Origin of the sequence: Roseobacter sp. AzwK-3b (genome assembly GCF_000170875.1) — a bacterium.
Lineage (GTDB): Bacteria > Pseudomonadota > Alphaproteobacteria > Rhodobacterales > Rhodobacteraceae > Roseovarius > Roseovarius litoreus.
This window is the reverse complement of sequence record NZ_ABCR01000006.1, coordinates 1-54979: the sequence shown is the minus strand read 5'-3', so window position 1 is coordinate 54979 and position 54979 is coordinate 1. Positions and strand designations below refer to the sequence as shown.

Annotated in this window: 57 protein-coding genes (1 of these 57 cut by a window edge); 25 read left to right on the top strand and 32 right to left on the bottom strand. The window is 63.2% G+C overall.

The features are described 5' to 3' along the window. Both RAZWK3B_RS11950 and RAZWK3B_RS11945 read left to right on the top strand, forming a co-directional pair. Positions 1-416, top strand: partial view of a phenylacetate--CoA ligase family protein gene (locus RAZWK3B_RS11950; protein WP_007815436.1) — the end only. The gene continues 889 nt to the left of window position 1, outside the view; the window shows 416 of its 1305 coding nt (coding positions 890-1305); its start codon lies off the left edge, out of view; the stop codon is at positions 414-416. After that, positions 413-1174 (top strand): enoyl-CoA hydratase/isomerase family protein, encoded by a 762-nt coding sequence (locus RAZWK3B_RS11945; RefSeq protein WP_007815434.1) that lies wholly within the window; start codon positions 413-415, stop codon positions 1172-1174. The genes RAZWK3B_RS11950 and RAZWK3B_RS11945 overlap by 4 nt, the downstream gene beginning before the upstream one ends. A 20-nt stretch (positions 1175-1194) precedes the next feature. On the opposite strand, the gene RAZWK3B_RS11940 is transcribed toward RAZWK3B_RS11945, so the two are convergent. The 3 genes from RAZWK3B_RS11940 to hpt form a co-directional block, all read right to left on the bottom strand. Beyond that, the gene (locus RAZWK3B_RS11940) at positions 1195-1920 is read right to left on the bottom strand and encodes a heparan-alpha-glucosaminide N-acetyltransferase (protein WP_007815432.1); all 726 of its coding nucleotides are present in this window, start codon (positions 1918-1920) and stop codon (positions 1195-1197) included. A 69-nt stretch (positions 1921-1989) separates the two neighbouring features. Continuing rightward, positions 1990-2169 carry a hypothetical protein gene (locus RAZWK3B_RS20640; protein ID WP_083799121.1) on the bottom strand — a complete coding sequence of 60 codons (180 nt, stop codon included), beginning with the start codon at positions 2167-2169 and terminating at the stop codon, positions 1990-1992. Beyond that, positions 2166-2708 carry a hypoxanthine phosphoribosyltransferase gene (hpt, locus tag RAZWK3B_RS11935; protein ID WP_007815430.1) on the bottom strand — a complete coding sequence of 181 codons (543 nt, stop codon included), beginning with the start codon at positions 2706-2708 and terminating at the stop codon, positions 2166-2168. The genes RAZWK3B_RS20640 and hpt overlap by 4 nt, the downstream gene beginning before the upstream one ends. A 75-nt stretch (positions 2709-2783) precedes the next feature. On the opposite strand from hpt, the gene RAZWK3B_RS11930 reads away from it, so the two are divergent. Beyond that, positions 2784-3230, top strand: coding sequence for a type II toxin-antitoxin system RatA family toxin (locus tag RAZWK3B_RS11930; RefSeq protein ID WP_007815428.1), 447 nt, complete (start codon positions 2784-2786; stop codon positions 3228-3230). 14 nt (positions 3231-3244) lie between these two features. Beyond that, positions 3245-4528: an MmgE/PrpD family protein gene (locus tag RAZWK3B_RS11925; protein WP_007815425.1), complete on the top strand. Its 1284-nt coding sequence runs from the start codon at positions 3245-3247 to the stop codon at positions 4526-4528. A 6-nt stretch (positions 4529-4534) separates the two neighbouring features. On the opposite strand, the gene RAZWK3B_RS11920 is transcribed toward RAZWK3B_RS11925, so the two are convergent. Genes RAZWK3B_RS11920 through RAZWK3B_RS11910 form a run of 3 tightly spaced genes read right to left on the bottom strand, consistent with a single transcriptional unit; the run spans position 4535 to position 6641 of the window. Next, the gene (locus RAZWK3B_RS11920) at positions 4535-5002 is read right to left on the bottom strand and encodes a CinA family protein (RefSeq protein ID WP_007815423.1); all 468 of its coding nucleotides are present in this window, start codon (positions 5000-5002) and stop codon (positions 4535-4537) included. Next, positions 4999-5496 (bottom strand): phosphatidylglycerophosphatase A family protein, encoded by a 498-nt coding sequence (locus RAZWK3B_RS11915; RefSeq protein WP_037295710.1) that lies wholly within the window; start codon positions 5494-5496, stop codon positions 4999-5001. The genes RAZWK3B_RS11920 and RAZWK3B_RS11915 overlap by 4 nt, the downstream gene beginning before the upstream one ends. Then, positions 5493-6641, bottom strand: a complete 1149-nt coding sequence (locus tag RAZWK3B_RS11910) for a bifunctional 2-C-methyl-D-erythritol 4-phosphate cytidylyltransferase/2-C-methyl-D-erythritol 2,4-cyclodiphosphate synthase (RefSeq protein ID WP_007815420.1) — start codon at positions 6639-6641, stop codon at positions 5493-5495. The genes RAZWK3B_RS11915 and RAZWK3B_RS11910 overlap by 4 nt, the downstream gene beginning before the upstream one ends. A 157-nt stretch (positions 6642-6798) precedes the next feature. Here RAZWK3B_RS11910 and dusB point away from each other — a divergent pair, with 157 nt between their 5' ends. The 5 genes from dusB (at position 6799) to ntrX (ending at position 14016) form a co-directional block, all read left to right on the top strand. Then, on the top strand, positions 6799-7794 hold the full coding sequence (gene dusB / locus RAZWK3B_RS11905) for a tRNA dihydrouridine synthase DusB (protein ID WP_232279522.1): 996 nt from the start codon (positions 6799-6801) through the stop codon (positions 7792-7794). Continuing rightward, positions 7791-8879, top strand: a complete 1089-nt coding sequence (locus RAZWK3B_RS11900) for a two-component system sensor histidine kinase NtrB (protein WP_007815416.1) — start codon at positions 7791-7793, stop codon at positions 8877-8879. Before dusB ends, RAZWK3B_RS11900 begins: the two co-directional genes overlap by 4 nt. Beyond that, on the top strand, positions 8879-10246 hold the full coding sequence (locus RAZWK3B_RS11895) for a response regulator (RefSeq protein ID WP_007815413.1): 1368 nt from the start codon (positions 8879-8881) through the stop codon (positions 10244-10246). The genes RAZWK3B_RS11900 and RAZWK3B_RS11895 overlap by 1 nt, the downstream gene beginning before the upstream one ends. 148 nt (positions 10247-10394) lie before the next feature. Then, complete coding sequence (locus RAZWK3B_RS11890; protein ID WP_007815412.1) at positions 10395-12599, top strand: sensor histidine kinase NtrY-like; 2205 nt, start codon at positions 10395-10397, stop codon at positions 12597-12599. A gap of 7 nt (positions 12600-12606) precedes the next feature. Continuing rightward, positions 12607-14016, top strand: a complete 1410-nt coding sequence (gene ntrX / locus RAZWK3B_RS11885; protein WP_037295707.1) for a nitrogen assimilation response regulator NtrX — start codon at positions 12607-12609, stop codon at positions 14014-14016. 11 nt (positions 14017-14027) lie between these two features. Here ntrX and RAZWK3B_RS11880 read toward each other — a convergent pair whose 3' ends face one another. After that, positions 14028-14567 (bottom strand): hypothetical protein, encoded by a 540-nt coding sequence (locus tag RAZWK3B_RS11880; RefSeq protein WP_007815407.1) that lies wholly within the window; start codon positions 14565-14567, stop codon positions 14028-14030. A 32-nt stretch (positions 14568-14599) separates the two neighbouring features. On the opposite strand from RAZWK3B_RS11880, the gene trkA reads away from it, so the two are divergent. From trkA to hflX, 4 genes are all read left to right on the top strand, one after another. Continuing rightward, positions 14600-15976, top strand: coding sequence for a Trk system potassium transporter TrkA (gene trkA / locus RAZWK3B_RS11875; protein ID WP_007815406.1), 1377 nt, complete (start codon positions 14600-14602; stop codon positions 15974-15976). Positions 15977-15980: 4 nt separating this feature from the next. Then, on the top strand, positions 15981-17501 hold the full coding sequence (locus RAZWK3B_RS11870; RefSeq protein WP_007815403.1) for a TrkH family potassium uptake protein: 1521 nt from the start codon (positions 15981-15983) through the stop codon (positions 17499-17501). Between the two features lie 148 nt (positions 17502-17649). Further along, positions 17650-17889: an RNA chaperone Hfq gene (gene hfq, locus RAZWK3B_RS11865; RefSeq protein ID WP_007815402.1), complete on the top strand. Its 240-nt coding sequence runs from the start codon at positions 17650-17652 to the stop codon at positions 17887-17889. Beyond that, complete coding sequence (gene hflX, locus RAZWK3B_RS11860) at positions 17886-19163, top strand: GTPase HflX (RefSeq protein ID WP_007815400.1); 1278 nt, start codon at positions 17886-17888, stop codon at positions 19161-19163. The genes hfq and hflX overlap by 4 nt, the downstream gene beginning before the upstream one ends. 13 nt (positions 19164-19176) lie before the next feature. On the opposite strand, the gene RAZWK3B_RS11855 is transcribed toward hflX, so the two are convergent. The 5 genes from RAZWK3B_RS11855 to RAZWK3B_RS11835 form a co-directional block, all read right to left on the bottom strand. Further along, a complete protein-coding gene (locus RAZWK3B_RS11855; RefSeq protein ID WP_007815398.1) occupies positions 19177-19512 on the bottom strand; it encodes a DMT family transporter in 336 nt (111 codons plus the stop codon). Between the two features lie 97 nt (positions 19513-19609). Next, complete coding sequence (locus RAZWK3B_RS11850; protein ID WP_007815397.1) at positions 19610-20821, bottom strand: MFS transporter; 1212 nt, start codon at positions 20819-20821, stop codon at positions 19610-19612. Further along, complete coding sequence (locus RAZWK3B_RS11845) at positions 20818-21180, bottom strand: potassium channel family protein (RefSeq protein ID WP_007815396.1); 363 nt, start codon at positions 21178-21180, stop codon at positions 20818-20820. Before RAZWK3B_RS11845 ends, RAZWK3B_RS11850 begins: the two co-directional genes overlap by 4 nt. Positions 21181-21183: 3 nt before the next feature. Continuing rightward, the gene (locus RAZWK3B_RS11840; RefSeq protein ID WP_007815395.1) at positions 21184-21849 is read right to left on the bottom strand and encodes a DsbA family oxidoreductase; all 666 of its coding nucleotides are present in this window, start codon (positions 21847-21849) and stop codon (positions 21184-21186) included. Continuing rightward, positions 21836-23362: a class I adenylate-forming enzyme family protein gene (locus tag RAZWK3B_RS11835; RefSeq protein WP_007815394.1), complete on the bottom strand. Its 1527-nt coding sequence runs from the start codon at positions 23360-23362 to the stop codon at positions 21836-21838. The genes RAZWK3B_RS11840 and RAZWK3B_RS11835 overlap by 14 nt, the downstream gene beginning before the upstream one ends. A 66-nt stretch (positions 23363-23428) precedes the next feature. Here RAZWK3B_RS11835 and RAZWK3B_RS11830 point away from each other — a divergent pair, with 66 nt between their 5' ends. Further along, entirely contained in the window at positions 23429-24052 is a 624-nt protein-coding gene (locus RAZWK3B_RS11830) for a helix-turn-helix domain-containing protein (protein WP_007815393.1), read from the top strand. A 79-nt stretch (positions 24053-24131) separates the two neighbouring features. Here the strand turns inward: RAZWK3B_RS11830 and RAZWK3B_RS11825 are convergent, their stop codons facing one another. Further along, on the bottom strand, positions 24132-24245 hold the full coding sequence (locus RAZWK3B_RS11825) for an entericidin EcnA/B family protein (RefSeq protein WP_149779736.1): 114 nt from the start codon (positions 24243-24245) through the stop codon (positions 24132-24134). A 31-nt stretch (positions 24246-24276) separates the two neighbouring features. Then, entirely contained in the window at positions 24277-26103 is a 1827-nt protein-coding gene (locus tag RAZWK3B_RS11820) for an extracellular solute-binding protein (RefSeq protein WP_007815391.1), read from the bottom strand. A 310-nt stretch (positions 26104-26413) separates the two neighbouring features. Here RAZWK3B_RS11820 and RAZWK3B_RS11815 point away from each other — a divergent pair, with 310 nt between their 5' ends. Both RAZWK3B_RS11815 and RAZWK3B_RS11810 read left to right on the top strand, forming a co-directional pair. Beyond that, the gene (locus RAZWK3B_RS11815) at positions 26414-27187 is read left to right on the top strand and encodes a 3-hydroxybutyrate dehydrogenase (protein ID WP_007815390.1); all 774 of its coding nucleotides are present in this window, start codon (positions 26414-26416) and stop codon (positions 27185-27187) included. Between the two features lie 7 nt (positions 27188-27194). Next, positions 27195-28217, top strand: coding sequence for a patatin-like phospholipase family protein (locus RAZWK3B_RS11810; RefSeq protein ID WP_037295703.1), 1023 nt, complete (start codon positions 27195-27197; stop codon positions 28215-28217). A gap of 21 nt (positions 28218-28238) precedes the next feature. Here the strand turns inward: RAZWK3B_RS11810 and RAZWK3B_RS11805 are convergent, their stop codons facing one another. Both RAZWK3B_RS11805 and RAZWK3B_RS11800 read right to left on the bottom strand, forming a co-directional pair. Beyond that, complete coding sequence (locus RAZWK3B_RS11805) at positions 28239-28931, bottom strand: DUF502 domain-containing protein (RefSeq protein WP_007815388.1); 693 nt, start codon at positions 28929-28931, stop codon at positions 28239-28241. Between the two features lie 101 nt (positions 28932-29032). Continuing rightward, positions 29033-29962: a pseudouridine-5'-phosphate glycosidase gene (locus tag RAZWK3B_RS11800; RefSeq protein WP_007815387.1), complete on the bottom strand. Its 930-nt coding sequence runs from the start codon at positions 29960-29962 to the stop codon at positions 29033-29035. Positions 29963-30257: 295 nt separating this feature from the next. On the opposite strand from RAZWK3B_RS11800, the gene rpsB reads away from it, so the two are divergent. Together rpsB and tsf are read left to right on the top strand one after the other, a co-directional pair. After that, a complete protein-coding gene (rpsB, locus tag RAZWK3B_RS11795; protein WP_007815386.1) occupies positions 30258-31061 on the top strand; it encodes a 30S ribosomal protein S2 in 804 nt (267 codons plus the stop codon). Positions 31062-31138: 77 nt separating this feature from the next. Continuing rightward, positions 31139-32014, top strand: coding sequence for a translation elongation factor Ts (gene tsf, locus RAZWK3B_RS11790; RefSeq protein ID WP_007815385.1), 876 nt, complete (start codon positions 31139-31141; stop codon positions 32012-32014). Positions 32015-32365: 351 nt separating this feature from the next. On the opposite strand, the gene RAZWK3B_RS11785 is transcribed toward tsf, so the two are convergent. Then, positions 32366-33124, bottom strand: coding sequence for a LuxR family transcriptional regulator (locus RAZWK3B_RS11785; RefSeq protein ID WP_007815383.1), 759 nt, complete (start codon positions 33122-33124; stop codon positions 32366-32368). Continuing rightward, positions 33121-33564: a type II 3-dehydroquinate dehydratase gene (gene aroQ / locus RAZWK3B_RS11780; RefSeq protein WP_007815381.1), complete on the bottom strand. Its 444-nt coding sequence runs from the start codon at positions 33562-33564 to the stop codon at positions 33121-33123. The genes RAZWK3B_RS11785 and aroQ overlap by 4 nt, the downstream gene beginning before the upstream one ends. A 499-nt stretch (positions 33565-34063) precedes the next feature. Between aroQ and RAZWK3B_RS11775 the strand changes: the two genes are divergently transcribed. Both RAZWK3B_RS11775 and RAZWK3B_RS11770 read left to right on the top strand, forming a co-directional pair. Beyond that, positions 34064-34285: a hypothetical protein gene (locus RAZWK3B_RS11775; protein ID WP_007815378.1), complete on the top strand. Its 222-nt coding sequence runs from the start codon at positions 34064-34066 to the stop codon at positions 34283-34285. Then, complete coding sequence (locus RAZWK3B_RS11770; RefSeq protein ID WP_007815376.1) at positions 34275-34706, top strand: hypothetical protein; 432 nt, start codon at positions 34275-34277, stop codon at positions 34704-34706. The genes RAZWK3B_RS11775 and RAZWK3B_RS11770 overlap by 11 nt, the downstream gene beginning before the upstream one ends. A gap of 9 nt (positions 34707-34715) precedes the next feature. On the opposite strand, the gene RAZWK3B_RS11765 is transcribed toward RAZWK3B_RS11770, so the two are convergent. Together RAZWK3B_RS11765 and RAZWK3B_RS11760 are read right to left on the bottom strand one after the other, a co-directional pair. Continuing rightward, on the bottom strand, positions 34716-35975 hold the full coding sequence (locus tag RAZWK3B_RS11765) for an NAD(P)/FAD-dependent oxidoreductase (RefSeq protein ID WP_007815375.1): 1260 nt from the start codon (positions 35973-35975) through the stop codon (positions 34716-34718). An 82-nt stretch (positions 35976-36057) separates the two neighbouring features. Next, positions 36058-37281, bottom strand: coding sequence for an acyl-CoA dehydrogenase (locus RAZWK3B_RS11760; protein WP_007815373.1), 1224 nt, complete (start codon positions 37279-37281; stop codon positions 36058-36060). A 104-nt stretch (positions 37282-37385) separates the two neighbouring features. On the opposite strand from RAZWK3B_RS11760, the gene RAZWK3B_RS11755 reads away from it, so the two are divergent. After that, on the top strand, positions 37386-38297 hold the full coding sequence (locus RAZWK3B_RS11755) for a LysR family transcriptional regulator (RefSeq protein WP_037295700.1): 912 nt from the start codon (positions 37386-37388) through the stop codon (positions 38295-38297). Between the two features lie 132 nt (positions 38298-38429). Here RAZWK3B_RS11755 and phoB read toward each other — a convergent pair whose 3' ends face one another. From phoB to RAZWK3B_RS11705, 10 genes are all read right to left on the bottom strand, one after another. Next, complete coding sequence (gene phoB, locus RAZWK3B_RS11750) at positions 38430-39119, bottom strand: phosphate regulon transcriptional regulator PhoB (protein ID WP_007815369.1); 690 nt, start codon at positions 39117-39119, stop codon at positions 38430-38432. A gap of 17 nt (positions 39120-39136) precedes the next feature. Beyond that, complete coding sequence (gene phoU / locus RAZWK3B_RS11745) at positions 39137-39856, bottom strand: phosphate signaling complex protein PhoU (protein ID WP_007815367.1); 720 nt, start codon at positions 39854-39856, stop codon at positions 39137-39139. 11 nt (positions 39857-39867) lie between these two features. Continuing rightward, positions 39868-40665, bottom strand: coding sequence for a phosphate ABC transporter ATP-binding protein PstB (gene pstB / locus RAZWK3B_RS11740; RefSeq protein ID WP_007815365.1), 798 nt, complete (start codon positions 40663-40665; stop codon positions 39868-39870). Between the two features lie 18 nt (positions 40666-40683). Next, positions 40684-42042, bottom strand: coding sequence for a phosphate ABC transporter permease PstA (gene pstA / locus RAZWK3B_RS11735; protein ID WP_007815361.1), 1359 nt, complete (start codon positions 42040-42042; stop codon positions 40684-40686). Continuing rightward, entirely contained in the window at positions 42039-43502 is a 1464-nt protein-coding gene (pstC, locus tag RAZWK3B_RS11730; RefSeq protein ID WP_007815360.1) for a phosphate ABC transporter permease subunit PstC, read from the bottom strand. Before pstC ends, pstA begins: the two co-directional genes overlap by 4 nt. A 108-nt stretch (positions 43503-43610) precedes the next feature. Further along, positions 43611-44651 carry a substrate-binding domain-containing protein gene (locus RAZWK3B_RS11725; protein ID WP_007815358.1) on the bottom strand — a complete coding sequence of 347 codons (1041 nt, stop codon included), beginning with the start codon at positions 44649-44651 and terminating at the stop codon, positions 43611-43613. A gap of 188 nt (positions 44652-44839) precedes the next feature. Further along, positions 44840-45889 carry a sensor histidine kinase gene (locus RAZWK3B_RS11720; RefSeq protein ID WP_007815356.1) on the bottom strand — a complete coding sequence of 350 codons (1050 nt, stop codon included), beginning with the start codon at positions 45887-45889 and terminating at the stop codon, positions 44840-44842. Beyond that, positions 45886-46410, bottom strand: a complete 525-nt coding sequence (locus RAZWK3B_RS11715) for a gamma carbonic anhydrase family protein (protein ID WP_007815355.1) — start codon at positions 46408-46410, stop codon at positions 45886-45888. The genes RAZWK3B_RS11720 and RAZWK3B_RS11715 overlap by 4 nt, the downstream gene beginning before the upstream one ends. Continuing rightward, positions 46407-47048, bottom strand: coding sequence for a guanylate kinase (gene gmk / locus RAZWK3B_RS11710; RefSeq protein WP_007815354.1), 642 nt, complete (start codon positions 47046-47048; stop codon positions 46407-46409). Before gmk ends, RAZWK3B_RS11715 begins: the two co-directional genes overlap by 4 nt. A gap of 28 nt (positions 47049-47076) precedes the next feature. Continuing rightward, a complete protein-coding gene (locus RAZWK3B_RS11705) occupies positions 47077-47955 on the bottom strand; it encodes a YicC/YloC family endoribonuclease (RefSeq protein WP_007815353.1) in 879 nt (292 codons plus the stop codon). Between the two features lie 124 nt (positions 47956-48079). Between RAZWK3B_RS11705 and RAZWK3B_RS11700 the strand changes: the two genes are divergently transcribed. Continuing rightward, positions 48080-48886 (top strand): PAS domain-containing protein, encoded by an 807-nt coding sequence (locus RAZWK3B_RS11700; RefSeq protein WP_232279520.1) that lies wholly within the window; start codon positions 48080-48082, stop codon positions 48884-48886. A 141-nt stretch (positions 48887-49027) separates the two neighbouring features. Here the strand turns inward: RAZWK3B_RS11700 and RAZWK3B_RS11695 are convergent, their stop codons facing one another. Continuing rightward, on the bottom strand, positions 49028-50401 hold the full coding sequence (locus RAZWK3B_RS11695; protein ID WP_007815351.1) for a class II 3-deoxy-7-phosphoheptulonate synthase: 1374 nt from the start codon (positions 50399-50401) through the stop codon (positions 49028-49030). Between the two features lie 184 nt (positions 50402-50585). Between RAZWK3B_RS11695 and RAZWK3B_RS11690 the strand changes: the two genes are divergently transcribed. Continuing rightward, a complete protein-coding gene (locus tag RAZWK3B_RS11690; protein ID WP_007815350.1) occupies positions 50586-51590 on the top strand; it encodes a GlxA family transcriptional regulator in 1005 nt (334 codons plus the stop codon). A 7-nt stretch (positions 51591-51597) separates the two neighbouring features. Here the strand turns inward: RAZWK3B_RS11690 and RAZWK3B_RS11685 are convergent, their stop codons facing one another. Continuing rightward, positions 51598-52692, bottom strand: a complete 1095-nt coding sequence (locus RAZWK3B_RS11685; protein ID WP_007815349.1) for a PQQ-dependent sugar dehydrogenase — start codon at positions 52690-52692, stop codon at positions 51598-51600. A gap of 174 nt (positions 52693-52866) precedes the next feature. Here RAZWK3B_RS11685 and RAZWK3B_RS11680 point away from each other — a divergent pair, with 174 nt between their 5' ends. Together RAZWK3B_RS11680 and RAZWK3B_RS11675 are read left to right on the top strand one after the other, a co-directional pair. Continuing rightward, positions 52867-54057 carry an ABC transporter substrate-binding protein gene (locus RAZWK3B_RS11680; RefSeq protein ID WP_007815348.1) on the top strand — a complete coding sequence of 397 codons (1191 nt, stop codon included), beginning with the start codon at positions 52867-52869 and terminating at the stop codon, positions 54055-54057. Between the two features lie 103 nt (positions 54058-54160). Further along, positions 54161-54943 (top strand): ABC transporter ATP-binding protein, encoded by a 783-nt coding sequence (locus RAZWK3B_RS11675; protein WP_007815347.1) that lies wholly within the window; start codon positions 54161-54163, stop codon positions 54941-54943. Positions 54944-54979: the final 36 nt, after the last annotated feature.

Here is a 54979-nt window from a genome sequence, read left to right as displayed (position 1 = left end):
GCGACTGTCAGCCGCTGGTGCGTTTTCGCACCGGGGACATCATCACGATCGACGCAACCGAGCCGTGCCGCTGCGGATGCACGGGCATGCGGTTTCGCGTTGTGGGGCGGTCCGATGACATGATCGTGGTGCGCGGGTTGAACATGTTCCCCACGATGGTCGCCGCCGTCGTGTCGGAGTTCGCCGAGCTTTCAGGCGACTACAGGATCGTTCTGGACACCCCGCCGCCGCATCATGTGCTGCCGGTGCAAGCCGAACTTGCCAGAAACCAGATTGATAACGGCACGCTGGCGCACCGGCTGGAACAGGCCTTCAAGGCCAAACTTGGCGCGACGATCCGGGCGACGATCCTGCAACCCGGCACATTGCCAGTTACAGAGGGCAAGACCAAACGTGTCATCAGGAGCTATTCATGACCGATTTCACCTACGATACGGTCCTGTCGAGCATAACAGGCGACGGCGTGCGGACCATTGCGCTCAACCGACCTGACTGTCTGAACGCGATGAACCGGCGCCTGATCGACGATGTGGCGCTGGCGTTTGACGACGCCAACCGCGATCCCGAGACGCGCGCGATCATCTTCACGGGGCAGGGACGGGCCTTTTGCGCGGGGGATGACCGCAACGAGCACCAGCACCCCGAGAGCGAGGCCTGCGCCCGCGATCTGGTCACGGCGATCCAGCGCGCGACAGTTTCGATCATATTCGGCCAGAAACCCGTCGTCGGCGCGATCAATGGCTGGGCAGTCGGCGGTGGCTTTGAATGGGCGATCAACTGTGATTTCCCGATCTGGGCGATAAGCGCCAAGGCGTTTTTTCCCGAGGTCTCTCTCAACCTGTTCGTGACGGGCGCTGTCACAGCCATTTTGCCCACGATCACCGGGCCTCTCAAGGCCCGCGAGATGCTGTTTCTGGGGCAGCGTTATTCGGCGGCTGAGTTACAGGCTTGCGGAGTGGCGTGGAAAGTTGTGGAGGATGCCGATTTGCTGACCGAAGCGCATAAGCACGCCGAGCATTTGGCCAGCCTGCCGACCCTGTCGGTCCGGGCGATGAAACGCGTGCTCAACCAGACCACGGCCGGAGCCCTGAGGCAAGCGCTCGACCTTGAGACCGAGGCGACGATTGCAGGGTTTCTCGATCCTGAAACGACACGCTTGCTCAAGGCATTCTGATCGCTCGAGCCTTACCCGGCTCAGATCAGGAATGTCGCGGCCCATATAAGGGTGAACAGGATGGGCTGATGGACAAGATAAAGAACCAGAGTATTGCGCCCCGCCCATAGCAAAGCCCGCCAGAGCATGTTCTGATCGCCGGGTGTGTATCGTTTGGCACGCGTGAAGCCGCCTCGCGCCTCGATCCATCGCGCAACGATCATGCCGAGCAAAAACGCGGCAAACCACGGAAAAAAAGGCTCGAAATCCATCGACGGGGCAGGTTGCGTCGACAGGCCCAGCCACCACAGGGCGGGTGCGTTGAAGAGGTCTGACCGGAAAAGACCGGGGGCCGTGAGGACACCCAAAAGCCCGATGGCAAGCATCCACAAAGGCAGGCGCAGAAAGACAAGTCCGATCAAGCTGAATGTCGCAATGGCATGCAGGATGCCGAAATAGACGAACTGACCCGGCATCATGGCATAGGTGGCGACCGAAACCGCCAGCGCGGCAAGCACCAGCTTGACGAAACGTTTCGCAAAAGCCCTCCAGCGCACGGTCTCGGCATGCGCGACCACAAGGCTGACGCCGGCAAGACAAATGAAACTGCCCGCGACAAGCTTTGCGAAATTGGACCATCCCCAACTCCCCGCGGTGCCTTGTGGCAGGAGCCCGAATAGTTCCAGGTCGAACACGAAATGGAAAACCACCATGCCGATGAGGGCTATGGCGCGCAGCGCGTCCAGCACCATGATGCGCCGGGTCATGGGCATCTGCGAAATCCGCGGTGCTTCACTGGACACCGCGTGCCAGTCGCACTGCAATTCGGCTGATCCTCAGGGCGCCCATAACCGTCCTCTTGGATCGGGCGACAAGGCCTCTGGCCAGCCGAAGACATATTCCAGCGCAAATACCGCCAGACAGACTGCCACGATGCCGAGAACGAACCTCACCCGCCGTTCACTTGGCGGATTATGCGCCCAATGGGCCATGCGCAAAAGCCAACGAATATTCATGTGTCTTTGAACTGAACCATTCCGACAAAAGGCAGATTGCGGCCATGCTGCGCATAGTCGATACCATACCCGATAACAAAAGCGTCGGGGATTTCAAAGCCTGTCCAATCCGCCGCTATGTCGACCTCGCGGCGCGACGGCTTGTCCAGAAGCACGATACTCCGGAGTTTCGCCGGCCTTTGCGCCTGCAGGAGATCGAGAACATGTGCAAGCGTGTGACCGGTATCGAGGATGTCATCGACCACAAGCACGTCGCGCCCGGAAATGTCGGTTCTGATCTGCTTGAGGATATCTATCTTGCCGCTCGATGTGGTGGCATTGCCATAGGACGAGACTTCCATGAAGTCGATCTCCTGATCCAGCGTGATCGCCCGTGCCAGATCGGCCGCGAAGATGAACGCGCCTCTGAGAAGAGCAATCACGACCAGACGTTCCGTTCCCGCGAAATCGGCATCAATCTCGCGCGCGAGGTTTGCTATTCTCAGCGCGATCGTTTCACGCGGTAGCAAGGGAACGATCTCGTGGGTGTGTTCCGGCATGGGAACCCCCTTGAACTTTTCACGCCAGTCTATGAAAAAGCGCGCCACTGTCACGAAAAAACGGGGCACGACTAAATGCCGTCACATGCCGAAACACGCCAGCTGCCCTATTCTGCGCAACAAATGTACGATCTTGTTGCGGATGTAGGCGATTATCCCAAGTTTCTGCCATGGACAGCTGCAGCGCGCGTGCGCTCGGTCACCCTGCAGGACAACGGATCGCAAGTGATGGAGGCGGATCTCGTCATCAGTTTCAAGGTATTTCGCGAACGCTTCGGCAGCCGGGTTGTGCTGTGGCCTGAGAGCCGGAGAATCGAAACCGAATATCTCGATGGCCCCTTCCGCCATATGAGATCGAACTGGCAATTCGAGGACCACGGGGAAGGATGCATGGTTCATTTCGATGTGGATTTCGAATTCAAGAACATTATCCTGGAAAAAGCGGCCGGTCTCTTTTTCTACGAGGCGATGCAGCGGATCGTGAAGGCTTTCGAAGGACGCGCGCAGCAGCTTTATGGCTGACTGAAAGGGATTCCATGTCACTGACCGATCGCCTGGCCCAGTTCGCTCTGACCGATGCCCGGCACCTCCCGGACAGCGCCAAAAGGATCATGGCCTTGTCGCTGATCGACTGGATGGGATGCGCCATTGCCGGGCGCGATGAACCGGTGTCCCATGTGGTCCGACGTCTTGCTCAGGACGAGGGCGGTGCGCCGCAGGCGCATCTTGTGGGCGGCGGGCAGGCACCGGCGCGCATGGCGGCGCTGGTCAACGGGACAATCAGCCATGCGCTGGATTATGACGATACGCATTTCGCGCATATCGGGCATCCTTCGGTTGTGGTCGTGCCAAGTGCCCTGGCGATTGCCGAACGCTGCGGGGCCGATGGCGCTGCCTTGCAGGACGCTGCATTGATCGGGGCCGAGCTGTCGGTGCGTGTCGGACTTTGGCTCGGGCGCGGCCATTACGAGACCGGGTTTCATCAGACCGCAACGGCGGGCGCCTTTGGTGCGGCGGCTGCCGCGGGCAGGTTGCTGGGGTTCGATGCTGACCAGATGGCTGCTACCTTGGGGCTTGTGGCGACGCGGGCATCGGGGCTCAAGGCGCAGTTCGGGACGATGGGCAAGCCCTTCAATGCCGGGATCGCCGCCAGCAACGGGGTCGAGGCGGCCTTGCTGGTTGCCAACGGGCTGGTGCCCAATCCCTATGCGCTCGAGGATTTCGGCGCGTCACATGCCGACTATAACATGAGCGACGCATTGGAAGGCATTGGTAGTAAATGGATTTTCGAAGATGTCAGCCACAAGTTCCATGCCTGCTGTCATGGGCTGCTCGCCGCCCTTGAGGCCTTTGCCGAAGTGGCCCCGGAGCGCCAGGACATTGCGGCGATCACGGTGCATACCCATCCCCGCTGGTTGAGCGTGTGCAACCAGCCTGACCCGCAAACCGGACTGGGCTGCAAATTCAGCTATCGGGCGGTGCTGGCCATGGCGATGGCCGGTCATGACACGTCACGGCTGGAGACTTTCTCGGACGGGTTCGCCCAGGCACCCGAGCTTGTCGCGCTACGCGACAGGGTTCAGGTGGTGGGCGACGAAAGCGTGTCGGAGACCGGAACGCACCTTGTTTTACGGATGAATAACGGCTCAGAGAAACGGGTCGCGCATGATCTTCTGGCGCCGATGACCTTCGAGACGCGCCGCGCGAAGATCATGGCGAAGGCCACTGCCTTGATGGGGTCTGCGCGCGCCGAACGTGTCGCGCGGCTTGTGGAGGGGCGGGACGCGCCATCGTGCCTTGCGCGTGAATTGGCGGGCTAAGGCCGTTCACGCCAGGGCGCGGGCCAGCATCTCCAGCGCGTGATCGCGTGACAGAAGGCGAACCTGGTCGCGGCCAACGGCGCCGAACTCAACGGTTTCTGTCTGTGTTTTCAATCCCTTGAGGCACAATCCGAAACAAACCCGGCCTTCAGGCTTGTGCTCGGACCCGCCTGGACCGGCGATGCCGGTGATGGCCACGGCGATATCGGCAAGGGACTGTGCGATGGCGCCTTCGGCCATTTCGCGCGCCACCTCTTCGGATACGGCGCCAAAGGTGGCAAGCGTGGCGGGGCGCACGCCGAGCATGTCGATCTTGGCCTCGTTCGAATAGGTGACAAAGCCGCGATCGACCACGGCAGAGGAGCCGGGGATATCGGTCAAAGCCGCCGCCACCATACCGCCGGTGCAGGATTCGGCGGTTGCAACCTTCAGGTTCCGAGCCTTGGCGAGATCAAGAACTGTATTTGCAATCAACGCATTAGAACCCCATGTGAAAGTGCTGCCAAGGCCACGACACCCACGGCGGCAAGGACCCCGGCAATAATGTCGTCCAGCATGACCCCAAGCGCATCGCCGCGTCGATCTGCCCATCCGACAGGGCCGGGCTTCCAGATGTCGAACAGACGAAACAGCACAAAAGCGGCGATCCAGCCGGGCCAGAGCGCGGTCAGGTCCGCCCCGACATGGGCCGCCCCGATCGACACGGGCCAGAAGGCAAGCCACTGCCCCGCCACTTCATCGACCACGACCTCTGATGGATCGTGATCCTCTTTTCCTTTAGTTTCCAAATGTGTAGCCCACCAACCTAATGCAAATATCGCGACGGTGGACAGCATCAATACCCAAGGCCCAGCAAGGCTGTGGATCGCCCAAGCCGCCGGGATGGCGGCGAGTGATCCCCAGGTGCCGGGGGCGGGGCGGAGGTGGCCTGTGCCGAAAAAGGTGGCGATGAGGTGGGACAGGGTCATGCGGGCACCAATGTGACGGCGGCTTGCGCGGCGATGCCTTCCTCGCGGCCGGTGAAGCCAAGCCGTTCGGAGGTGGTGGCCTTGACCGAAATGCGATCCTGCGCGACGCCCGTAATGGACGACAGGCACGCGATCATCGCCTCGGCATGGGGCGTGATCTTGGGATGCTCGCAAATCAGAGTGACATCCATATTATTGATCTTAAACCCTTTTTCACGGACCAACTCGACTGCGTGCCGCAGGAAGATATGGCTTTCCGCCCCCTTCCATTGGGGGTCCGACGGGGGGAAGTGGCGGCCTATGTCGCCTTGGGCCAAGGCGCCATATATGGCGTCGGTCAGGGCGTGCATGCCGACATCGGCGTCGGAATGACCTTGCAGAGTTTTTGTGTGGGGAATGGCGACGCCACAGAGCATGACATGGTCGCCGAGGTCGAAACGATGCACGTCATAACCTTGACCGATACGTATATCCATTTGATCTCGCAGTATTTTTTCCGCACGGATAAAATCCGGGGCATGGGTGATCTTGAGGTTGGACTCGTCCCCGTCGATGATCCGGACAGGGATGCCATGGGCGCGGGCGACCTCGACATCGTCGGCGGCATCGCCGGAAAAGGCGCGGTGCGCGGCAAGAATGTCTTTGAAGACAAAGGCTTGTGGGGTCTGCGCACGGTAAAGACCGGACCGGTCCCGGGTGCCGGTGACATGGCCATCGGTACCCTCCCAGAGCGCGTCGGTGACCGGCAGGGCCGGGGCCACGGCGCGGGTGCCGGGGGTTTGGAGCTCGTACGAAACGTACGAAACATACGCGGGTTTGGTACAACAACGGGCCACATCATGGATCATTGTGTACACAACCTCTCCTTTGTCGGGGGTGGCGTCCAGATATTCGAGACCGTTGCGGACCGATCCGGCGCGGGAGGCAGCACCGGTCGTCACCTCGACGCGGTCGCGCGGCGCGAAGAGATCGACATCCTCGGGATGCAGCACGACGACGATACGGCTGATCTCGGGCGTGGCCTCGAACGCGGCCACGGTCCAGTCGATCACACGGCGTCCGGCGAGGGCGCGCCACTGTTTGGGCATGTCCCCCCCCGCACGGGTGCCGCGACCGGCGGCGACGATGATGGCGGCGATTGTCATGGGAATTGATTACGCGCAGGGATGCACAAGCGCAATGCTGTGCTCAAGTGCCTAATTTTTAATCATTGCGCCCTGAGAGATGCGTTTCAGGCCGTGGAATTATTGTTCAATGCGTGGTGAGAGGCTAGATAGGTCGAAGTGCTCAAGGATTAATCACGTGACACCGTCACCCTGTCGGACATTGCTTTCAAAGCCTGTTTTCCTCGCGCCTCTGGCGGGAATCACCGATTTGCCGTTCCGCAATCTGGTGTCGCGCTTCGGAGCGGGGCTTGTGGTGAGCGAAATGGTCGCCAGTCAGGAAATGGTGCAGGCCAAGCCGGGGGTGCGCGAACGCGCAGAGCTGGGATTCGGCATCGAGAACACCGCCGTGCAGCTTGCCGGACGCGAAGCGCATTGGATGGCCGAGGCGGCGCGCAAGGTCGCGGCGAATGGCGCAAGGATCATCGACATCAACATGGGGTGCCCTGCCAAGAAGGTCACGAGCGCCAGCGGAACCGGGGCGAGCGGATCGGCGTTGATGAAAGACCTCGACCATGCGCTGAGCCTGATCGAGGCGGTGGTGGGGGCGGTGGATATTCCGGTCACGCTCAAGACCCGGCTGGGTTGGGATGATCGGCTAATGAACGCGCCTGAGCTTGCGCGGCGGGCCGAGGGCGCAGGAATCGCGATGATCACGATTCATGGCCGCACACGGTGCCAGTTCTACAAGGGCCGGGCCGATTGGGCGGCGATCCGGGCGGTCAAGGACGCGGTGGAGATCCCGGTGATCGCGAATGGCGATATCGTCGATGCGGGCAGCGCGCGTGACGCGCTGCGCCTGTCGGGGGGCGATGGGGTGATGATCGGGCGCGGCGCGCAGGGGCGCCCGTGGCTTTTGTCGCAGGTGGCGGCGGAGTTGGCAGGCCAGCCTGTGCCGAAGGCGCCGGAGGCCGGGGATTTGGTGGATATCGTGACGGGTCATTATGACGAGATGTTGAGATTTTATGGCGAGGAGTTGGGCAATCGCGTCGCCCGCAAGCATATGGGCTGGTATCTGGACGATGCGGGAACGGGCCCCGCGTTGCGCAAGCGGGTTCTGACCAGCCGCGATCCGGGCGAGGTGTTGCGATTGCTGCCCGAGGCGCTTCGCGATGGCGAGAGGGTGGCGGCATGAATGGCCAGAACGACCCGCTTTGGATTTCGCTGCCGGTGCCTGCCTTGTTGCTGGATGCCGAGAACCGGATCACCCAGATCAACCCTGCGGCAGAAGGGTTCCTGATGACCTCGACCAAGGCGATCAACGGCGTGCCGGTCTGGGACAAGCTGATGGTGGATGCGCCGCTGGAGGAAGCGTTTGCGCGGGCGCGGGAGAATGCATCGCCGCTTTTCGTGAATGACGTGGATGTGGGCACGGGCGACCGTGCGCCGCTTCAGTGCAACCTGCAATTCGCGCCGCTGAGCGGTGAGGACGGCTTCATGCTACTGATGATCTCGCCGCGTGAATTGGCCGGGCGGGTCACACAGGGGCAATCGGTGAAGTCGGCGGCCAAGTCGGCGATCGGCATGGCGGAAATGCTGGCCCATGAAATCAAGAACCCGCTGGCGGGCATCACCGGGGCGGCGCAGCTTTTGTCGATGAGCCTGAGCAAGGACGATCTGGAGCTGACGGATCTCATCGTGAGCGAAAGCCGCAGGATCGTGGGCCTTCTGGAGCAGGTCGAGCAGTTCGGCAATGTCACGTCGCCCAAGATGCGGGCGGTCAATGTGCATGACGTGCTGGACCGGGCGCGGCGCTCGGCGATACTTGGCTTTGCCGCCGATATGACGGTCATCGAGGATTACGACCCCTCGCTGCCGTTGGCGATGGCGGACCCGGATCAGTTGCTGCAGGTCATTCAGAACCTGCTGAAGAACGCCTCGGAGGCGGCGGGTTCGGGCGGAGGCGTGATCCGGCTACACACCTATTACGAACAGTCGCTGCGGGTGCGGCGCGGCGGCGGCGGCAAATCCCTGCCGTTGCAGATCGAGGTGATCGACGACGGCCCCGGCCTGCCGCCCGACATCGCCGGTGATATTTTCGACCCCTTCGTATCGGGCCGCGAGAACGGCACCGGGCTTGGCCTTGCGCTGGCTGCGAAGATTATTTCCGACCACGACGGATGGATTTCCGTGAATTCGGCACCCGGACGCACGGTGTTTCGCATTTCCTTGCAACGCGCCCCGGACACCCTGCCAGAGACGATTGAGGAGCAAGTCTGATGGATGGCACTGTACTGGTTGCGGATGACGACCGCACGATCCGAACCGTTCTGACCCAGGCGCTGACGCGCGCGGGCTGCAAGGTGCACGCGACCTCGTCGCTGACCACGCTGATGCGGTGGGTCGGCGAGGGCAAGGGCGATGTGGTGATCTCGGATGTGATGATGCCGGATGGCAACGGGCTCGAGATGCTGCCGAAGATCGCGCAGGACCGGCCCGGCCTGCCGGTGATCGTGATTTCGGCGCAGAACACGATCATGACGGCGATCCAGGCGGAAGAGGCAGAGGCCTATGATTACCTGCCCAAGCCGTTCGACCTTCCGGATCTGATGAAGCGCACGGCGCGCGCGCTGGAATCGCGGGCAAGGATGCCGGCCTCGGCACGAAAAATCGAGGATGACCGGCCGGACGACTTGCCGTTGATCGGACGCACGGCGGCGATGCAGGCGCTTTACCGGGTGGTGGCGCGGATCATGAACACCGATCTGCCGGTGCTGGTGACGGGCGAGTCGGGGACCGGAAAATCGCTGATCGCGCGGGCGATCCATGATTTCTCGGACCGGCGCACGCTGCCTTTCGTGACGGTGTCGCCGGGGGATCTGACTGATCTGGAGGGGCCGGCGCGGATCATGGCGCGCGCCAAGGGCGGCACGATCATCCTGGACGAGGTGGCCGATCTGGATGCGGCGGCACAGGGGCGCGTGGTGCGGATGATGGATGCGCCGGGCGATCACGTGCCGCGCTTCATGGCCACCAGCCAGGCGCGGCTGTCCGAGAGGATGGACAGCGGGCTGTTGCGAGAGGATTTGTATTACCGGCTGTCGGGGGCGGTGATCGAGGTGCCGTCGCTGCGCGAAAGGGTCGAGGATATCCCGCTTCTGGCGGAGCATTTCCTGGCGCGGTCCGAACGAGAGGGCAATCCGCCGAGGCAATTGTCGGCCGGCGCCGAGGAGCTGATGCGCGCCTATAGCTGGCCGGGCAATGTGCGCCAGCTGGAGAATGCGGTGCGCCGGATCGGCCTGACCGCGCGTGCCGAAGAGATCAGCCGTTCGGAGGTGGAGGCGATCCTTGGCAACCAGCCTGCGGCGCAGCCGGTGCTGGGGCAGGGCAATGGCGAAAAGCTGGCGGCGTCGGTACAGCGGCATCTCAAGCGGTATTTCGACCTGCATGGCAATATGTTGCCGCCGCCGGGTCTTCATGGGCGAATCCTGCGCGAGGTGGAGACGCCGCTGATCGAGATCGCGCTGGATGCGACGGGCGGAAATCAGGCAAAATGTGCCGATCTGCTCGGGATCAACCGCAATACCTTGCGCAAGAAGATCAAGGATCTCGATATTCACGTGACACGCCGCCGCAAATTGATGTAAAACTGCAACAGGCTGTGGCTTTTGAGAACAGGCCGCAGGACACAAAATGTTGTGGTTCGCCCGCAGAGGCGACCCAATTTGACAGGGGCGGTGCGTGGCGGTCACTACACGCAGATGGACATGGGACCGGGTCAATCGGCTGAGGCGCATGAAGCGTCTTCAGACGCTTGCGACCTTCGGGCTGGTGGTGCTGGGGCCGGTTCTGGCGGTGCTCACTTATCTGGTGATGGGGCCGCTGGATCAGGGCGCGTCGTCGAACGTGCTGCGGATCGTTCTGCTGTCGGATCTGGTCTATGTCATCATGGTGGCGGCGCTGGTGATGCAGCGGGTGGCGCGGATGATCGCGGCTCGGCGCAAACGCTCGGCGGGATCGCGGCTGCATTTGCGGCTGACGGGTGTGTTCGCGCTGATGGCGCTGTTGCCGACCATCGCGGTCGCGGTCTTTGCGACATTGTCGGTCAATATGGGTCTGGAGGCGTGGTTTTCGGACCGGGTGGGCCGGGTGGTGGACAGCTCGGTGGCGGCAGCGCAAGCCTATGAGGAAGAGCATCGCCGCGATCTGGTGGCGGATGCGCAGGTTCTGGCCTCGGTGATCGACGCCACCAAGCGCGCCACGATGTTCATGGATGATGGCGATATCCGGCAAGTCCTGTCGCGTGGCCAGCGCGAGATCCAGCGCGGTCTGCGCGAGGCGTTTGTGATCGACGGCACCGGCGATATCCGGGCGCGCGGCGAGAGGTCGTATTTGTTCGATTATGAACAGCCGACGCAAGCGCAGATCGAACAATCGGTGGCCGAGGGCGTCGTGGTGATCCGCGACTGGGACAATAACGAGTTTCGCGCGCTGTTGCCGCTCGAGACGATCCCGGACCGGTATCTTTATGTCAGCCGCAATGTCGATGGCGCGATCCTGAACCTGCTTGACGAGACACAGGAGACCGCGCGCTTTTATGAGCAGCGCGAAAGCGAACGGGGGCGGGTCCTGTTCGAATTCGGGCTGGTGTATCTGGGCTTTGCGGTGATCCTCATTCTGGCGGCGGTCTGGCTTGGCATGTGGTTCGCCGAGCGGCTGTCGCGCCCTGTGGGGCGCTTGACCAGTGCGGCGCAGCGCGTGGGGGATGGCGATCTGGACGTGACGGTGCGCGAAGAGGAAGGCGATGACGAGATCGCCCAGCTTGGCACCTATTTCAACCAGATGACCCGGCAGCTCAAGCGGCAGCGCGAAACGCTTCTGGCCAACACCCAGCAGATCGAACGGCGCCGCAGGCTGTTCGATTCGGTGCTTGGATCGGTGTCGTCGGGGGTTGTGGGGCTGGATCCCAAAGGCCGGGTCGCCTTTGTGAACCGGGCGGCGGAACGGCTGCTGGATTGGCAGGAGGATCAGGCCTCGACGGCGTTGAGCGTGGCGGTGCCGGAGTTCGGGCCATTGTTTGAAAAACTCAAGCTGGTGCAGGGCGGCTTCGTGCAGGAAGAGGTCAAGGTGAGCCGGGGTGGGCGATTGGAAAACCTGCTGGTGCGCATGTCCACACGGCGCAGCGAATCCGGCAAGCGCGAGGGCTATGTGGTCGCGTTCGACGATGTGACCGATCTGGTGGCCGCGCAGCGGATGGCGGCGTGGGGCGATGTCGCGCGGCGCATCGCCCATGAGATCAAGAACCCGCTGACCCCGATCAAGCTGTCGGCGGAGCGCATCAAGCGCAAGTTCGGCCGTATTCTGGATGAACAGCAAGCCGCCGATCTTGAACAATTGACCGATGTGGTCATCCGGCAGACCGACGATCTGCGCCGGATCGTGGACGAATTCTCGAAATTCGCGCGGATGCCCGAACCGCAGGCCAAGCCCGAGAGCCTGACCGAGCTGGTGAGGAAAGCGGCGCTCTTGCAGGAGGCGGGACAGCCCGATGTGATCTTCGTCACCGATCTGGACGAGGATGCGCTGTGGTCGAGCGTGGATGCCACGATGATCAGTCAGGCGCTCATCAACCTGATGAAAAACGCAGGTGAGGCGATCGAAAGCCTGCAGGAGGCGGGCGCGCCCGAAGGGCATCGCCCGGAGATCCGGGTATCGACCAAGATCGAGAACGGGCAGGCGGTGCTGCGCATCGCCGACAATGGAATCGGCCTGCCGGAAGATCGCGCGCGGCTGTTCGAGCCCTATGTGACGACGCGCGAAAAGGGCACCGGGCTTGGATTGCCGATCGTCAAGAAGATTATCGAGGAGCACGGGGGCACCCTTGTGCTGGAGGATGCGCCGGCCTTTGCAAACGGCGCGCATAAAGGGGCGATGGCGGTGGTTCACCTGCCGCTGCTGAACGCCCAGGAGGACCAGGGCATTGAACGAGAAGCGGTGTGAAAACAATATGAGTGATATTCTGATTGTGGACGACGAACGAGATATCCGCGAGTTGATCGGGGATATCCTTGAGGATGAAGGCTATGGCACGCGGCTGGCGGGCAGCTCGGACGAGTGTATGTCCGCGATTGCCGCCTCGGCGCCGGCGCTGTTGATCCTCGATATCTGGCTGAAAGACAGCCAGATGGACGGGATCGACATTCTCAAGGCGGTGAAGCGCGATCACCCGGAAATTCCGGTGGTCATCATCTCGGGTCACGGCAATATCGAGATCGCGGTCGCCGCGATCAAGCAGGGCGCGTATGACTTCATCGAAAAGCCGTTCAACATAGATCAGCTTTTGGTGGTGATCCGGCGCGGCATGGAAACCAGCCGCCTGCGCCGCGAGAACCAGCAATTGAAGCGCCGCGAGACGGAGCCTGCGCAAATGCTGGGCGACAGTGCGGCGTTCCGGGCGCTGGTGTCGCAGCTGGACAAGGTGACCAAATCGAACGGGCGCGTCATGCTGAGCGGGCCTGCGGGATCCGGCAAGGAGCTGGCGGCACGCTATATCCACGCCAATTCGCAGCGCGCGGAGGCGCCTTTTGTCAGCGTGAGCTGCGCGTCGATCGAGCCGGACCGCATGGAAGAGGTGCTGTTCGGGCGCGAAACCGACGAGCGCGGCGTGGAGCCGGGGATGTTGGAAGAGGCCAATGGCGGGGTGATTTATTTCGACGAGGTGGCCGACATGCCGCCGGGCACGCAATCGAAGATCCTGAGGGTTCTGGTGGATCAGACATTCTTGCGGGTTGGCGGCAGCGAGAAGGTCGAGGTGGATCTGAGGGTGATTTCCTCGACCAGCCGTGATCTGGAGGCCGAGATCGCCGCCGACAAGTTCCGGCGCGAGCTCTATCACCGGCTGAACGTGGTGCCGATCGAGGTGCCCAGTCTTGAAGAGCGGCGCGAGGATATTCCGGGGCTTGCCGGGCATTTCATCGAGATGCTCAACCGCACGCAGGGCTTGCCGCTGCGGCGTATGAGCACCGAGGCGGCGGCGCTTTTGCAGACGATGAACTGGCCGGGCAATGTGCGCCAGCTGCGCAACATGATCGAGCGGGTGCTGATCCTTGGCGATGCGGGGGGCGAGATCAAGGCCGGCGAATTGCCGAGCGAGACCGAGGCGCCCGCCGAGGAGGGGCGCGTGGTGCTGGCGGGATCGGTGGCCACGATGCCGCTGCGCGAGGCCCGCGAGGCGTTCGAGCGCGAATACCTGCTGACCCAGATCAACCGTTTCGGCGGCAATATCAGCCGGACGGCGGAATTCGTGGGCATGGAGCGCAGCGCGCTGCACCGCAAGCTGAAGTCGCTTGGCGTGGTGACAGGCACCAAGGGCACGCGCGCCACGAGCGACGAGGACGAGCATCAGGAAGTGGGTTAGAACGCGTCAGGTCAGGGCGCAGGTGTGACCATGCGCCAATTGCCAGCCTCGGTGCGCACGGCACAGGAGCCGGGTCCGAGCGGCGGCTGAGGGCTGTCGGAGCGCAGCGTGATCCTGCCCGCGACATCGGACGAACAAGAGGGCAGTGAGATCCGGGCGTAACCCTTGTCGGCCATGCACAGGCGGGTCACATCCTCGCGTAGCGCCGCGTTGGTGTCGATGCGCTCATACTGCGAGGGGCGCAGCACGATCCGCGTCCAGACACAGGCGCCGCCGGGATGGCAGACCGGCTGCAGGATGGTGTCGGGCGGGGTGTAGCGGGTTTCGATGGCGGGCGGCACATCGCGCAGGGCCGAGACGCGGCAAGCGGTCAGATCGCGGTCCAGCCGGTCGATGGTCACGCCTTCGCGATAAAAAAGCTCGGGCGTGGCGCAGCCTGCCAGAACGACAAGACACAGCGGAAAAAGGCGGGGCGCGATCTTCATGAGGCAAGGATACATCAGCCGCCGCGGCCGGACAAAGGAATTGACCCTGCGGGGGGCATCTGTCATTCAGCGTGTCCAGACAGGATGAGGCGTGAGGCATGAAGGTCATCATCTGCGGGGCAGGTCAGGTCGGCTGGCAGATCGCCCGTCATCTTTCGGGCGAAAAGAACGAAGTCACGGTCGTGGACAACAATCCCGATCTGGTGCGCCGGGCCACGGATACGCTTGATGTGCAGGGGATTGCGGGCTTTGCCAGCTATCCCGATGTCCTGGAGCGCGCGGGCGCGCGGGACGCCGACATGATCATCGCCGCCACCTATTCCGACGAGGTCAACATGGTGACCTGTCAGGTGGCGCATTCGGTCTTTTCCATTCGTCGCAAGATCGCACGGCTGCGCAGCCAGTCTTATCTCAACGCGATCTATTCCGATCTGTACCGCCGCGATCACATGCCGATCGACGTGGTCATCAGCCCCGAGCGCGAGGTGGCCGAGGCGGCGATGCGGCGGCTGTTTTCACCTGCGGCGTTCGATACGGAGCTGTTCTTTGACGGCAAGGCGCAGCTCATGGGGTTGCGAATTGAAGAGGATTGCCCGGTTCTGAACACGCCGCTGCGGCAATTGAGCGATCTGTTCTCGACCTTGCGGGTCGTGGTGTTGGCGATCCGGCGCGAGGGACGGCTGTTTGCGCCCGAGGCGGGCGACCAGCTTTTCGAGGGGGACGAGGCCTATATTTTCGCGCCGCTCGAGGACATTCCCCGGTCGCTGGAGGTGTTCGGCAAGTCGCAGAAGAAACAGGAACGGCTGGTGATCGTGGGCGGCGGCAATATCGGGCTTGCGGTGGCGCAGGCGATGGAGACACGCGGCACGCGCACCCGCACCAAGGTGATCGAGCGCGACCGGGGCCGCGCCGAGCGCGCGGCGGATGCGCTGGAGCGCACGATCGTCCTTTACGGGGACGGTCTGGATGCCTCCTTGCTCAACGAGGCGGGTATCTCGCGCGCGGATGCGGTGCTGGCGGTCACGGATGACGACAAGACCAACATGCTGGCCGCTGTGCGCGCCAAGGCCGCCGGGTGCCCCTTTGCGATCACGCTGGTCAATGACCCGACGCTGTTGCCGCTGATGGAGCCTCTGGGGATCGATGCCTTCATCAACCCGCGCGCCACCACGGTGAGTTCCATCCTGCGCCATATCCGGCACGGCAAGGTGCGCTCGGTCTATTCCATCGGCGATGCGGAGGCCGAGGTGATCGAGGCCGAGGTCATGTCGACCTCGTCGATCGCCGGGTCGGCGGTGCGCGACATCGATTTCCCGGAAGGCGTGCTGGTGGGCGCGGTGAAGAAGGGCGACGAGATCCGCAAGCCCACGGGCGGGTTGAGGATCGAGGCAGGGGACGTGATCGTCCTGTTCGCCATGGCCGACGATGTGGCCCGGGTGGAACAGCTGCTTCAGGTTTCCATCGACTTCTTCTGATCTGATGATCGCGCGCCTTCTGACATTCCCGCTGATCCTGATCCTGGCCGGGATTGCGGCTGCCGCGATGCTGATCCCGGCGACCCATGCGCTGGTGCAGCGCGATCACAGCGTGGCGCAGGCCTTTGCCTATTCCAGCGTGCTGGGGATGACGTTGATTTTCCTCGTCGGGCTGGCACTGTCCGGGCGCCCGCGCAGCGACAACAGCGATCTGGAAAATCTGGGCTCGCTCATGCTGGCCTTGACGGGGTTGCCGCTTTTTCTGGCGCTGCCCTTCTATGAGGGGCTGGAGACGACCAGTTATCTCAATGCCTATTTCGAGATGGTGTCGTCGCTGACCACCACCGGCGCGCCGATCTTCACCGAGCCGGGACGGCTGACCGACAGTCTGCATCTGTGGCGCGGGATCGTCGGCTGGTTCGGGGGGCTGCTGATGTGGATTGCGGCCGCGGCGGTGCTGGCGCCGTTGAACCTTGGCGGGTTCGAGGTGACGGCAAGCGCCGAGCCGGGGCAGGGCGGCGGGCAGATGGAGCGCTTCGAGAGAGCCAGCTCGGCCAAGCGGCTTGCGCAGGTGACGCTCCGGCTGGCGCCGCTTTATGCCGGGCTGACGGCGGCGCTATGGCTGATGCTGATGATCGGGGGCGACCGGCCGCTCGTGGCGATCGTGCATGCCATGTCGACCATGGCGACAAGCGGCATTTCCCCGATCGGTGGCGTGCAGAACGCGCAATCGGGATTCGCGGGCGAGGCGGTGGTGTTCCTGTTCATGCTCTTTGCGCTGTCGCGGCTGACGTTTTCCTCGGACACGGTGACCGTGGCGCGGCCCGGTCTGCACAATGACCCGGAATTCCGGTTGGGCGCGGCGCTGGTGCTGGGGGTGCCGCTTTTGATTTTCGCGCGGCACTGGGTCGGGGCGTTCGATGTCGATGAGACCGAAAATCTGGCGATGGCCGGCGCGGCGCTTTGGGGGGGCATGTTCACGGTGCTGTCGTTCCTGTCCACCACCGGGTTCGAAAGCGCGTCATGGGACGAGGCAAGGGGCTGGTCGGGACTTGGGACGCCTGGGTTGATCCTGATGGGGCTGTCGATGGTGGGGGGCGGTGTCGCCACGACCGCCGGGGGCGTCAAGCTCTTGCGGGTCTATGCGCTTTATCTTAACGGCCAGCGGGAAATGGAGCGGCTGGTGCATCCCTCGTCTGTGGGGCGCGCGGGGGCGGGCAGCCGGAGGATCCGGCGCCGGGGTGCGTTCGTGGCGTGGATCTTCTTCATGCTGTTCGCGCTCTCATTGGCGCTTGTCACTTTGACGCTGGCGGGCCTTGGGCAGGATTTCGAGGAGGCGATCATCCTTAGCGTCGCTATGCTGAGCACGACCGGCCCGCTGGTGAGCGTGGCCGGCGACGCGCCGATCAACCTTCTGGTGCTCTCGCAGCCCATCAAGCTGGTGCTTTGTGCGGCGATGGTTGTGGGGCGGCTCGAGACGCTGGCGATCATTGCGCTGCTCAATCCAAGCCTGTGGAGGCGGTGACGGAATGGCCGCGCGACGGCGCGGAGCGATCACATGCAAGGATTTGATTTTTGGGCTGGAAAGTCACGTCAACGCACTCCATACTTGTATTGCGAGGGAGTGAACGTGCCGGTTCGCGGCGCAGGCAAGAACAAAGGCTTTTGGCAAAATGGCATCAGACAGACAAAATCTGCAGGACGCATTTCTGAACCAGGTCCGCAAGACCAAGATTCCAGTCACGATATTTCTCATCAATGGTGTAAAGCTTCAGGGTGTCATCACCTGGTTCGACAATTTCTGCATCTTGCTGCGGCGAGATGGGCAATCGCAGCTTGTCTACAAGCATGCGGTGTCCACGATCATGCCGTCGCAGCCGATCAGCCTTTATGAAGGCGACGAGGCCACTTGACGCTGACAGAGCGCGCAGACACCCGCGCATGGGTGTTGCATCCAGACATTCCAAACGCCGCGTCGGGCCGCGATCCGCAGCTGGCGCTTGAAGAGGCTGTGTCCTTGGGGCATGCGCTGCCGGGGCTGGATGTCGTCGGCGCGCAGGTGGTGCGTGTGCGCCAGCCGCATCCCGGAACGCTGTTCGGCAAGGGCAAGCTTGAAGAGCTGCACGCGTTGATCGACGCGCAGGAGATCGAGCTTGTGTTGATCGACGGGCCTGTGACGCCGGTGCAGCAACGCAATCTGGAAAAGGCCTGGGGCGTGAAGCTGCTGGATCGCACGGGGCTGATTTTGGAAATCTTCAGCGACAGGGCGGCCACCCGCGAGGGCGTGTTGCAGGTGGAGATGGCGGCGCTGTCCTATCAGCGCACACGGCTGGTGCGCGCCTGGACCCACCTTGAGCGGCAGCGCGGCGGGCTTGGCTTTGTGGGCGGTCCGGGCGAGACGCAGATCGAGGCCGACCGGCGCGCGATCGACGAGCAGCTGGTGCGGCTCAGGCGGCAATTGTCCAAGGTGGTGCGCACCCGCGAATTGCACCGCGCGGCGCGCGCCAAGGTGCCGTTTCCGATCGTGGCGCTGGTGGGCTATACGAACGCAGGCAAATCGACGCTGTTCAACCGCATGACGGGGGCCGATGTGATGGCCAAGGACATGCTCTTTGCCACGCTCGATCCCACCATGCGGCGGATCGAATTGCCGGGCGGCGGACCCGAGGTGATCCTGTCGGATACGGTGGGGTTCATCAGCGATCTGCCGACCGAGTTGGTCGCGGCCTTTCGCGCCACGCTGGAAGAGGTTCTGGCGGCTGATCTGATCGTGCATGTGCGCGACATCTCGCATCCCGAGAGCGAGGCGCAGGCGCGTGACGTGCGCACCATTCTGGAAAGCCTCGGTGTGCGCGACTCTATCCCGCAGATCGAGGTCTGGAACAAGATCGACAAGCTGGATGACGAGACGCGGCAGGCGGTCCTGACGCGGGCTGCGCGGCATGAGCATGTGCAGGCGCTGTCGGCGGTCACGGGCGAGGGCATGAGCGAGCTGGTAGGCGTCATCACCAGCGCGATGACCGACACGACCCAGGAAGCGCATCTGCATTTGAGGTTCGATGAAGGGCGCAAGCGCGCCTGGCTCTATGAGCGCGGATTGATCGAGGATGAACGCCAGACCGAGGACGGGTTCGATCTGACCGTGCGGTGGAGCCTGCGGCAGCAGGCGCAGTTCGAGCAGGTGTGATCGGGACGCGTCGTCAGTGCGGCGCTGTCTTGGAGAACAGCTGAATCACGACGATACCGCCAAGTATCATCGATGTGCCGATGATGGCGGGCGGATCGAGGCGCTGGCCGAAAACCACGAAACCGATGATCGCGATGAACACGATCCCCAGCCCTGACCAGATCGCATAGGCGACGCCGACGGGGATGTATTTCAGCGTAAGCCCAAGAAGATAGAGCGCGATCGCATAGGCGACGATAGCCAGAAGGGTCGGCGCAAGGCGCGTGAATTGCTGGCTGGCCTGCAGGGCGCTGGTGCCCACGGTTTCGGCCGCGATGGCGAAAATCAGCAGGATATAGACCTTGAGCATGGGCACGCCTTTCGGGGGAGGTGTCTTTGTCCAGTGCTACGCGGTTTGGTCGGAAGGTGCAATTTCCGAAGCCGGGCCGGTCTTGGCTCAAAGCGTTTCAGGCGGCCTGATCCTGCATCCGCGACAGGCGCAGCATCAACAGCCGTGCGAGCAGCACGACACAGAACACCGCCAGCAAAAGGGGCATCGGCGTGCCGTTGAACATCAGTCCCACCGGCACGGTCAAGAGCACGGCGCCCACGGTGGCGAAACAGGCGATCACACTGGCCCCCATGCCGGCGATATGGCCCAAAGGCTCCATCCCGAGGGCGTTGATATTCCCGAGCGTCAGCGCGGCATTGGCGAATACGGTGGTTTGCCAGACGATATAGAGCGGGAATTGCAGCGCCGGGGGCAGACCAAAGGAAAAGGCCAGCACCATCGCACCCGACAGAACGATCTGCAGCCCGAGCGCGCCCGATACCATGCGCTGCATCCCGAGCCGGACCACGATGGAGGCGTTGAGAAAGCTGACCGCACCGGCGATCACCGCCATGATGAAGAACCAAAAGGGAAATTCGGGCGCGCGGTCGAAGGTCACTGAGAAAATCTGCTGGATCATCGAGATCGAGCAAAAGAGCGTGGTCATGCAGAGCATCTGCACCGCAATGGCCAGCCGGACGGTGGGATTGGCCAGAACCTCGCGCATGGCGGCGACGAGGGCGGCACGCCGGAAGGGGCGGCGTTTCTCGGGGGGCAAAGGCTCGTCCAGACGCAGGGCCAGCCAAAGCGAGCAGGCCAGAGCGAACAGGATGAAGGTCAGAAAGATCGCGCGCCAGCCGAAAAGGCCGATCACCACACTGCCCGCCAGTGGCGAGACGGCGGGAACCAGTGTGAAGACCATCATCACGAAGCTCATGAGCCGGGCCATCTCGCGGCCCGAATAGAGATCGCGCACGATGGCCAGGGCCACGATGCGCGCAGCCGCCGCGCCAAGCCCCTGAACGATGCGCGCCGCGATCATGAGTTCGAGCGAGGGCGCGATCCAGGCAAGGCCTGCACCGAGGATATAGACGCCCGACCCGATCAGGATCACGCGCTTGCGTCCGAAACTGTCAGACAAAGGCCCGGTGAACAGCGTGCCGACCCCCAGCCCGAGGATGAAGGAGGTGACGACAAGCTGCGCGCGGTTGAGCGCGTCCGGCGTCAACTCGGCGCCGATGCGGGGCAGGGCGGGCAGCATGGAATCGAGCGAAAAGGCGACGGTGGCCACCAGCATCGCCATCATCGCCACGAATTCCAGCCGGCTGAGCCGGGGCTGACCGGTCATTTGTCGGGGCTTTCGGGTTCGTTTGCGGCGGGCGGGTCCTGTTCGGGGTGGTGGTGGTGGCCAAGCCGCGCGATGAGCCATTCGGTATGTTCTTCGCGTTTGCGCACGGCAAAAGCGCCAAATTGCTGGATCGCCACGGCAAAGATGCCAAGACCCACGAGGATGAAGACCGTGGTCCCGATCTTGCCCAAGGGCGTGGCGGGCACCAGTTCACCGTAGCCCACGGTCGAGAGGGTCACGACGGTAAAGAAATAGCTGTCAAGCCAGCTCCATCCTTCGACGAGGCGGAAGAAGACGGTGCCCCCGGCGATGATCATCAGCACCATGGCAATAAGCGTGAGGATCTTGAAGCCGGTCATGGGTCACCCCTTGTCGTTGCCCGGATCATCGCCGCGCGCGATCTGTCCGGTGATCTCGTCGATGACCTTGAGCCACAGATCGGCGGGTTGCGCGCCGGGCACCGCATGCTGGCCCGCCACGATGAAGGTGGGCACCGAGGTAACGCCCATCTCGCGAAAGCGGCTGTCGCGGGCGCGGATCGCATCGAGATCGGCATCGCTGTCCAGCAGGCGACGGATCACGGCGGCGTCCATCTCGAGCCCATCGGCCAGATCAGCCAGAACCTCTGGATCGCCGATATCGCGCCCCTCTTCGAAATAGGCGCGAAACAGCGCCATGACCATCGGTGTCTGGCGGTCCTCGATCCCGGCCCAATGGATCAGGCGATGGGCATCCAGCGTGTTTGGGGTGCGGGTGATCGCCTCGAAATTCAGGGAAAGCCCGGCCTCCTGCGCCTTTTCAAGCACGGGCATATAGGCTTTGACCGCGCCCTCCTTGCCGCCGAACTTGGCCTCGAGATAGGTGCGGCGGTCCATGCCTTCGGGCGGCATGTCGGGATTGAGCTGGAAGGGATGCCATTCCAGCGTGAAGGGATGATCGGGGCGCGCGGCAAGGGCGGCGTCCAGATAGGTCTTGCCGATATAGCACCACGGGCAGATCGGGTCGGAAATGATGTCAAGCTTGACCATTGAGGGCCTCGTAGATCGGCCGCAATTTGCGGCGCAGGAGTTTGCCATTGGCCCCGGTCGGCAGAGCATCGACATGGATATAGGCGCGGGGCCGCTTGTAGGCGGCAAGGCTGTCCGAGACGTAGGCATCAAGGGCGGCGTCGTCCACCCTTTGCGGCGCGGTATAGAACGCCATGATGACGCGCAGATCGGGCTTCACCTCGATATCGGTGACGGCGCTTTGGGTGATGGCAGGATGATGGTTGAGCACCATTTCCACCTCGATGGGCGACACGCGGATGCCGCCTGCGTTCATCATGTCGTCCGAGCGGCCAAGATAGGTGATATCGCCCGCAGCGTCCATCACGCCCTGATCTCCGGTCAGGAACCAGTCGCCCTGAAAGCGGGCGTGCGTTTCGTCGGGCGCATCGAGATAGCCCAGCATCAGGCCCGGATCACTGCGGTGAATGGCGATGGTGCCTTCGGCGTCATGCGCCACGGGACCGTCCGGGCCAAGGATCGCCACACGACGGCCCGGTTGTGGGCGGCCCAGCGTGCCGGGGGTGGCCGGATGATCGGGGCTGGCGGAGATGAAGGTGGAGCATTCCGACATCCCGTAAGCCTCGTGGATGGGGGTGCCGGTGGCGTCTTGCCAGTGCTGGCGGATATTTTCCGAGAGTTTTTCGCCGGCGACAAGGCCATGGCGCAGCTTGGGCAAGGGGGGCATCGGCGCGCTGCCCAGCATCTTGCGATAGACACCGGGGGCGGCGGCGAAGATCGTGGCGTCATGGCGCTTGAGCAGCAGCGGCAGTTGCGCGGGGTCTGTGCCGGCTTCGGGAATGAGGGCGGTGGCGCCCATGGTCCAGGGGTCCATCAGCCCGGTGCCGAGCGTATAGGTCCAGTTGAAGGCGCCGGCATGGAGCAGGCGGTCATCGCGGCAGAGCCCATACCAACCCTGCATCATCATGCCCCGCGCCCAGATGGCCCGATGCGCATGACATACCGCGCGCGGCACGCCCGAGGTGCCCGACGTGTAGATGATGTAGCCCAGCCTGTCGGGATCACCCATCTGCCAGTCGGCGGGTGGCAGATCGCGCATCTCGGTAAGTGCCGTGGTGTCGATCACCGGGATCGCGGTGTCGGGGCAGGCGATGCCCGGCCCAAGCAGGATCGCCGCCGGGTCCAGCGTGGCGATCATCGCGGCCACCTCGGGTTCGGTGAGCTGCGACGAGGTGGGTACCGGCACCAGACCCACGGCAAGCGCGCCCAGATAGGCGATCGGGAAATCGACGGTATTGCCGAGCCGCATGAGCACGATGTCTCCGGGCTGCAGACCGGAGTTCAAAAGGCCGGTTCCGGTGCCCAGAACGGCGGCCTTGAGGCGCGCATAGCTCCAGCGTTCGGCGCCGGTCAGGCGCAAGACGGCGAGCGCGATCTTGTCGGGCGTCTCGTCGGCCCGGGCAAGGACATGCGCCGCAAGATTGAACGGCGACGGACAGGCAGGGAAGGGATCGGGACGGGTTTCTGAGATCATTCTGTCGGAGTATGCCGGGCGCCCTTCAGTTGCAAGTGGCGAGGGCTGGGCTTATAGGATTTCACCATGCAGCGCACGACACCTGAAAACCTGATCCGCGTGGCCCGCGAAAGCGGCCGGGAAGAGACCGGCGAACCGCTCAACCTTGGGGAGCGGGTTCGAGACCTGCGCAAGTCGCGCGGCTGGACGCTGGAGCAGGCGGCCAGTCAGGCGGGGCTGGCGCGCTCGACCCTGAGCAAGATCGAAAACGGTCAGATGTCGCCCACCTATGAGGCGCTCAAGAAGCTGGCGGTGGGTCTTGAGATATCGGTGCCGCAGCTTTTCACGCCGCCGCAGCGCGAAAAGATCAGCGGGCGCATGTCGGTGACCAAGGCCGGCGAGGGCCAGCATCAGGCCACCACCACCTATGAGCATGTCTTGCTTGGGGAGGCGCTGACCAAGAAGAAGATGCTGCCCTACCGCGCCCGCATCCGGGCGCGGCACATGGACGAGTTCGATGGCTGGGTGCGCCATGACGGCGAGGAATTCCTATACGTGCTGACCGGGGTGATCCGGCTTTACACGGAATTCTACGAGGCGATCGAGATGCGCCGGGGCGACAGCGCCTATTACGACGCCACGATGGGGCATAACGTGATCTCGGTCAGTGACGAGGATGCCACGATCCTTTGGGTGACCTCACTGGCGTGACGTCACGAGAAAAGACCCGGCTGGCCGAGGCCAGCAGGGCCGGTCCTGCATGCGTGGCGGACGGGGCGATTGCGCCCGATCAGAACCAGCTCTGAACGCCGCGCGCGGCGCCCGAGATATCCTGCCCGACGCCATCGATTGTGGCGCAGGCGGACAGGGCCACAAGAAGGCCAAGGGCGATCATATGTTTCATGGTGTTGCCTGAGTATCTTTGACTGCTGTTTTTAGTTTTCTTCGAACCACCAGACTTCGGGCAGGAAATGAATTCCATCCCCGTAAATCGGTAAGTTATCCACAGGATACTTCAATTCCTTGAGATGGGCAATCCTGCCCACGGCGTAGTTGTGGATCGGAATCACATAGCGCCCCGCGGTCAGGACCCGGTCGAGCGCGCGGGTGGCCGCGACGAAATCCTCCCGGGTGCGAGAGGTCAGCATCGCGTCGATCATCGCGTCGGCGGCAGGGGACGTCATGCCCATCAGGTTGCGGCTGCCGGGTTGCTCGGCGGCCGCGGACCCCCAATAGAAGCGCTGTTCATTGCCCGGGCTGAGCGACAGGGACCGGCGCATGAAGGTCATGTCGAAGTCGAAGAGCCGCTCGCGCTCGGCATATTGCGCCTTGTCGATGGATTGCACCTGCAGGTCGATGCCCAGACGTTCGAGCGCACGGGCATAGATATCCATGATCGCGGTGGCCTGCTGGATCAGTGCATCCTGCTGCAACAGCACCTCGAGCCGAAAGGGTTGACCTTCGGCGTTGCGCAACGCGCCGTCCTGCACGGTCCAGCCCGCCTCTTCGAGCAGGCCGAGCGCCACGCGCAGATTGCCACGGTTGCGCGCCGAGCCATCGCTGACGGGCAGGCTATAGCCCTCGAGCGCACCGGGCGGCAGGGTGCCTGCGAAGGGCATGAGCAGGTCGCGCACGCGGCCCGTGGCGGGACCGGGTTGCATCCCCAGTTCCGAATTGGAGAAATACGAGGTGATCCTGGGCTGCAGGCCGCCGGTCAGGGTGTCGTTGATATACTCGAAGTTGAACGCCAGAATGAGCGCCTCGCGGACGCGCCAGTCATCCAGAGGCGGGCGGCGGGTGTTCATCACGAAACCCGTCATGCCCGAGGGCTTGGAGTGGGGGATCTCGGATTTGACGATATCGCCCGATTGCACGGCCGGAAAATCATACTGCGTGTTCCAGCGTTCGGCGTTGAATTCGCGGATATAGGAGAGCGCCTGCGCCTTGAATGCCTCCTGCATCACGGTGTTGTCGCCGTAAAATTCGATGCGGATCTCGTCGAAATTCGAGATGCCGCGGCGCAGCGGCAGATCGGCGCCCCAGTAATCGGGGTTGCGCTTTAGCACGAGGAAACGGCCGAATTCATGGCTGTCGATCACATAGGGCGCAGAGCCTATGGGCGCCTCGTCAGGGGGGGTATCGGCGAAATCGCGCCCCGCCCATTGGGATTTCTGCAAGATCGGGCGCAGACCGGCGATGAGCGCCAATTCGCGGTCCTCTTCGGCGAAGGTGAGACGGACGGAGCGCGGACCGGTCTGTTCTATCGAGGCGGTCTGATCGTGAAAACCGCGATAGCGGGGATGACCGGCGGTGCCGAGGCTTTCGTAGGACCAGATGACATCCTCGACGGTGACGGGGCTTCCATCCGAGAAACGCGCCTCGGGGCGCAGGGTGAATTCGACCCATTCACGATTCGGGCCAGTCTCGACCGATTCGGCCAGAAGGCCGTAAAGCGTGAACGGCTCGTCCCAGGATCGGCCCATCAGCGACTCGTGCGTGAGGAAGCGCAATTGCCACGGAGGACTGCCCCTGAGGGTGAACGGGTTGAGCGAATCGAAGCTGCCGACATTGCCGGTGACGATCCGCCCGCCTTTGGGGGCATCGGGATTGGCGTAGGGCAGGGACACAAAATCCGGTGGGAGTGCCGGCTCTCCATACATAGCTATGCCATGCGCAGGCTCGGCATGGGCGGACTGCATGGCCGGGACGAGGGCGAGAAACGCCGCGACGACACCCGCCAGAGAGAAAAAATCCGATCTCATTTCAGCAACAATTCCTGTTCGTCCTTATCCGCTTGAGCTTGGACCGTAGAGGCGGATTCACGTCTTTTCAAACTTTTAGCTTGGATCGCGGCGCCAGATTGCTTATAAAGGGATCACTGCTCGATAGGTTTCTTGCCTGTATGAAACCTGCCTCAATAACTTAACGCCGGCTTCGTGCCGGCGTTTTTTTTTGGCCAGGTGGTCCGTCATCCTTTGTCCGCTTTCCCGTGCAATTCGCACGCGCAGCAATTATGCTGCGCCCGCACAGGTCTGCCATAAAGGGCGGGCGGGAACCACAGGAGATCGAGACATGGGCATTTCAGGCAAGACCGCAATCGTGACGGGATCGACCTCCGGGATCGGACTAGGCATCGCCGAGGAGCTGGCCCGCAACGGCGCGAACGTGATCCTGAATTCCTTCACCGACACCGAGGAAGATCATGCCATCGCCGACCGGCTGGCGCGCGATCATGGAATCAGTGCGCGGTATATCCGCGCCGATATGTCCAACCCCGAAGCCTGCCGGGCGCTGGTGGAACAGGCGGGCGCTTGTGATATTCTGGTGAACAATGCCGGTGTTCAGCATGTGGCGCCCATCGACCAGTTCCCGACCGAGAAATGGGACATGATTATCGCGATCAACCTCAGCTCGGCCTTTCATACGACGGCGGCGGCGCTGCCGCTGATGCGCAAGGCGGGCTGGGGCCGGGTCATCAATATTTCCTCAGCGCATGGTCTGACGGCGAGCCCCTACAAGGCGGCCTATGTCGCGGCCAAGCATGGGGTGATCGGACTGACCAAGGTGACCGCGCTGGAGACGGCGCAAGAGCCGATCACCGCCAATGCGATCTGCCCGGGCTATGTGCTGACCCCGCTGGTCGAGGCGCAGATCCCCGACACGATGAAGCAATACGACATGTCGCGCGAGGATGTGATCCGCAACGTCCTGCTGGAGCGGCAACCGTCCAAGGAATTTGCCACGATCAAACAGTTGGGCGGAACGGCGATGTATCTGTGCTCGGATGCGGCGGCGCAGGTGACGGGCACCACGATCAGCGTCGATGGCGGCTGGACGGCGCTGTGAGCCGCGCATGAGCCAGAAGAAACGGATCAACCTGGCCTTGCAGGGCGGGGGCGCGCATGGGGCGTTTACCTGGGGCGTTCTGGACCGTCTGCTCGAGGATGATGGGATCGAGATCGCGGGTATCTCGGGCACATCGGCGGGGGCCTTGAATGGCGCGGCGTTGAAATCGGGGATGCTCGAAGGCGGGCATGAGGGCGCCCGGGAAAACCTGACGTGGCTCTGGGAGCAGATGGGTGCCACGCGCGATATCCGGATGCCTGCATGGATGGCGGGCGCGATGCCGGCGCCGGGGGCTGTGAGTGCTGCGCTGGAAGCCTCGGTGCCGTTTGCGATGGTCGATGCGATGACGCGGGCCGTATCGCCTTATGCCTATGGGCCGTTCTATGTGAACCCGCTGGAACGGATCGCCGCGCAGTTTCATTATGACAAGGTCTGTTCCGACGCCGGGCCGCGCTTTTTCGTGGGCGCGACGAATGTGCATAACGGCAAGATCCGGGTGTTTACGGGGGATGACATCTCGACCGACAGCCTGCTGGCCTCGGCGTGCCTTCCGACGCTGTTCAAGGCGGTCGAGATTGACGGCGAGCATTACTGGGACGGGGGATATACCGGCAACCCGGCGCTGTTCCCGCTTTTTGCGCCGGAGCTGCCCGAGGATATCCTGATCGTGCATATCAACCCGCTGGTGCGCGAGGATGTGCCCAAAAGCCCGCAGGAGATCCAGAACCGGATCAAAGAGATCAGCTTCAACTCATCGCTGCTGCGCGAATTGCGGGCCATCGGATTTGTCCAGCGCTTGCTGGAGGATGGCAGCCTGACGCCCGGGTCGATGAAGCGGGTGCATGTGCATATGATTGCCGATGACGTGCTGATGCGCGAGCTGTCGGTAGCGAGCAAGCTGATGCCGACGCCCTATCTGCTGCACAGGTTGCGCGATGCGGGATATGCGGCGGCTGAGGGGTTTCTGGAGCGGCATCGCGACGATCTGAACCAGCGCAGCAGCGTTGATCTGGCAGCGATGTACAATTGAGGCAGATTGCCTTTTGTAAAGCTATTTCAGGTTCTTGTGCTTGTCTTTTGAAGTGGATTCCCCGGGGTAGACAAGCCCCGCCGAGATCACCAGCTTGGCCGCGTCTTCAACGCTCATCGACAGCTCCACCACATCCTCACGCGGGAAGTAGAGCAGAAAGCCGCTGGTCGGGTTCGGCGTTGTGGGGACGAACACGCTGAGAAGTTCCGAGACGGTGTCCACCTTGCCCGCGATTTCGCCCTTTGCCGTGGTCGAGATGAAGCCGATCGCCCAGATGCCCTTGCGCGGGTATTGCACGAGGCAGGCCTTTTCGAAGCTGCGCTCGGACTGGGCGAAGACCGTCTCAGCGATCTGCTTGACGCCGGAATAGATCGAGCGGACCACCGGCATCCGGTTCACGACGGATTCAGCGAAGCGGATCAAGGACTTGCCGATCAAACCTTTGGCGATCCATCCAACGATGATGGTAAACACAAGGAAGATGATGACGCCGACGCCGCGCAGGTTGATGCCGATGTAATGCTCGGGGCGGAGATTGGCGGGGATCAGGGGCAGCACGAAGCTGTCGACCCAGCCCATCAGCGTCCAGATCAGCCATATGGTCATGGCCACCGGCAGGATTACGACAAGCCCGGTCAGGAAACTGGCCCGGATGCCGGCGAACATGCCGGGTTTGCGGGGTGGTTGCGGAGTGTCGTCGAACGGCGTTGTCATGACATATGTCTGCTCAGGAAAAGACCATCGGCTGTCTAGGATGTTTCGCTGTCTGCTACAATGGGCTTGGCCGCGAGGCGCTGCAATAGCGTGTTAAATGCTTATATTTCAGGCAGTTCTGCATCGTCGCTGACCGCGGCGATCGCGATGCGCGCGGCCAGCCGGGCATTCGCATGGATCAGCGCGACATTGGCGCTCAGCGAGGCGCCGTCGGTCATCTCGGAGATGCGGCGCAGAAGAAAGGGTGTCACGGCCTTGCCGGTGATGCCTTGGGCATCGGCCTCGGATTGTGCGGCGGCGATCAGGGGCTCGAGAGTTTCACGAGGAATTTCAGCATCTTGCGGGATGGGGTTCACGACAAGCTGCCCGCCGGGCAGGCCAAGCGCAGCGCGCATCCGATGGGCGAGGGCGATCCGGGCCGGGCAGTCCATGCGCAAGGGTGCGGGCAGACCGGAGTCGGCGGACCAGAAGGCGGGGAAGGCATCCTGCCCGAAGGCGATTACGGGAACGCCCAGAGTTTCCAGTGTTTCCAATGTCTTGGGTAGATCGAGGATGGCTTTGGCCCCGGCACAGACCACGGTCACGGGGGTTTGCGAAAGTTCGGTCAGGTCGGCCGATATATCGAATGTCTCGGAGGCGCCGCGATGCACGCCGCCGATCCCGCCGGTCGCGAAGACGGTGATCCCGGCGCGCGCGGCACAGATCATGGTCGCCGCCACCGTGGTGGAGCCGGTGCCACCCATCGCCATGCAGGCGGCCAGATCGGCGCGGCTGAGCTTGGCGACGTCAGGTTTTTGTGCAAGGGTTTCAATCTCTTGGCGGGTGAGACCGACCCTGATTTTGCCATCAGTCACGGCGATCGTGGCCGGGATCGCCCCGGCATCGCGGACCGCCTGTTCGACCGACAACGCGGTGTCGACATTGCGCGGAAACGGCAGGCCATGGGTGATGATCGTGGATTCCAGCGCCACGACCGGCAGGCCGGTTTGCAGCGCATCGCGGATCTCGGGGCTGGGGTAAAGAAGGGGCATTGCGGGCCTCCGAGGGCGGGATGTCGAATCGGGCGCAGGCCCCCTTGGGAAAGCTTAGACTATCCGATCGGTATCACATCGGTATCGCGTCGGTATCCTGTCGGTGCGAAAACCGCGCCTCGAAAGCCGCCGAGGCGGGCAGGGGGGTTGCGCCCACCCTGGGGCTGGTCTATAGGCACCGCACTTACACCCGCAGGCATGGGCGGGCTGTCAGGGGAGACATCCCTGTCGGTCCACCGGTTGAAGCAAACGCTTCTCATCCCGTGCCGAGGCTTAAACCGGAAAGGAAACGGACATGGCTCTTCCCGAGTTCACCATGCGTCAGCTGCTTGAAGCCGGCGTTCACTTCGGCCACCAGACGCAGCGTTGGAACCCCCGTATGGGCGAGTTCATCTATGGCGCGCGCAACGGGATTCACATCATCGACCTGACACAGACGGTTCCGATGCTCGACGCGGCGCTGAACGCGATCCGCGACGTCGTCTCGAAGGGCGGGCGCATCCTGTTCGTCGGCACCAAGCGTCAGGCCGCACAGCCGGTGGCGGACGCCGCCGACCGCTGCGCACAGTATTACATGAACCACCGCTGGCTGGGTGGCACGCTGACCAACTGGCAGACCGTGTCGCAGTCGATCAAGCGCCTCAACGAGATCGACGAGATCCTGGGTGCCGGTGCAGGTGGTCTGACCAAGAAAGAGCGTCTTGGCATCGAGCGCGACCAGCAGAAGCTGCAGGCGAGCCTTGGCGGTATCCGCGAAATGGGCGGTCTGCCGGACATGCTTTTCGTGATCGACGTCAAGAAAGAGGCGCTGGCCGTCGCCGAAGCCAACAAGCTGGGCATCCCGGTCGTCGCGATCGTCGACACCAACTGCTCGCCCGACGGCGTGGATTACATCATCCCCGGCAATGACGATGCCGCGCGCGCCATCTCGCTTTATTGCGATCTGGTGAGCCGCACTGCTCTGGATGGCACCGCCGTGCAGCTTGGCGCCGCTGGCGTCGATCTGGGCGGGATGGTCGAGGCTCCTGTCGAAGAGGCCGCCGCCGAGGAAGCTCCGGCTGCCGAAGAGGCCAAGACCGAGCAGGCTGCCGAAGGCTGAGCCGCTTTCATCAAAACAACATGGGGGCCGGGCTATCCCGCCCCCTGCATATTCAGACGATTCCAAGGAGAGCCCAGATGGCTATCACTGCTGCACAGGTGAAAGAGCTGCGCGATACGACCGGCGCAGGCATGATGGACGCCAAGAAGGCGCTGACCGAGACCGATGGTGACATGGAAGCCGCCGTTGATTGGCTGCGCACCAAGGGTCTGGCCAAAGCCGCCAAGAAATCCGGCCGCACCGCGGCCGAAGGTCTTGTCGCGGTCAATGTCGAGGGCGGCAAGGGCGTCGCCGTCGAGGTGAACGCCGAGACCGACTTTGTCGCCAAGAACGCCGATTTCCAGGATATGGTCGGCAAGATCGCCGGTGTCGCCATCGGCACGTCGGATATCGACGCGCTGAAGGCAGCCGCGCTGGATGGCAAGACCGTCGAAGAGGTCATCACCGCCAAGATCGCCACCATCGGCGAGAACATGTCGCTGCGCCGCATGGCCACGATCGAAGGCGACACCGTGGTGTCCTATGTCCATAACGCCATGGCTGATGGCATGGGCAAGATCGGCGTTCTGGTCGCGCTGAAAGGTGGCGATGAGGCCTTTGGCCGTCAGGTCGCCATGCATATCGCCGCGACCAACCCCGCCGCGCTGAACGAGGCCGAGCTTGACCCCGCCGTGGTCGAGAAGGAACGCCAGGTCCAGATCGACATCGCCCGCGAATCCGGCAAGCCGGAAGAGGTGATCGAGAAGATGATCGTCGGCCGCATGAAGAAGTTCATGGCCGAAGTCACGCTGCTGGGTCAGCAATTCGTCATCAATCCCGACCTGACGGTCGAGGCCGCCGCGAAGGAAGCGGGCGCCGAGGTTCTGGGCTATGTGCGCCTTGAAGTCGGCGAAGGCATCGAGAAGAAGGAAGAGGATTTCGCGGCCGAGGTGGCCAAGGTCGCCCAGGGCTGATCTTTCCACCACGTGATGTGCAAAATTCAATGCCGCCCCGATCACTCGGGGCGGCATCTTACATTTCCGACGCTTCACTTGGGGAATGAAGACGGACAGCACACAAAAATACACTTCCGGGTTCGCCGGAAAAATAGTCCGACTGACGGCACGATCAATAGAACCGCCAGCCGGGGTCCAGTAAAACTGGAAGGGCGGAGAGCTTCGGAATGCGCGAAGAGTCCCGCCCCATTGTTCCCGGGCAAAAAACGCCACCACTCACGGAACATGCGCAGTGTGCATGTCTGGAGACCTGTGCAAAAGTAGTGGAATCCATACCTTTCGATGTTTTTTTTGATCTTTTGTTCCAGATTATGGGTCAAGAACGAACATCTGGTTCTGAAAAGCTGCCTTCAAAACGGCCTGGGCCGTGGTCTCGACGTTCAACGAGTCGCGTGCAAGGCGTAGGTGTTTTTCGACTGTGGCGGGGGTCAGGCCCATCAGAACGGCGATATCCTGAATGGTCTTGCCATCGCCGACCCAGGCCAGAACCTCGCGTTGGCGCCGGGTCAAGGTGCGGCCCTTCGTGGTGTAGGGCAGGGTGAGGATGCGCAGGTGAACCACGTTGTTGAGCGTAAGGATTTCATGCCCGTACTTGGCCCAGATGGCATCGACTGCCGGCTGATCCAAGTCTCGGCGGGCCGTCAGGGCGATGGCGCCCTTGCTGCGCGGCGTGACGGATTTGAAGCTGATCGAATACCCGGCAGTCACGCCGTGGCGCCGGTTGAATTCAATCACCTTGCGTTCCGCTTCAGACATGCCGCCGGACAGCTTCCTGTCGGCCATCACCGACCATGAGCAAGCGCCCTCATTGTCGAGCGCCCATTTGACCATCGGGGCATAGAAATAGAGACCTTCGCCGATAAACACATCCGCGTAATCCTGGTGATGATTGGTCAACAAGACGAAATCGTCGGGATCCCCGAGCGAGGTTTCGGTGCGGTAGCGGGTGTAGCCATACATGATCCGGTCGAACCCGTAATCGGCCATGCGCCGGGTGTGGATCTTCCAGACTTCTTCGACGCTGGAGACGTTGATGATTTCGTTGATGACCGCTGTGCTGACCGTCATGAAGCGCGCTCCAGGTGTCCGACCATGGCGTCGAGCGCCAGTTCGTACCCCTGGGCGCCGAAGCCGCAGATTATACCGATCGCGACTCGTGAAATATAAGACTGATGACGGAACGCCTCACGCGCCTGGATATTGGACAAGTGCAATTCGATCGCCGGAATTTCGACCGAGCTGAGCGCATCCATCAGCGCGATGGAGCTGTGGGTGTATGCACCTGCATTGAGAATGATCCCGTGATGCGTGCCGCGCGCCGCATGGATCGCGTCGATCAGAGCACCTTCGGAATTGTCCTGCTGAAACGCCAGATCGACCGACAGGGCCTTGGCACGGGCGCGGCACATCGCTTCGATATCGGCCAGCGTGGTGGTTCCGTAGACATCAGGTTGCCGTGTGCCGAGCAAGTTCAGATTGGGCCCGTTGAGGATCAGGATCGAGGTCATTGGAGCGTTTCCTTGTTGGCACGTGTTTTAGCGCGCTGTCATGGCCCGTGTCGAGAGCGCGATGAGGCGGCAATGGCGTTTCGCTCGTGATCTGCGGCATTGATGCCGCTAGGGTCAGGCGCGCATGAAACGGCTGATTTACCTAAACAGTGCCTTTCAACGGATTGTTTTTCAACAGGATAAATCGTGGCGGTGTCATATCCTGACCATACAATATATTTACATAATAGTGATTATGCGCCTTATGTCATGATCCATATCGGATGGTGCCCAGACATGCCTGCGACCCGATTGGCCATCACCCGTGACCCGGCTCCCCCGGTGGATCGGTCATCGTCTCAATCTGCGCCTCATTGACGGATGATAATGTCAGCGCGGCTTTGCTGGTCCTATCATAGACGCACTGCATTTCGCAAAAATCTATGAGTCAGGTTTTTTGCGCAACGCTTTAGGGAACCGCAGCACATGCGGAGCGTATGAGCGACAAGGATGCCACGGTATGGCGGATATCTTGGGACAGATTTTCGGGGAACGGATGAGAATACAGCGGCGCATGGTGGCGGCTGTCTGCCTCTGGTGCCGCGTTCTGCGCCCCACCCTGTCGGGATCGTTCAACACATATTTCTGGGAAATCACGCCGTTTGGCAGGCCGGAGACAACCGGCGCCATGGCGTTCGGCGCGCGCACCACGAGCACGGAGGGGAACAGATATGCGGCTTAGGATCATCACACCAAAGCGTGTTGTTCTGGACACCGAGGTCAGCCAGGTTTTCGGCCAGGGCAGTCAGGGGGCGTTCGGGCTTTGGGCTGGTGACATGGATTGCCTGTCGGATCTGGTGCCGGGTGTTTTGAGGTATCAGGCACAGGGAGGGCCGCTCGGCCATGTGGGGCTCACTGGGGGCATTCTTGTCAAGAAAGGGTCTGTTGTGAATGTCACGACGCGCAACGCCTATTTGAGCGATGACCCCGCCGAGGCCGCGCGGCGCATCAGGGCTGAGCGGCGCGATGCGGAGGAGGCCGACAGGCTCGAGTGTGAGGCGCTGGCCATGCTGGACGCCGAGATGCAACGCCAGTTGGTCATGTTTGACAGGCCGGCCACTTATGCGGCTCAGGCTGCGCTATCGGATCTTGGCAAGGGATGAGACCCGCGATCAGCGGCGCGCCGATACGGCGTGCACAAGGCGCGCGCCGGTCTCGTAGAATGCGGTCTTGAGGCCCGGAAGCCTTTCGATATGCGCGTCCACGGGGTCGAGCGGCAAATGGCTGTCATCCCCCGTCAGCAAAGCATGTGCCGCGGCCTGCCCAAAAGCGGTGCCGGGGGCGATCCCACGGCCCGAATAGCCGAAGATCGACAGCGCATCGGGACCGATCCGCAGGATGCGCGGCAGATGGTCCGATGTCATCGAGATCTGCCCGGCCCATTGATGGGTGATTTCGGCATCGGCCAGTTGCGGGAAAAGCTGCGCCAGCTTGCGCCGCGCCCATCCTGCCTGCACGCCGGTATCATCTCCCATGCCGCCAAGGATCACCCTCCCCGCCGCATCCCGGCGCAAGGACGACATGATGAGGCCGGTATCCCAGCACCCTTCCCCGCCCGGCAAAATGTCTCGGGAAATGTTGTTTCCGAGGGGGGCGGTGGCGAGTTGGAAGTAATTGACCTTGGGTACATGAGGTAATGTCATATGAGAGACGGGCCGGTGATAAGCGTTGGTGGCCACCAGAAGCGCCTTGGTGCGCAGCGTGGCGTCGTTGCTGCGGATGATCCAGTGATCGTCCTGCCGGGTGATCGCGGTGGCGGGACTGTGCTCGAAGAGACGCGCGCCGAGGGACTGGGCGGCGCGGGCCAGACCACGGACATAGGCCAAGGGCTGAACCGTCCCTGCCCTTGCATCATGGAGCGCGCCATGAAAGCCGGAGGTGCCGGTGCGGGCCGCAGTCTCGGTTGGGTCCAGCACGGTGACCGGCGCGTTGCGGCGGATCAACTGGGCGTGTCGGGCCTTGAGCTGTGCCAATCCGCGTGGCGCATGGGCGAGGTGCAAGGTGCCCGCGCGGCACGGTTCGCAGGCGATATCATGTTGTGAAATAAGGTCAAATACCAGATCTGGAGCCGACGCCAGAACGGTATTGAGCCGCTCACCCGCCTCGGTGCCGAGCGTGTCGCAGACCGTATCGGGCGGCAACCACAGACCAGCATTGACCAGCCCGACATTCCGCCCCGAGCCGCCATGGCCGATGGTGTCAAACTCCAGCAAAACAACGTCCGCGCCCTGCCCCGCGGCCTTTAGTGCTGCAGTGCAGCCGGTGAAGCCGCCGCCGATGACCAGCAGATCGCATGACAGATCGCCCGACACAGGCGGGGCGGAAAAGGTTTCGGTGGCGCTGTCACGCCAGAGGGAGCCGAGATCGGGCATCGTGGTCACCGTGAGAGTTGCACGAGCCACGGTAGCGCGTACAGGGCCAGACGCAACAGGCGAAAGGCCCTGCGGCGCGGTATCAGAAGAACGCCTGCAAGCCGGTCTGAGCGCGTCCGAGGATCAGGGCGTGAACGTCATGCGTGCCTTCATAGGTGTTCACGGTCTCGAGGTTCATCATATGGCGAATGACTTGATATTCCTCGGAAATTCCATTGCCGCCATGCATGTCGCGGGCCATGCGCGCGATGTCGAGCGCCTTGCCGCAATTGTTGCGCTTGATGAGGCTGATCATCTCGGGCGCGGCGCTGGCTTCGTCCATCAGGCGACCGACGCGCAGTGCGGCCTGCAGACCCAACGTCACCTCTGTTTGCATATCGGCAAGCTTTTTCTGGAAAAGCTGAGTCTGGGCCAGAGGGCGGCGGAACTGATGACGGTCGAGACCATATTGACGGGCGGCGTGCCAGCAAAACTCGGCCGAACCCATGACACCCCAGGCGATGCCATAGCGCGCCCGGTTGAGACAGCCGAACGGCCCCTTGAGCCCCTCGACATTGGGCAGCAAGGCATCTTCACCGACCTCGACGCCATCCATCACGATCTCGCCAGTGACCGAGGCGCGAAGGCTTTGTTTTCCTGTAATTTTCGGGGCGCTGAGGCCCTTTGCGCCCTTGTCGAGAATGAAGCCCTTGATCTTGCCGTCATGGGCTTCGGACTTGGCCCAGACGACAAAGACATCAGCGATGGGCGCATTGGAAATCCACATCTTGGAGCCGGTGAGGCGGTAGCCCGTCGCGGTCTTCTCGGCGCGGGTCTTCATGCCGGCGGGATCCGATCCGGCATCGGGTTCGGTCAGGCCGAAACAGCCGATCAGCTCACCGCTGGCCAATCCCGGCAGGTATTTGAGGCGCTGGTCTTCGCTGCCATAGGCATAGATCGGATACATCACGAGCGAGGATTGCACGCTCATCATCGACCGATAGCCGGAATCGACACGCTCGATTTCGCGGGCAACCAGCCCGTAAGCCACGTAACCTGCGGACAATCCACCATATTCTTCTGGGATCGTGGTGCCCAGAAGGCCCATCTGCCCCATCTCGCGGAAAATGCCGGGATCGGTTTCTTCATTGGCATAAGCGCGGATCACACGCGGCTGCAGCACCTCTTGCGCGAAAGTGCGCGCGCTTTGGGAAATCATCCGCTCTTCTTCAAGCAGTTGATTTTCCATCATAAACGGGTCCTGCCAGTCAAAAGATCCGAGGTCAGGCTTGTCTTTCTGGCGGATGCTGGGCGTGTCGAGGCTCATGGTGTGTCCGTCTTTATGAGGAAATATCGGGTTAATTGGACAATACACCAGATTTCGCGTAAGAAAAAACGCGAATTCCGCATTTATCCATGAGGATTGCGCATATGAGTACCTTACCCCGCCGATTTCTGCCCTCGACCGCCAGCCTGCGGGCGTTGGAAGCGCTGGACCGAATGGGCAGTGCCACGGCGGCGGCAGAGGAGCTGTCGTTGAGCCAGAGCGCGGTGAGCCGGCAGTTGCAAACGCTCGAAGAACAGTTGGGAATCGCCTTGATTATAAGGCAAGGGCGGCGGATGGTGTTGACGCCGGAGGCTGCCAATTATGCCGCCGAGATCCGCGCAGCACTGCACAAGATCAGCCAGGCGACGTTGAAAGTGACGGTTAATCCGGCGGGCGGCAGTCTGAGCCTTGCCATCCTGCCGACCTTCGGGATGCGCTGGCTGGTGCCGCGGCTGGCGGATTTCGCGCGGCGGCACCCGGAGGTGACGATCAACCTTTCGACCCGGATAAAGCCGTTTAACTTCGCCGCAAAACCCTTTGATGCAGCGCTACATTTCGGGCGCGCGGACTGGTCGGGAACGCAGGCTTTGCGGCTGAAGACCGAGGCCGTGATCGCGGTCTGTGCGCCCGAACTTTTGGCGGGGCGCGCGCTCAGCGGGCCGGGTGATCTGTTGGGGTTGCCGCTGTTGCACATCGAAACCCGGCCCGAAGCGTGGCGGGCCTGGTTTGCAGCGCATGGAATCGAGGCGGGACAGGTTACGGGGACGATTTATGACCAGTTTTCAACGATTACGCAGGCGGCGCTGCACGGGTTGGGCGTGGCGCTTTTGCCCGATTACCTGGCCGAACAGGATCTGGCGACGGGGCGGCTGGTGCGGGCCTGGGGCGGTGTGACGGAGACGCCGGGCGCCTATCACCTTGTTTGGCCAGTGGAAAAAGCGCGCGATGCGGCGCTGATCAAGTTTCGGGATTGGCTGAGCACACAGGCTGAGGACGAAGACCCCCTGCCCCGCTGACGTAGCATTCCATGAGGATTGCGCATATAGCCCCAAAACCGACTTGTGTACGATCCGTACGAAACCGACACGGGTTTGGGACGAAACCCGAGCCATTCGCCCGGATTTGTGTCCATCCCGTACGCAAACGCGTTAGCCGAGCGCGTAGCCCGCGCCGCGCACGGTGCGCAGCGGATCGCCGCCGCCATGCTGACAGAGCGCCTTGCGCAGCCGTCCGATATGAACATCGACGGTGCGGGTATCGACATAGATGTCGCGGCCCCAGACCCGGTCGAGCAGTTGTTCGCGCGACCAGACGCGGCCAGGCTTTTCCATGAAGGTCGAGAGCAGGCGAAATTCGGTCGGGCCGAGTTTCAGCGGCTTGTCGGAGCGGGTGACGCGGTGGGTTTCGGCATCGAGCACGATATCTTCATATTCCAGACGCTCGCCCACGGCGGAAGGCCGGGAGCGGCGCAGGAGCGCGCGCACGCGGGCCATCAGCTCGATCACGGAATAGGGTTTGACCACGTAATCATCGGCGCCGGTTTCCAGACCGCGCACCCGGTCGACCTCTTCTGAGCGGGCCGAGAGCATGAGGATCGGCACGTTGCGCGTATCGGCGCGGGTCTTGAGCTGGCGGCAGACCTCGATCCCCGAGACATTGGGCAGCATCCAGTCGAGCACGATGATGTCGGGGGCGGCCTCGTCGACGAGCAACAGAGCCTCTTCGCCGTTTTCCGCGGTGGTCACGCGGAACCCGTCGGCTTCGAGATTGTAGCTGAGCACTTCGCGCTGCGCGGGCTCATCCTCGACCAGAAGGACGGAGGGCTGATCGATGGACATGGGTCATGCTTCCTTGTTCAGGCCTTGGGCGCCACGCTGGGGTCAATCGAGGTGCGGTCCTGCTTGGGGCGCACATCGTCGGGCATGTCGCCGGTGACGAGATAGATCACCTGTTCGGCGATGGAGGTGACGTGGTCGCCCATGCGCTCGGTGTTCTTGGCGATGAAATGCAGATGCATGCAGGGCGTGATGTTGCGGGGGTCTTCCATCATGAAAGTCAGGAATTCGCGGAAGAGCGCGTTATACATCTGGTCGATGTCATGGTCGCGATTGACCACGTCGCGGGCCAGATCGGCGTCGCGCTGGATATAGGCGTCAAGCGCGTCGCGCAGCATCTTTTCGACTTCGCGGGCCATACGGCGCAGCGCGACGGTGGAGCCGTTGATCGGCGCCATCTGGGCCAGAACGGTGGTGCGCTTGGCCATGTTCTTGGAATAATCGCCGATCCGTTCGAGGTTGCCGGCGATTTTCATGACGGAGAGGATCAGGCGCAGGTCGATCGCGGTGGGCGCGCGCAGGGCGATGGTGCGGGCGGCTTCTTCGTTGATCTGTTCTTCGAGCGCGTCGATGGCGCGGTCGCCCTGGCGGACCTGTTCGGCGAGCTCTTCGTCGCGGGTTTCCAGAGAGGTGGCGGCGTCGAGGATGGCCTGTTCGACCAGCCCGCCCATCTTCATGATCTGGGCCTGGATGGTTTCGAGATCGCGATCGAAGGCCGAGGCTATATGGGTGTCGGACATCTGAAGGCTCCTTAGCCGATACGGCCGGTGATGTAGCTTTCGGTGCGCTCATCCTCGGGATTGGTGAAGATCTGCCCGGTTTCGCCGAATTCGACGAGATGGCCGAGATGGAAGAAGGCGGTCTTCTGGCTGACGCGCGCGGCCTGCTGCATGGAGTGGGTAACGATGATGACCGAGTAAGACTGGCGCAGCTCGTCAATCAGCTCTTCGACCTGAGCGGTGGCGATGGGATCGAGGGCCGAGCACGGCTCGTCCATCAGAAGAACCTCGGGCGCGGTGGCGACGGCGCGGGCGATGCACAGGCGCTGCTGCTGGCCACCCGACAGGCCGGTGCCGGGGGCGTGAAGGCGGTCCTTGACCTCGTCCCAGATGGCGCCGCGGCGCAGCGCGGTTTCCACGATCTCGTCCAGTTCGGCCTTGGAGCGGGCGAGGCCGTGGATGCGCGGGCCGTAGGCCACGTTGTCGTAGATCGACTTGGGGAACGGGTTGGGCTTCTGAAAGACCATGCCCACCTTGGCGCGCAGCTGCACGGGATCCACGCGCTTGTCGTAGATATCCTCGCCATCAAGGCGGATATCGCCTTCGACGCGGCAGATGTCGATCGTGTCGTTCATCCGGTTCAGGCAGCGCAGGAAGGTCGATTTCCCACAGCCCGACGGGCCGATGAAGGCGGTGACGGTGTTGTCCTCGATTTCAACGGTCACGTCCTTGATGGCGTGGGTGTCTCCGTAATAGACCTGCACATTGCGGGCGGAGAACTTGATGTCTTTTTGGTCCACGTTTCTCTCCAGGCTGGGCGCGTCGTACATGGGGCCTTGCTCCCTCGTTTACCAGCGGCGCTCGAAGCGGCGGCGCAGGATGATAGCAATGATATTCATGGTCATCAGGAAGACCAGAAGGATGATGATGCCGCCCCAGGCGCGCTCGTAATAGGCCGGATCGGCGCGCTTGGCCCATTCGAAGATCTGGGCCGGCATGGCCGAGTTGGGGTCCATGAAGCCCGAGGCGAAGCCGTCGGGATAGTTGGTGGCAATATAGCCCACCATCCCGATCAGCAAGAGCGGCGCGGTTTCGCCAAGCGCCTGAGCCAGACCGATGATCGTGCCCGTGAGGATGCCCGGCATGGCCATGGGCAGCACATGGTGGAACACCGCCTGCATTTTGGACGCCCCCACCCCGAGGGCCGCGTCCCGGATCGAGGGCGGCACGGATTTCAGCGAGGCGCGGGTCGAGATCACGATGGTCGGCAAGGTCATCAGCGTGAGCGTGAGCCCCCCCACCAGCGGGGCGGATTGCGGCAGATGGGCGAACTGAATGAACACCGCGAGACCAAGGATACCGAACACGATGGAGGGCACGGCGGCGAGGTTCGAGATATTCACCTCGATCAGGTCGGTGAAGCGGTTTTGCGGGGCGAATTCCTCGAGATAGATGGAGGCGGCCACGCCGATCGGCAGCGACAGGGCCAGAACCACCAGCATCATGAAGAACGAGCCAAGGATCGACACCCCCAGACCGGCCTGTTCGGGGCGGCTTTCGGAGGCGTCGGCGCCGGTGATGAACGAGAGGTTGAATTCCTTGGCCACGATGCCGGACGCGACCAGACCATCGACGATATCGAGATGCTCGACATCGATATTCTTGTCGCGCACCACGTCTTCGCGGAACACCCGGTCCTTGAGATAGCCATCGACGCGGGACGAGGCGAGGATGCGGAAGTCGACCGTCTGGCCGATGAGGTCGGGATTGTCGATCACCGTGTCGCGCACTTGTGCGGCGGCGGAGGGCGAGATCATCTGTTTCATGTCGCCGGGCTTGGCCAGAGGGGTTTCTATGTCTGCGGCCTGCACCACATCGAACAGCCCTTGCTGGATCAGCGGCGTGTAGCCGAAGGTGGAGACCTTCTTGATCGCCTCGATGTCACGCTCGCCGGATTTGTCGAGCTTGGCGGGATCGAGATAGACCGGAACCTTGATGAAGGTCTGCTGGAAGGCGCCGACCCCGTTGAAAAGGATCGAGCCGAGCAGGATCACCAGAAACAGAAGCCCCGTGGCCACGGCGGCGATGCCATAGGCGCGAAAGCGGGCCTCGGCGCGGTTGCGCTGGCGAGTGCGCGCGTCAACGGTGTTGAGCGAGCGATGCGCGGGTGTGGCGGCGCTGTTCTCGGGAAGGCTCGCGTCGGTCATTCGTATTGCTCCCGGTATTTGCGGACGATGAAGAGGGCGAAGACATTGAGCCCGAGGGTAAGCACGAAGAGCGTCATGCCGAGGGCGAAGGCCACGAGCGCCTCGGCGCTGGCGAAATCGGCGTCACCGGTCAGCTGGCTGACGATCTTGGCGGTGACGGTGGTCATCGCATCGAACGGGTTCATCGAGAGCCGGGCCGCGGCCCCTGCCCCGAGCACCACGATCATCGTCTCGCCGATGGCGCGGCTGGCGGCCAGAAGGATCGCACCGACGATACCCGGAAGTGCTGCTGGCAGGATCACCTGACGGACGGTTTCTGACTTGGTGGCGCCCAGACCATAAGAGCCGTCGCGCATCGCTTGCGGGACGGCGTTGATGATGTCGTCGCTGAGCGAGCTGACGAAGGGGATGAGCATGATGCCCATCACCAGACCGGCGGTCATGACGGCGGTGCTGGCCTGCATGACGCCGACGCCGTCATCACCGAAGACCTGCACCAGCAGCGGGCCGACGGTGAGCAGCGCGAAAAGGCCGTAGACGATGGTGGGGATGCCGGCCAGAACCTCGAGCAGGGGTTTGGCGACCGAGCGCACCTTGCGGGGCGCGTATTCGGAGAGGTAGACCGCCGAGAAGAGCCCGATCGGCACCGCCACCAGAAGGGCGATCAGCGAGATGTAGAAGGTGCCCCACAGAAGCGGCAGAACGCCAAGCTCGGAGCCGCCCCCGAAGCTGGGTGCCCATGTGGTGCCAAAGAAGAAATCCCAGGCCGAGTAGAGCTTGAAGAACTCGAGCGTATTGAAGATCAGCGACAGCACGATGCCAAGCGTGGTCAGCACCGCGACACTTGCGGCCGCGACCAGAAGCGCGCGAATGCCCTGTTCGACCACGTTGCGGGCGCGAAAGTCGCGGTCGGTGCGCGAGAGCGCATAGACGAAGCCAAGCGCGGCGATGGCCAGCACGGCAATGGTCAGCATCAGGTTGCCGATGCGCGCCATCGAGCGATACTCCTGAGCGGCGCTGAGTACGGCGGCGCTGACATCAGAGCCGAGGGCGACGCCCAATTCGGCCAGGCGTTCGCGCACCTGTCCGGTTTCGCTGCGCAGGGCTGCGGCCTCGTCCGTGGTCATGGCGCCTTGCGATACGGCCAGATCCAGCCCGTCGGCGACGCGGCGCACATCGGACATCACAAGGCTGCGGGTCGAGCTTTCGGGGATGGCGCTGTCGGGCAGCTGTCCGGCGATGGTGGTTTCGACAAGGATCGGCTGCAGGATGAGCCAGACGGCCAAGAGGCCCGTCGCAGGCACGAGCGCCATGAGCGCCACATGCCAGCCGTAATAACTGGGCAGGGAATGCAGAGCGCGGCTGTCGCCGCCGGCATTCTGGAGGGCGCGTTGGCGGCCAAGGACGTATCCGAGGGCCGACAGCGCGAGAACGATCAGGACAAGCCATGTTGCGGGCATGGGGGCCTCGGGGGTCTGGTCGGAATTCTGGAGGGGGTAGCAGAGGAACGGGACGGAAAAAAGGGGGACGGCACAGGCTGCGCCGCCCCCCGAAGATCCGGGGAAGGCTTACATGCCTTCGCCCATGGTCACTTCGTCAGAGATCTTCGCCTGGGTCTGAGCCAGTTCCGGATCCGAGACGAGGCCGTAGTTGGCCAGCGGGCCGTCGGGGCCTGCGATTTCGTCGGACACGAAGAATTCAGCGAATTCCTTGAGGCCGGGGATCACGCCGATATGCGCTTTCTTGACGTAGAAGAAGAGCGGACGCGACACCGGGTATTCCCCCGAAGCGATGGTTTCGGTCGAGGGCGCAACGTCCGACATGGTGGCCACTTTCAGCTTGTCGGTGTTGTTCTCGTAGAAGGCCAGACCGAACACGCCCACGCCTTCGGCGTTGCTGTCGATACGGGCCAGGGTTTCGGTGTAGTCGCCGTCGATATCGACCGAACGACCATCGGTGCGCACCGCGATGCAGGCGTCTTCGATGGCGTCTTCGTCCATGCCGGCCTCTTCCATGGCCTTCATGGCGCCGGTGGCTTCACAGCCGTGGGCCAGAACTTTTTCCTCGAACACTTCACGGGTGCCGTGCTTGGTGCCGGGGATGAAGGCGGCGATTTCAACGGCGGGCAGATCGGCGTTGAACTCGGACCACATGGTGTAGGGGTTGTCGACCAGCGCGCCGTCTTTCAGCACCTTGGGGGCCAGGGCGTTGTACCAGTCGGCAGGCTCGAAGGCGGTGAAGGCGGGGCCGTCGATCTGGCTGGCGAAGACGATCCCGTCATAGCCGATGCGGACCTCGATGATGTCGGTCACGCCGGCTTCGGCACAGGCCTTGACCTCTTTTTCGCGGATGGCGCGCGAGGCGTTGGCGATGTCGATGGTGTTTTCACCCACGCCTTCGCAGAAGCGCTTGAGACCCGAGGACGAGCCGCCCGATTCCACGACCGGTGTCGGGAAGTCGAAATTTTCGCCGAAGGCTTCGGCGACGATCGAGGCGTAGGGCAGAACGGTGGAAGAGCCTGCGACCTGCACGTTGTCACGAGCGGCGGCGGCGGTGGCCGACACGGCGGCGATCGCCAGCGTCGAGGCGGTCATCTTGAAATAGGACATGGAAAGCTCCTGATTTGGTTGGTTCGGGGTGCCCCCGGGCGACCCTTACCAGCGTGCTAGTGGCCTGCAGCGACGCTTTTGTTACACTTTTGTAACGGTTTCATGACACGCCCGGCGATGCGCCGGAATCCAAGCAAAATCGGGCAGAAAATCCGGGCCGCACAGCGCAAAAAAGCGCGAAACTCCGGTCAGGCTTGCGGGAAGGCGGGCAGAATCACCCGGAATTCGGTGCCCTGCCCCAGTTCCGAGTCGATTCGAAGCCGACCGCGATGGCGATTCACGATATGTTTGACGATGGCCAGCCCCAGCCCGGTGCCGCCCATCTCGCGGGAGCGGTGGCTGTCGATTCGGTAAAACCGTTCGGTCAGGCGCGGAATATGGACCGCATCTATGCCGGGGCCTTCGTCGCGCACGGTGACGATGGCGGCGGGGCCGCGCAGCGACAGGGCGTTGGCGTCGGTGGTCAGGCCGATATGCACGGTCTTGCCCTTGCCGCCATATTTGATCGCGTTTTCAACCAGGTTGGTGGCCACTTGCGTCAGCTGATCGACATCGCCCGGCACGATCACCGGCGTGTCGGGCAGATCGAGCGCCAGATGGACATCGGCGGCCTCGGCCACGGGCCGCAGGCTGTGGCCCACGCCGGAGAGGCATTTGCCCAGATCGACGCGGTCGGTGGGGCGCACACGCTCGTCGGCCTCGACCCGGCTGAGGGACAGCAGATCGCGCACCAGACGTTCCATCCGCTGCGCCTCGGAGAGCATGACGCCGAGAAACCGCTCGGACGCGCGCGGATCGCCCTTGGCGGGGCCTTGCAGGGTTTCGATGAAGCCCATCAACGCCGTGAGGGGCGTGCGCAGCTCATGGCTGACATTGGCCACGAAGTCGCGGCGCATCTGCCCGGCCTGTTCGAGATGGGTGATGTCCTCGAAGCAGACCAGCGCACCCGAGGCGGCAGCGGTGTCGACCCGTGAGACGGTGACAACGAAACTGGTGTCCTGCCCGCCTTCGCTGCCGAGATAGCGCGTGGTGCGCCGGGTGCCGTCGCGCAGGGTGTTTTCGATGGCGTCGAGCACGGGGGGCTGGCGCAGGGCGGTGATGAAATGCCGCCCCACGATCAATTGCCCCAGAAGCGCGCGGGCCTGATCGTTGGCGGCAAGGATGCGCTCGCCCCGCCCGATCAGCACCGCGGGCAGCGGAATCGCGTCAAGCAGGGTCGAGAGCCCCTCGCCGGTCATGTGACGGGTGTCAGCCCGGCGCGGAACCGGCGCATGTTGCGCTGATAATTCCGCGCCGATTCCCGCAAGCCTTCGATCGCGGCCTCGTCCAATGTGCGGATCACGCGACCGGGCGATCCGACCACCAGCGAATTGTCGGGAATTTCCTTGCCTTCGGTGATGAGCGCCCCTGCCCCGATCAGGCAGTTGCGGCCGATCACTGCGCGGTTGAGGATCGTGGCCCCCATGCCGACAAGGGTGTTGTCGCCGATGGTGCAGCCATGCAGCATCGCCTTGTGGCCGATGGTGCAGCCGGCGCCGATGGTCAGCGGACAGCCCGGATCGGTATGCATGACGGTGTTTTCCTGCACATTGCTGCCCGCGCCGATCACGATCCCTTCATTGTCGCCGCGCAGGGTGCAGCCGAACCAGATGGAGGCGGCGTCCTGCAAGATGACACGGCCGATCACATTGGCATCGGGGGCGATCCAAGTGTCCTCGGCGATGGTGGGCGCAAGCCCGTCGAGAGCATAAAGGGTCATCGGGTTTCCTCGAATTCGCTGTGCAGGGCTTTGACATGGGCGTTCAGCCCCGGCTGCTGGATACGTTTGAGGCGCGCGGCCTCGATGATGGTTTTCAGGCGGCGGTCGGTTTCGTCCAGATCGTCATTGACCAGAACATAATCATATTCGGCCCAATGGCTGATCTCGTCCCAGCTTTTGCGCATCCGCTTGGCGATCACCTCGGGGCTGTCCTGCCCACGGGTTTCAAGGCGGCGGTGCAATTCGCGGATCGAGGGCGGCAGGATGAAGATCGACAGGGTATGAGGCCCGAGGGCCGAGTTCTGGATCTGCTGGGCGCCCTGCCAGTCGATGTCGAACAGCACGTCGCGCCCGGCATCGATGGCGGCCTGCACCGCGCCGCGCGGAGAGCCGTAGAAATTGCCGAACACATGGGCATGTTCCAGCATGTCGCCATTGGCCACGTCGCGCTGGAACTGTGCTTCGGTCAGGAAATGGTAATCTTGCCCGTCCACCTCGCCCTCGCGGGGGGTGCGGGTGGTGGCGGAGACCGAAAAGGAAATCGAGGGGTCCCAATCGCGCAGGCGCCGCGACAGGGTGGATTTGCCAGCCCCCGAGGGCGAGCTGAGGATGATGAGAAGGCCACGGCGGCGGGTCATTGCGGGGGCTCCTGCTGTGGGCTTTGGGTCATTCGACATTCTGCACCTGTTCGCGCATCTGGTCGATGACCGCCTTGAGATCGAGCCCGATGGCCGTCAGCGCGGTGTTCTGCGCCTTGGAACAGAGCGTGTTGGCCTCGCGGTTGAATTCCTGAGACAGGAAATCGAGCTTGCGGCCGATGGGCGCGCTTTCGGCCAGAAGGGCGCGGGCGGCGGCGACATGGGCGCGAAGGCGGTCGATTTCCTCGGTCACGTCGGATTTCACGGCGATCAGGGCCAGTTCCTGCGCGATACGGCCCGCATCGGCGCCGTCGGCATTGTCCATGATGCGCGCAAGCTGGGTGCGCAGGATGCCGGCCATGTCGGCGCGGCGGGTTTCGGCAGCTTGTCCGGCCTGTTCCGTCAGGCTGGCGATCTGATCCAGCTGATCGGACAGGATGGTGGACAGAGCGGCCCCTTCGGCGGCGCGCATGGCCAGGAAATCCGCAAGCGGCGCTTCGAAATCAGCGAGAATCGCGTCGCGCAGGGGGCCGGTTTCGGTCTCGGTGGTGGCGCTGTCGAGAACGCCGCGCATCGCCACCAGATCGGCGGGCGTGGAGGGCGCGAGCGTGACGCCGGTTTCCTGAGCGCGCGCCTCGACCCGGGCCATGGCGGCGAGGATGTCGTCAAGCGCGGCCTCGTTCACCGCAAGACGCCCGGCGCGGTCCTCGGACTGGACCCGCAGGCCGAGGCTGATATTGCCACGCGCCAGACAGGACGACAGGCGCGCGCGCAGCGCGGGTTCCAGCCCCTCGATCCAGTCGGGAAGCCGCAGGCGCAGATCCAGCCCCTTGCCGTTGACGGAGCGCAGCTCCCATGTCCAGGACTGGGGCCCGAACGCCCCCTTGCCCGAGGCGAAAGCGGTCATCGAATTCAGCACGGTATCCTCCGGACGGTGTGTGACCCGTCCTAGCCAGTCGGGCGCGGGCTGGCAAGCGGCGCGCTGGAGGTTAACCATTTGTGCGGAATTTTAAACAAAACTGAGGGCAATTGTGCCAAATACCCCGAAAGCGGCGCCGGTCGGCGGGATGCGGGCTGGCGACAAGGCGGCGGGACGATCCCCGCGGCAGGACGATCAAGGTGACAGGACGATCAACATGGTGTTCAAGGGCCCCTTCGGGCGAGGAAATGTGCTGACACTGGATGCCGCAGCAAAGCGGCGGACGGGTCTGCGTGCGCTGGATATCGAGGCGATGCGCGCCTATTGGACGGCGCAGCGCGCGGGCGGAGATGTGCCACGCCGGGCCGATATCGACCCGCGCAAGATTGCCGCGCTGTTGCCGGATGTGTTTGTCGCGGAGCGGATCGCGCCGGGTCTGGCGCGCATGCGGGTGGCCGGGCTGCATCTGAGCGACCTGATGGGTATGGAAGTGCGCGGCATGCCGATCAGCGCGCTGATCGAGCCGGGAGATCGCGACCAGCTGGCCGATCTGCTGGTGGATCTGTTCGACCGGCCCGCGACGCTGGATCTGGATCTGGTATCGGTGGGCGGTCTGGGGCGGTCGCAGCTGCACGGGCGGCTGATCCTGTTGCCGTTGCGCAGCGATCTGGGCGATATCTCGAGGGCGTTGGGCTGTCTGGTGACGGATGATGCGCCGGAGCGCACGCCGCGGCGGTTCTTTATCAAATCCTGCAAGATACAGCCGATCGGCGAGATGCCCCTGCCCGCGACGTCGACTGTCATGGAACGGCACACGGCGCGAGGCATAGAGCAGGGCATGGAGCAGCACACGGCGCCGAAACTAGCACGCTCAGAGCGGCCCTATCTGCGGCTGGTCAGGCAGGATGGCGCGGTCTAGCGGGACGGCGCGCCCGGCATATAAGGCAGGCGCCTAGAGAGCCAAAAAACAATCAAAGGCAACACGTTACAAAGCAAACCTCATGTGGTGAGAAGCAAGGCAAAAGGAGGACACCCCCCTTTTGCCACCTCCTATGCGCCGTCAGACAGCCTTGGCTGCCGGGGAGCGGGCCTCGCGCATGGCGACGAGTTCCTCGGCCACGAGGAAGGCCAGTTCGAGCGATTGGCTGGCGTTGAGGCGCGGATCGCATGCGGTGTGATAGCGATCCGACAGGTTCTCGTCGCTGAGCGCCCGCATGCCGCCGGTGCATTCGGTCACGTCCTGTCCGGTCATCTCGAAATGCACACCGCCGGGGATGGTGCCCTCGGCGCGATGGACGGCGAAGAACTCCTGCACTTCGCGCAGCACGTTTTCGAAAGGCCGGGTCTTGTAGCCGGTGGCGGATTTGATCGTGTTGCCATGCATCGGATCGCAGACCCAGACCACGTTGGCGCCCTCTTCGCGCACGGTCTTGATGAGGCGTGGCAGGTGATCGCCCACCTTGCCCGCACCAAAGCGCGCGATGAGCGTGAGGCGACCGGCCTCGTTTTCGGGGTTGAGCGTGGCCATCAGGCGCTTGAGATCGTCCGATTCCATCGAGGGGCCGCATTTCAGGCCGATCGGGTTGAGCACACCGCGCGCGAATTCGACATGCGCGCCATCAGGCTGGCGGGTGCGGTCGCCGATCCAGATCATGTGCCCCGAACCTGCCAGCCAGTTGCCGGAAGTGGAATCGAGCCGGGTCAGCGCCTCTTCGTATTCCAGCAACAGCGCCTCGTGGCTGGTGTAGAATTCCACGGTGGCCAGCTCATGCTGGGTTTCGGCGGTCATGCCGGCGGCGGCCATGAAATCCAGCGTGTCCTGAATGCGGCTGGCCATTTCGCGGTATTTGGCGGCCTTGGCGTCGTCGGTGAAGCCAAGCGTCCAGGAATGCACACGGTTCACATCGGCGAAACCGCCGGTGGAGAAGGCGCGCAGCAGGTTCAGCGTGGCTGCGGCCTGCGTGTAGGCCTGCAGCATGCGGGTGGGATCGGGGATGCGCGACTCGGGCGTGAAGGCCAGATCGTTGATGATATCGCCCCGGTAGCTGGGCAGCTCGACGCCGTTGAGCACCTCGGTGGGGGCGCTGCGGGGTTTGGCGAATTGGCCGGCCATGCGCCCGACCTTGACCACCGGCACCTTGGCGCCATAGGTCAGCACCATCGCCATTTGCAGCATCACCTTGAAGGTGTCGCGGATCGCATCGGCGGAGAATTGATCGAACGCCTCGGCGCAATCGCCCCCCTGCAGCAAGAACGCCTCGCCGCGCGATGCGGCACCGAGATGGCGCTTGAGCTTGCGGGCCTCACCGGCAAAAACCAGCGGCGGATAGTGCGACAGGCGCGCCTCGACCTCGGCCAGGGCGGCGGCGTCGGTGTAGTCGGGCATCTGGACGCGCGGCTTGGCGCGCCAGTCTGATTTGTGCCAATCGGTCATGGATATTCTCCGCTTGCAGGCCGTTCAGGGCCTTCCTATACAAAACACCCCATCGGGATACCATATCCGATTTAGGCCCATTGACGCAAAAGACAGGCTGTGGCTTGTGTCCCGGGTCGGGAAAATGTCACACTCGGACCGTGTGCCGCTGGACCGCGCCGCACATTTTAGGATGACCAGGACGATGCAGCCCGATCCAAAGACCGTCCCTGTCGACGCACCGAAGGCGCCGCGAAGGTTCGTCTTCGTGCTGCTCGACAATTTCACGCTGGTGAGTTTTTCGGCGGCGGTGGACAGCCTGCGGATCGCCAACCGGATGTCGGGGCTGACGCTGTACGAATGGAAGCTTGCGGGTGAGCCCGAGGATGGGCGGGTGTCCTGTTCGGCGGGGGCGGTGTTTCAGACGGATATGGGGCTTGATGAGCTCAACCGCGACGACACGCTGGTGATCTGCGGCGGTGCGGATGTGCAGCGCGCGACCACGAAGAAGCTGCTCAACTGGCTGCGCCGCGAGGCGCGACGGGGGCTGAAGATCGGCGGGCTGTGCACGGCGGCCTATGTGATGGCGCGCGCGGGTCTGCTGGATGGCAAGCGGGCCACCACCCATTGGGAGAACCACGACAGTTTCATCGAGGAGTTCGACGAGGTCGAGTTGACCAAATCGGTCTTCGTGGTCGATGGTTCGCGGATGACCACGGCGGGGGGCACCTCGTCGATCGACCTGTTTCTGAAGATCATCGCCGATGAGCATGGCGAGAAGCTGGCCAATGCGGTTGCGGATCAGTTGATCTATTCGTCGATCCGCACCGATCAGGACACCCAACGGCTGAGCGTGCCGACCCGGATCGGCGTGCGGCATCCCAAGCTGAGCCAGGTCATCCAGATGATGGAGGCCAATATCGAAGAGCCGATCAGCCCGTCGGTTCTGGCGCGGGATGTGGGCATGTCGACCCGGCAGCTGGAACGGCTGTTCCGGCGGTATCTCAACCGCAGTCCCAAGCGCTATTACATGGAATTGCGTCTGCAGAAGGCGCGCAACCTGCTGATGCAGACCGATATGACGGTCATCAACGTGGCGCTGGCCTGCGGGTTTGCCAGCCCCTCGCATTTCTCGAAATGCTACCGGGCGCATTACAATACAACGCCCTACCGCGAACGCGGGGCGCAGGCGGCGCGGCTGTCGGTGTGATGCGCACCTAGCCGGGGGTCATGCGGTAGAGCGCGCCCTGCCCCACCGACAGGAACCAGATCGCACCGTCCGGGCCTTCGCGAATGTCGCGCACCCGCAGCGTATCGGGGCTCTCGAGGCGCTCGACCTCTTGCAGGGGGTCGCCGGTGAGCCGCGAGATGTAGTCGAATTTGAGCGAGCCGACAAAGACATGCCCGCGCCATTCGGGCCAGAGCGCGCCGGAATAGATCATCATGCCGGAGGGCGCCATCGAAGGATCCCAGTAGAAGGCCGGTTGCTCCATGCCGGGCTTCGAGGTGCCTTCGCCGATCTTGAAGCCGGAATAGTGACGCCCGTAGGAGATCACCGGCCAGCCGTAATTGGCGCCGCGCCGCACCTTGTTGACCTCATCGCCGCCGCGCGCGCCATGCTCGACCACCCACAGATCGCCCGAAAGATCGAGTGCCGCCCCTTGGGGGTTGCGGTGGCCATGGGACCAGATCTCGGGTTGTGCGCCGGAGCGGTCGAGAAACGGGTTGCCGGGGGCCGGCGCACCGTCGCGGGTGATCCGCAGAACCGAGCCGTTCTCGTTGGACAGGTCCTGCGCCGAGGGCCGGTCGCCGCGATCGCCGGTGGTGACGAACAAATGCCCGTCCGGCGCCTCGACCAGCCGCGCGCCGAAATGCCGCCCGCCCGAGCTGCCGGGTTCCATCTGCCAGATGATCGTCCAATCAGTGAGGCGGCGGGCATCGGGTGATAGCTGCGCGCGGGCAACAGCGGTGCCGGCATCGGAGCCTTGCGGTGTCGAGAGGGTGAAGAACACCGTCCGGGAGCGCGAAAAATCGCGCGGCACGAGGACATCCAGCAACCCGCCCTGCCCGACCGCTGCAATCGGACCAAGCCCGGCCACCTCGTGCCGGGTGCCGTCCTGCAGATGCCAGAGCCGCCCATCGCGTTCGGTGACCAGCAACCCACCACCCGGCAGGAAGCCGACGGCCCAAGGCGCGTCGAACCCGTTTGCCACTTCGGTCAAGGTGAGTGGCCCCACGGAACTGTCGAGCGCGGCGGCAGGTGGGGCAATCAAGCCCAGGCAGACCAGCGCAGCGGCAATATGGCGGATCATCGAAACCTCCTTTGGTTGAGATCGGGCACAGACGGGCATCCCCCCGAATATCTTGGGGCGGATTGCCGCCCGGTCAATGGTGGCGCGTCAACGCGGCATTCCGGTTCCGCTTGATTTTCGGCTGCCTAAAGATAACGTCGGCTATCAAGGGATTTTCAATCAGGGAGCACACTCATGAAAAAACTACTGATAGCCACGGCTGCCGCCGCATTGAGTGCGGGCGCCGTGAGCGCGGATGATCACGCCGTCAAACTGGGCATCATCCTTGGCTTTACCGGCCCGATCGAGTCGCTGACCCCGCATATGGCGGGCGGCGCGGAACTGGCCATGACCGAGGTCACGGAGAGCGGCGCGCTTCTGGGTGGCAAGGCGGTGGAGCCGGTGCGCGCAGATTCCACCTGCACCGACGCAGGTGCCGCCAGCGCCGCCGCCGAACGCCTCATCACCTCGGATGGGGTCAAGGGCATCATGGGCGCGGATTGCTCGGGCGTGACCGGCGCGATCCTGTCGAATGTGGCCGTGCCCAACGGCATGGTGATGATCTCACCCTCGGCCACGTCGCCGGCGCTGACGACCGCCGATGACAATGGCCTGTTCTTCCGCACCGCGCCGTCGGATGCGCGGCAGGGCGAGGTTCTGGCCACAGTGCTGATGGAGCGCGGCATCGAAAGCGTCGCCGTGACCTATACCAACAACGATTATGGCAAGGGACTGGCTGACAGCTTTGCCGCCGCGTTCGAAGCGGCGGGCGGCAGCGTGACCACCACCGCCGCCCATGAGGACGGCAAGGCAGATTATTCAGCGGAAGTCGGCGCGCTGGCCTCGGCGGGTGGCGATGCGCTGGTCGTGGCGGGCTATGTCGATCAGGGCGGGCCGGGCGTGATCCGCGCCGCGCTGGACACCGGTGCGTTCGACCTTTTCGTGCTGCCCGACGGGATGATCGGCGCGGCGCTGGAGGAGACCTTCGGATCGGAGATCGACGGTTCGGTCGGCACGGTGCCGGGCACCGAAAGCGAGGGCGCAAACACCATGCTGGAGATGGCCGAGGCCGCGGGCATCGACGGAACCAGCCCCTATGTGGGCGAAAGCTATGACGCGGCGGCGCTTTTGATGCTGGCCATGCAGGCGGCGGGATCGGCGGAGCCGGGCGATTATTCGGCCAAGATCCTCGACGTGGCCAACGCCCCCGGTGAGCAGATCTTCCCCGGCGAGCTGGGTCGTGCGCTCGAGATTCTGGCCGGTGGCGGGGATATCGACTATGTTGGTGCCACGGATGTGGAGCTGATCGGACCGGGCGAAAGTGCCGGGTCCTATCGCGAGATCGTGATCGACGGCGGCAAGATCACCACGGCGGGCTATCGCTGAGCCGGGGGACGACACAAAAGGCCTGCCCGGGGGATCATCCCCCCGGGCCGGTGCATGACCGGCCGGGATCTTGTGCGGCGCGGATAAGGGGAAGAGAGCGGCGATGATTACTGTCGAGACCCTGCACAAGCATTTCGGCGGCTTTCACGCGGTGGATGGCGCAAGCCTGAGCGTGCGCGAAGGATCGATCACCGGGTTGATCGGCCCCAATGGCGCGGGCAAGACCACGCTGTTCAACGTGATCGCGGGTGTCCTGCCGCCGACATCGGGCCGGGTCACGATGCAGGGCGAGGATATCACCGGCCTGCCACCGCATGCGCTGTTTCACAAGGGCTTGCTGCGCACCTTCCAGATCGCGCATGAGTTTGCCTCGATGACATGCCGGGAAAACCTGATGATGGTGCCGGGTGGCCAATCGGGGGAGACGCTGTGGAACACCTGGTTCGGTCGCAAGCGCATTGCCGAGGAGGAACGCGCGCTGCGCGCGAAGGCCGATGAGGTGCTGGAGTTCCTGACCATTAGCCATCTGGCCGACCAGCGCGCCGGAGAGATTTCCGGCGGGCAGAAAAAGCTGCTGGAACTGGGGCGGACGATGATGGTGGATGCGCGCATCGTCTTTCTCGATGAGGTGGGCGCTGGCGTGAACCGCACCCTGCTGAACACGATCGCCGAGGCGATCCTGAACCTCAATCGCGAGCGCGGCTATACCTTCGTTGTGATCGAGCATGACATGGATTTCATCGGCCGGATTTGCGATCCGGTGATCTGCATGGCCGAGGGGCGCGTTCTGGCGCAAGGCACGCTGGACGAGATCAAGGCCAATGAGCAGGTGATCGAGGCCTATCTGGGCACAGGGCTGAAGAACAAGGACAAGGTGGGCGCATGACGGGGGCTGGTGTTTTCATCCGGGAGCGCACGCATG

Bases quoted from the DNA above. Each gene is read 5' to 3' on its own strand.
- gmk (WP_007815354.1), bottom strand. From the start codon at position 47,048: ATGACCCGCCGCCGTGGCCTTCTCATCATCCTCAGCTCGCCCTCGGGG.
- hpt (WP_007815430.1), bottom strand. From the start codon at position 2,708: ATGCCGGAACACACCCACGAGATCGTTCCCTTGCTACCGCGTGAAACG.
- RAZWK3B_RS11855 (WP_007815398.1), bottom strand. From the start codon at position 19,512: ATGCTCAAGGTCTATATCCTGCTGATTTTCGCCATCGCGGCCGAAACC.
- RAZWK3B_RS11870 (WP_007815403.1), top strand. From the start codon at position 15,981: ATGATCGCGCGCCTTCTGACATTCCCGCTGATCCTGATCCTGGCCGGG.
- RAZWK3B_RS11685 (WP_007815349.1), bottom strand. From the start codon at position 52,692: ATGATCCGCCATATTGCCGCTGCGCTGGTCTGCCTGGGCTTGATTGCC.
- RAZWK3B_RS11830 (WP_007815393.1), top strand. From the start codon at position 23,429: ATGCAGCGCACGACACCTGAAAACCTGATCCGCGTGGCCCGCGAAAGC.
- RAZWK3B_RS11800 (WP_007815387.1), bottom strand. From the start codon at position 29,962: ATGCCCCTTCTTTACCCCAGCCCCGAGATCCGCGATGCGCTGCAAACC.
- rpsB (WP_007815386.1), top strand. From the start codon at position 30,258: ATGGCTCTTCCCGAGTTCACCATGCGTCAGCTGCTTGAAGCCGGCGTT.
- RAZWK3B_RS11720 (WP_007815356.1), bottom strand. From the start codon at position 45,889: ATGACCGGCGAGGGGCTCTCGACCCTGCTTGACGCGATTCCGCTGCCC.
- aroQ (WP_007815381.1), bottom strand. From the start codon at position 33,564: ATGACCTCGATCCTGATCCTCAACGGGCCCAATCTGAACTTGCTCGGC.
- RAZWK3B_RS11680 (WP_007815348.1), top strand. From the start codon at position 52,867: ATGAAAAAACTACTGATAGCCACGGCTGCCGCCGCATTGAGTGCGGGC.
- RAZWK3B_RS11725 (WP_007815358.1), bottom strand. From the start codon at position 44,651: ATGTCCTATTTCAAGATGACCGCCTCGACGCTGGCGATCGCCGCCGTG.
- RAZWK3B_RS11820 (WP_007815391.1), bottom strand. From the start codon at position 26,103: ATGAGATCGGATTTTTTCTCTCTGGCGGGTGTCGTCGCGGCGTTTCTC.
- RAZWK3B_RS11695 (WP_007815351.1), bottom strand. From the start codon at position 50,401: ATGACCGATTGGCACAAATCAGACTGGCGCGCCAAGCCGCGCGTCCAG.
- phoB (WP_007815369.1), bottom strand. From the start codon at position 39,119: ATGTCCATCGATCAGCCCTCCGTCCTTCTGGTCGAGGATGAGCCCGCG.
- RAZWK3B_RS11835 (WP_007815394.1), bottom strand. From the start codon at position 23,362: ATGATCTCAGAAACCCGTCCCGATCCCTTCCCTGCCTGTCCGTCGCCG.
- ntrX (WP_037295707.1), top strand. From the start codon at position 12,607: ATGAGTGATATTCTGATTGTGGACGACGAACGAGATATCCGCGAGTTG.
- pstC (WP_007815360.1), bottom strand. From the start codon at position 43,502: ATGCCCGCAACATGGCTTGTCCTGATCGTTCTCGCGCTGTCGGCCCTC.
- RAZWK3B_RS11755 (WP_037295700.1), top strand. From the start codon at position 37,386: ATGAGTACCTTACCCCGCCGATTTCTGCCCTCGACCGCCAGCCTGCGG.
- pstB (WP_007815365.1), bottom strand. From the start codon at position 40,665: ATGTACGACGCGCCCAGCCTGGAGAGAAACGTGGACCAAAAAGACATC.
- RAZWK3B_RS11775 (WP_007815378.1), top strand. From the start codon at position 34,064: ATGGCGGATATCTTGGGACAGATTTTCGGGGAACGGATGAGAATACAG.
- RAZWK3B_RS11690 (WP_007815350.1), top strand. From the start codon at position 50,586: ATGCAGCCCGATCCAAAGACCGTCCCTGTCGACGCACCGAAGGCGCCG.
- RAZWK3B_RS20640 (WP_083799121.1), bottom strand. From the start codon at position 2,169: ATGAATATTCGTTGGCTTTTGCGCATGGCCCATTGGGCGCATAATCCG.
- trkA (WP_007815406.1), top strand. From the start codon at position 14,600: ATGAAGGTCATCATCTGCGGGGCAGGTCAGGTCGGCTGGCAGATCGCC.
- RAZWK3B_RS11765 (WP_007815375.1), bottom strand. From the start codon at position 35,975: ATGCCCGATCTCGGCTCCCTCTGGCGTGACAGCGCCACCGAAACCTTT.
- RAZWK3B_RS11675 (WP_007815347.1), top strand. From the start codon at position 54,161: ATGATTACTGTCGAGACCCTGCACAAGCATTTCGGCGGCTTTCACGCG.
- RAZWK3B_RS11705 (WP_007815353.1), bottom strand. From the start codon at position 47,955: ATGACCGCTTTCGCCTCGGGCAAGGGGGCGTTCGGGCCCCAGTCCTGG.
- RAZWK3B_RS11850 (WP_007815397.1), bottom strand. From the start codon at position 20,821: ATGACCGGTCAGCCCCGGCTCAGCCGGCTGGAATTCGTGGCGATGATG.
- RAZWK3B_RS11900 (WP_007815416.1), top strand. From the start codon at position 7,791: ATGAATGGCCAGAACGACCCGCTTTGGATTTCGCTGCCGGTGCCTGCC.
- RAZWK3B_RS11890 (WP_007815412.1), top strand. From the start codon at position 10,395: ATGAAGCGTCTTCAGACGCTTGCGACCTTCGGGCTGGTGGTGCTGGGG.
- pstA (WP_007815361.1), bottom strand. From the start codon at position 42,042: ATGACCGACGCGAGCCTTCCCGAGAACAGCGCCGCCACACCCGCGCAT.
- tsf (WP_007815385.1), top strand. From the start codon at position 31,139: ATGGCTATCACTGCTGCACAGGTGAAAGAGCTGCGCGATACGACCGGC.
- RAZWK3B_RS11840 (WP_007815395.1), bottom strand. From the start codon at position 21,849: ATGGTCAAGCTTGACATCATTTCCGACCCGATCTGCCCGTGGTGCTAT.
- RAZWK3B_RS11825 (WP_149779736.1), bottom strand. From the start codon at position 24,245: ATGAAACATATGATCGCCCTTGGCCTTCTTGTGGCCCTGTCCGCCTGC.
- RAZWK3B_RS11915 (WP_037295710.1), bottom strand. From the start codon at position 5,496: ATGACCCTGTCCCACCTCATCGCCACCTTTTTCGGCACAGGCCACCTC.
- RAZWK3B_RS11895 (WP_007815413.1), top strand. From the start codon at position 8,879: ATGGATGGCACTGTACTGGTTGCGGATGACGACCGCACGATCCGAACC.
- RAZWK3B_RS11845 (WP_007815396.1), bottom strand. From the start codon at position 21,180: ATGACCGGCTTCAAGATCCTCACGCTTATTGCCATGGTGCTGATGATC.
- hfq (WP_007815402.1), top strand. From the start codon at position 17,650: ATGGCATCAGACAGACAAAATCTGCAGGACGCATTTCTGAACCAGGTC.
- RAZWK3B_RS11925 (WP_007815425.1), top strand. From the start codon at position 3,245: ATGTCACTGACCGATCGCCTGGCCCAGTTCGCTCTGACCGATGCCCGG.
- RAZWK3B_RS11940 (WP_007815432.1), bottom strand. From the start codon at position 1,920: ATGACCCGGCGCATCATGGTGCTGGACGCGCTGCGCGCCATAGCCCTC.
- RAZWK3B_RS11945 (WP_007815434.1), top strand. From the start codon at position 413: ATGACCGATTTCACCTACGATACGGTCCTGTCGAGCATAACAGGCGAC.
- phoU (WP_007815367.1), bottom strand. From the start codon at position 39,856: ATGTCCGACACCCATATAGCCTCGGCCTTCGATCGCGATCTCGAAACC.
- RAZWK3B_RS11760 (WP_007815373.1), bottom strand. From the start codon at position 37,281: ATGAGCCTCGACACGCCCAGCATCCGCCAGAAAGACAAGCCTGACCTC.
- RAZWK3B_RS11810 (WP_037295703.1), top strand. From the start codon at position 27,195: ATGAGCCAGAAGAAACGGATCAACCTGGCCTTGCAGGGCGGGGGCGCG.
- RAZWK3B_RS11910 (WP_007815420.1), bottom strand. From the start codon at position 6,641: ATGACAATCGCCGCCATCATCGTCGCCGCCGGTCGCGGCACCCGTGCG.
- RAZWK3B_RS11815 (WP_007815390.1), top strand. From the start codon at position 26,414: ATGGGCATTTCAGGCAAGACCGCAATCGTGACGGGATCGACCTCCGGG.
- RAZWK3B_RS11785 (WP_007815383.1), bottom strand. From the start codon at position 33,124: ATGACGGTCAGCACAGCGGTCATCAACGAAATCATCAACGTCTCCAGC.
- RAZWK3B_RS11715 (WP_007815355.1), bottom strand. From the start codon at position 46,410: ATGACCCTTTATGCTCTCGACGGGCTTGCGCCCACCATCGCCGAGGAC.
- RAZWK3B_RS11880 (WP_007815407.1), bottom strand. From the start codon at position 14,567: ATGACAGATGCCCCCCGCAGGGTCAATTCCTTTGTCCGGCCGCGGCGG.
- RAZWK3B_RS11930 (WP_007815428.1), top strand. From the start codon at position 2,784: ATGCCGTCACATGCCGAAACACGCCAGCTGCCCTATTCTGCGCAACAA.
- RAZWK3B_RS11805 (WP_007815388.1), bottom strand. From the start codon at position 28,931: ATGACAACGCCGTTCGACGACACTCCGCAACCACCCCGCAAACCCGGC.
- RAZWK3B_RS11770 (WP_007815376.1), top strand. From the start codon at position 34,275: ATGCGGCTTAGGATCATCACACCAAAGCGTGTTGTTCTGGACACCGAG.